This is a genomic window from Mycobacterium sp. ACS1612 (genome assembly GCF_001667505.1).
Classification (GTDB): Bacteria; Actinomycetota; Actinomycetes; order Mycobacteriales; family Mycobacteriaceae; genus Mycobacterium.
In genome coordinates, this window is record NZ_LZHZ01000004.1 from 226520 (window position 1) to 278956 (window position 52437).

Below are 52437 nucleotides of genomic sequence, written 5' to 3' on the forward strand. Positions count from 1 at the left end.
CGATTGCTAGGGGCAGCCTATATCCAGGAACAGTAATTCTTCTGACTTCGCTGCCGCGCTCTGGTTACCACACACTAACTCGTTGGGTCTGCGAGTTTTGCTTGTCGACCGCATCAGCCGATGGTAGCGTGACGCGGATCACTAGGTTTCACGCCGCCTGTGGCTAATGACGTTGTCATTGCTGTGCACGGCCGTGCGGTTACGGGCAGCTGTCTCGGCGCGAACGGAAGGGGGGTGTCTTCACTGTGCGCGCGCACGTACTTGCAGCTCCTGCGCGACGAGAAATGGTGGATCGCTGCGGGGCTGCTGTTCGGCATGCTCGGCGGTCAAGTGATCTCGCTGACCACCTCGGGCAGGTTTACCTTTCCATAACGTACCGCTTCAATATTGCCTATCTACGGTGTGCGCATCGTTTATCCGAAGCTACGAGGTTACACGATGGTACAAATTCAAAATGCTGTCATGGTAGTCGCCCACCCCGATGACGAAATACTCTGGTTTAGTTCAATTCTGCATCAATGCAAAAGTGTTCTAGTCTGTTTTGGTCCATCCGCGACTTCAGAAGAGAGCTGGGACAGCGGCCGAGCTGCATTGATGGAAATGTATCCGCTTGCCAAAGTCAGGTTCTTGAGATTAAGACAGTCCGATGCATTCGAGGCCGCCAACTGGAATAAGCCGAAGGAGGCCGACAGTGGACTGCAACTACGCCGAAGAAGCTCGCTATATGAGAAGAACGCTGAGAAACTCCTGCGTATTTTAGAAGTTGAATTGAACCGTGAGAGCTTGGTATTTACACACAACCCATGGGGTGAGTACGGCAATGAAGAACATGTTCAAGTGTTCAGAGTACTGTCGGAGTTGAAGGAAGAACTCGGATTTGATCTCTTTGTAAACAGCTATGTTAGTGAAAAGAGTATCAAACTAATGTTGAAGCACGTGCATTCACTAGAAGGTACTCCGTTCGTATGCCAGACGAATAAGTTGGCGGCTCACAAGTTGAAAAATCTATATTTGGAAAATAATTGTTGGACTTGGATGGCCGATTATGACTGGCCTGAATATGAGTCTTTCTATAGCGTTGTGCAGCCAAGTGAAAGGATCGAACTAAGAACCTCGGCCAGCCTCCCGCTAAACTACATCACCTATAATTTTAATCGGAGTTCGATAAGAAAAATTGCAAGCAAGACGTTACCCACATCGGTGAAATCGCATATTAAGCGAGCGTACATGTTGAATAAGTTGTCATCGATGGCGGTGGTAAATCGAGCGAACATACCAGTGAGCCGTAGGAGCGCCGATGCGTGAGCAAATCTACAGTGACGGAACTTATCTGGATCGCAATCCGACCTGGCACGCCGAAGACTCGGAAGAGAAGGCGGAGCAGTGCGTGGGGCTGATGACTGACCTAGGGATCGACCCGGCGACGATCTGCGATGTCGGGTGCGGTGTCGGGGGAGTACTGGCAGCGCTTCGCGATACCTACCCCGCGGCAGAAATGACTGGTTTTGATGTTTCGGCTACGGCGATTGAACGCGCGAGACAACGGCACCCAGGGATTCGGTTCACCGTCGGAGAGGTTGTCGGCAAATACGACGTGATGCTCGTAATGGATGTGATCGAACACGTCGAAGACTGCTTTGGCTTCACACGACAGCTACGACCCCATGCTGATCTGGTGTTGTTCCACATACCACTTGAGCTCACCTGCTATTCCCTGCTGCGCAATGTGCTCATGGCACACCGTCAGGCCCTGGGCCACATTCACTATTTCACTAAACAGACCGCCCTTGCCTTACTAGCCGATTCCGGCTACGAGGTCATCGCATCCCGGTACACTCCGCCGTCCGAAGATTCCGCCGCGAGAGATCTGAAGACAAGAGCGATCACCGGGGTGCAACGCGCGGGCTTTCGCTTGGCCCCGGACATCTCCGTTCTGGTGGTAGGTGGCTGCTCGCTTCTGGCAGCAGCGCGCCCGCAGTAAACGTGGTCGCGAAATCGCAAGTCATCACCTGCATGCTCAGGGAAGTGAGTTTTCGATGTCCGCGTCCTGCCGGTGGGAAGCAGTGGCGAAAAGCAGGACGCCGATGCTCAGACGCTCAATCATGGCTTGGTGACGGGCGCCCATACGACATCAGGTGCGATCAGGTCCCCGGTTGCATCGCGTACACGTGGACGCCGAATGGTGGAACGGTGGCGTCGACGACCACCTCACCTGCAGCGACCGAGCTCTCCACCGGTGTGTCGGCCGTCCACTCCTGGACGGAGGCGGACTTCGAATCGGTCCTAAAGCGCAACTGGCCGCGCCACGTGGAGCCGCCGACATCGGCATTGATCAAGGTCACGACGGTGGTTGTGCCTACCTTGTTTACCAGGTACTGCAGCGGGGGCCCGTCGACGGTTACCGTCGCCACAGCGGCGTGCAGCTCGTCGAGGAGCCGCTGACCGGACTTGAGCACACTATGTCCCTCGACGTCGAGCAGACGGTCTGCCGTCGTCAGATAGACCGAGCCGGCGCCGAGCTCGTGGCGGATGATGGCAGGGCCGCCGTCGGACGTTGCGGCGACGATTTCGGCACCCTTGCGCGGTTCGACACGTACGTAGTTGAACCCGCTCTCCGCAATGACCGTGCCGTCAGACCACGTGACGGAGTTGGCTGGTCGACGCTCCGCGGAAATCTCAACATCTGTCAACGAGTCGAGGCCTGGCTCGAGCTGGGCCGCGTTGACAACGACCGTGCCGCCCCGCCGCACGTACTCCTTGAGGTCTGCCAGCAGGTCGGCAGCGACCGGCCCGCTAGTGGCGAGAACCACGACCCGGTAGCGAAGCAGTGTGGCGAGCCGCGCCCGATCTGTGATCACGTCGAGCGACTCACCCCACCGCGTGGTTCCCATCGGTTCCCACACCCGCGGGTCGGCGGTCGATGCAGCCAGGGCAGCGCGATAGGCGGCCTGGGTGGCGTGGGTATCCACCGTCCCATCGGCACCGGTGACCCGCCATGGGGCGCTCGCCACGATCGTTCCCCACGTTTCGTGGCCGGGATAGGCAACGTCAAGCAGCCCGCTGAACATGCGGTCGCCGTTCGTATAGGAGTTCTGCCAATACCATTTGAGTGGCACCTGGGCGAATTCGCCGAACCGCGGCTCGTACCCAGAGAAGTGGTCCTGCACAATTGCCATTGGAACCTCGGGGACGCCCCGGTCCGGATGCCGGCGCAAGCTGAAATCGGCAAAATCGCGCACGACCACACCGAGAGGGTTACTGCCGCTGTCCGCTGTGCCGTAGCCGTAGTTGGCCGCCTCGTTCAAGATCACATCGGCGCCAGCCATGTACGCCGCATACATGCTCCGCTCGAACATCGACGGTGACCAGCCAGTGACGAGGCGTCCGTTGTCGCCGAACGCGGTCGGACCGTCATTCCAGAAGCGCCATCCCGAGATGTCGATCCCCCATTCACGGCTATTGTTTTGTCGGGCCGCACCCCGGACCATTGCGAGACCCGGACTCATCCCGCTCATCTCATCGTTGCCTCGCTCGAGCAGTACCGCATCAGATCCGAGGTCATACGCGTACTGGGGGCAGAACGCGTAGACGCAAACCGACATCCACTTGTATCCGCGTTGTTGGGCGGACTGCTCCAGATACGGGCGAAGGCCTTTCGCGTCGAGGTAGAAGCGCGACCACCTTGCATACGCTTGGTCGTCGGGAAGGGCGACGAGGTTCGGGCGGTCCTGCGCCCAACAGCCCCCACTTTGGTCGAACTCCGGCATTCCGAGGCGCCACGCCGACGACTGTGCCGTGACCCCGAGCTCCCGGAGCGTCCCACCGGCGTCCAAATCGGTCGAGCTTGGGTAGCAGGCTGCCACATTCGCTTCGGCCGGAATGGCGAAGTACGCAAACGGGCGGCGGTTTCCCTCGACGAGGCGGCGTTCCTCCCCATCGAGGTTTGGGTGCAGGCTGGCACCATTAGCCAACGGTTCGCGCAGCCGTTGGTCGAGGAGTGGCCCGCTGTCGCCGTATACCTCGGTGAGGAAAGAGAGGGCGCCCGTCGCGAATGGGGGTGTCAATCGCGGACGCGGCCGGTCAGAAGGCCGCGACTGGACCGGGCCCGATTCGCATGCGGTAAGCACGACGGCGAGGGCGATCGCGAGAAACCGGGTGGCCCTGACCGCCTGAGCTCTGGTGATCTGCACGGTACGACGGGCCTCCCGCATCCGGTGATTCACCGAATCCAGAAGTGGCTCGGCGAACCGGTTGTCATGAATCGGCGAAGTTTGACCACATCACCTTCCAGGTGGCGATCTCGGATGGGGTCGGGACCTGATTGCGGCGGACGAGCACCAGATCCTGCCGTCGCGCCATGACGGCCATGGTGTCACGAGCAACCTTCGCGAGCTGGCCGGCCGCACCGAGCAGGCTTGATAGCACCCGCCGGTCACGAACTCCGTAGCGCGGCAGAAAGATAACCTGGTGCAGCCGCGATTCGACACTACTGCGCAGCTTGATCCGATCCTCCCGGTACCCCAGGAGCACGTCGGGAAGACTTGCGTACCGGCTCGACGGGTGCCCACGCAAAAGCACCTCCCAATCTTCGCAGCGCCGGGCGCGCGGGTCGTAAGGAAACTGGAGGAACCACGAACGCCGCCCCATCCAGGTGGGGTGCGACAGGGGGATACCGTTCAGCAGTGGGTTCGCGGTGAGTTCCTCGTGTCCGCCAGGCTGAGAACGGGGACCACGTGGGGTTCCATCAGACATGAACACCATCGATCCCGCTCCAACGACGTCGACGTCCGGATTCTCGCGCAGGAATGTGAGCTGGGTCTCCAGCCGATGCGGATAGCAGATGTCGTCGCCGTCCATCCGCGCAATGATGGGCGCGCGGCTGTGCCGCACACCCTCGTTCAGGCGAGCCGGGAGCCCGAGCGCGCGGCCGTCGACAAAGGGCCGGATCCGATCGTCGAGATCGGCCCACGCCCGGAGCTGCTGCACGGTACGGTCGGTGGACCCGTCGTCGAGGACAACGAGTTCCCACGCCTTCCACGTCTGCGCCAGGATCGAGCGGATCGCCGGGTCGATGGTGCCCTGGACGTTTCGGACCGGCATGACGATGCTGACGGCGGGTTCCATCATGTGGTCATCCCCCGGGTGCATGGGCTGGCCATTTCGCCGTGCTGTCGCGGCCTTGTGAAAGCGACTCGTACAACTCTAGATGCCGGTCGATCATCGTCTCGACCGCATACTGCTGCTTGACGTCGCGTGCCCGGGCCTGCGTCTTGGCCATGTAGCCCGAGTAGTCGGAGATCAACTTCAGTATCGCGGACGCAAGCGCCGCATCGTCTCCAGGCGGAACCAGCACGCCGGCGTCCTGAACCTGCTCAGGGATACCCCCTACGGCGCTCGCCACTACAGGCTTGTGTGCGAGCAGCGACTCCGTGACCACGCTCGGCAGTGACTCGGTGAGACTCGGAAGGAGCAGCATGTCGGCGAGGCGGTACTCCTCGATCATGCCGGCGGCGTCCCGGCTGCCGACGAACGTCACAATGTCATTGATCGACAACTGCTGGGCGAGCGTCTGCAGCTGCAGAAGCTGCTCGGAGTTGTGGTACACGATCCGGAGGACGACAGAGATTTCCGGCCGGATCATCGCCAGCGCACGGAACAACACATCGAGAGCTTTAAGCGGGATGAGCTGGCCCACGAAGAGCAGCCGCCATGGCCCCTCCTGCCGCGTGAGGACCGGCGACGGTAGATCGGCTGGTACGTCAATCCCATTCCGGATCACTACAACGCGGCCCCGGACCCGAGGGCGCAGGCGATCGGCCTCCTGATGCGACAACGCCACGCAGGCGTCCGCGGCCCGTTCTACGAGCCAGAGCGCGGCGGCCTGCTTGGCCGACAAGGTCCTCTGCTCGCCATGCCTGGTGAAGACGACCGGCGTGGGACGGACGGCCCGGCAGATGGCGAGTCCCGGCACGCTCTTCGCCAGGTGGTGTACGTGCACGACGTCGATCCCCCTCAGCGAGTGGCTCCAGCTGTGCGGTGCCACCACGACATCAACACCCCGCCTACGGAGCCCTGCCTCGAGCGTCATCTCCGGCGTCGGATTGATACTGCGCCGGTACTCCTCGTCACGCGCGAAGACGCCACCGACGATCAGGACTCTCACGATCGAACCTCTTTAGCGCGGGAACCGGTCAGAGTGCTGGAACCAGCGAGAATTCGGGAACGGGCCAGATACGCGATAAAGAACATTGTGAAAACCGGCCAGAAGAAATAGACAATCATCTGCGCTTGGACCGAAATCGAGTTAACGGCGAGCAATGCCACCCATGTGCCGCAGTACGACCAGCTGTATGACGCCAGCGCATCGGGCGCCACTTCGACACGATCGTCAAACCTGCGCACGGCGAAGCCAAAGAGGAAGTAGCCGATGACGATCCCGGGGATGCCGAAGTTCCAATAGAGTTCCGGGCCAAATCCGAGGATCTGGTCGCTGATGTCAGGCTGGCCGTAGATCAGTTCGTTGTACGCGGTGTCCCCGCTGGCGTTCCGGAAGGGCTTTCCGAGCACTGGCACGGTATACATTGCGGATCCGACGATCGACTCGGTGTGCCGCGTTCCGGTCTGGTCCACCTCCTGAACGACGGTGGCCCAGAACTGCGGGCCGTTTCCATAAACCTGCAAATCGTCAGTGAATGAGGCGCTTGGCCGGTCCAATCCGGCGGTTGCCGGGTTGATCGCCCCTCCCTGAGTGCCCGAATAGAAGGTCCGGTATTCCCCGAACATGAACCCGAGGACAGCGAGGATCGCCAGGAATCCCACGATGCGAGCAGGTGACTGCCGTCGCCTGAAGCAGCTATAGGCCGTGACGATGGCAAGTAGCGGAACGACCACGGTCCCGCGGTTGTAATGGTAGGTCGCCGATGCGCCGATGGCGACGACGATGAGGCCCATCTCGAGAGGCTGCAGGCGTGCGCCGGGCCGTCGGCGGGTGATCTGCGCGGCCCACAGAGTTATCACGCCGTATGCCATAAACGGGCGCAAAAATTGCGATGCCGCGCTGCCCAGGGAGGCCGGGCCCACATCAAAGATGTCGCCCTTCCCGCTGAAGTAGGCGACGAATGCACCGACGGACGGAAAGGCCAGCACAAGCCCCATCGCGCCGAGCGCTATAAAGGAGACGGCAATCCCCGTAGTAAGCCCCGGTTCGAGCAGTAAGGGTCTTGGCGGCACGGGCTTCGTCCATGCAACGTAGCCGACCGCATAGCAGGCGTATGCCAACGCCTGCAACATCAGCGCGGTGTTGACGTACTGGTCTGCCGGGACGACGCCGAGCGTGCCGGGGAAGGGGCCGGAGAGCACGAGCAGCGTCGGGATGACCACGAGCTGGACGGCAAAGAGCATCCCGGCAACGTTGCCCGGCCCGAGGACACGGTCACGGTTCCAACGGACTCGCGGAACCAGCAGCTGAATGGCGAGGAACGTCGCGAGCGATGCGAGCACGGCCGGGTACCTGGCCGCGTAACCTCCCCGCTGCAGGGCCACCGCCCAGAGGACTGCCGCCACGCAAATGACCCCGACGGACGGTGCGACCCACGGGTGACGATGGACCTCCACGCTCTTCGCCGCGTTCATACCTGTCCTTCCGCGGGTGACCGGGCAGCCAGTGCGATCGGCACCAGCACGAGGCAAGTCGTGACACAGGCAGCGAGATAGGCCCAGGCCAGGCCGATGCCGCCCAGCGGGGGTACCAGAGCGACCGCACTGGCAGCGAGGATGATCGCGAATGCGAGATCGCTCCACACCCAGAGAGCAAGCCGCCCTTCTGCCAGGGCACGGTCGCCGAGTACGTTGTTCAGCGCCACGGGCACCGTGGCGACGGCGAGTACGACAAGCACGCCCGACGCCAGGTAGTACTCCGGACCCTGCACGCCCATGAGCGGGCCGGCGAACGCGATGAGACCGAGGCACGTCGCCGTCGAGAACCCCAGCGTCAGCGCGCTATACCGGACGAACAGCGCCCGAGCGTCCATGCTGCGGCCCGTTGCCCGCAACCGGCCGAGCATCGGCAGCATGACCGAACCCATCGTCACCGGCACAAAAAGGGCAATGGAGTGCCACCGCATTGCCACGGCAAAGGTGCCGACCTGATGAAGACCGTCGGGTTGCCTGCTCAGCAGCACTTGCCCGAGCCACAGCGCCGGTTGCAGCGAAACGCTCGCGAGCAACGCCGGCAACATGACTCGCAACAGCGCCCTGAGCTCGACTAGGAGCTCGGTGCGCCCATCACGGCCGGTTGAACGGGGACCGCGGGCAGACGTGACCAGCCAGAGTCCGAGCCCGCATGCGAGTGCCTCGGCCGCGGCCAGTGCCCAGAGCGCTGCCATGGCGCCGGATGTGCTGAGGAGAACGACGACCAGCAACACACCACATAGGGCTCCGTGAACGGCTCGGAACAGTCCGAGCGTTCGGAACCTCTCCAGCGCGGCTAACAGGCCAGCAAGGACCTCCGTCATCGGGGTGGTCAGTATGGAAATCGACGCGACGGCCAGAAGCGGCGCGACGTCAGGCTGGTCCAGGATCCCGTTCGCAATCCACGCGCTACTCAGGACGCCGCCGGCCATCGTGAGGAGGCCGACGGATACGGTCATCGTGAGAGTGAGATATATCAACCGGTCGCGACGGACGGCATCGATCTCCCGCGCTTCGGCAACCAGCTTCTGGGCGGCGACGGGCAGCCCGAGGGCACTCACCGAGGTGACTACGAGCATGGTCGACAGCGCGAGCGACATGCCGCCGAACTGCTCGCTGCCCAAGAACCTGGCCGCGAGCAGCAACGCGCCGACGTTGGCGACACGGCCGACGAACGTGCCGACAAGCGCCCACCCTCCGCCCCGCAGCGCGGTGCGCATTGTCGTGTCGCGAAGCGGTCTGGTCAGGACCGTCAAGGGTCGCGTCACGCCGACCTCTCCGCGCCGATCATCACTTCAGCACTTCGCGGTATAGCGTCTCGGCCCGGTCGGCGATGGCGGGCCACGTGAACTTGCTTGCCTCGCCCGGTGCGGCCGCGGCCAACCTCGCGAGAGCGGCGCGGTCGTCGCACAGCGCGATCAGTTCCTCGGCCAGATCCTCCGCATCGCCCGGCTGCACGAGGACGCCAGCCGAGGGCGGGACCACCTCAGGCAGCCCGCCGAGGTGGGAGCAAACGACAGGCGTCCCCGACGACAGCGCCTCTGCGGCAGCCATACCGAACATCTCGTCCTGGCGGGTCGGCATCGCGCAGATATCGAGAGAGCGAAACACGTCGGCGAGCTCGTCCTCGGGCACGGGACCAAGCCAGCGCCCGCCCACCTCCTCGATCTGTTCGGTCAGCGGTGTCGGTCGGGTTTGGCCGAAGAAGTCGGTCGGACCGGCCACCAGTAAGGCGGCGTCGGGATGCGCCTTCTTTACCCTCCGGAACGCGGCGGCGAGTGTGTCGGTTCCTTTCTGTTCGCACACCCGGCCGACGTATCCGATCACCAGTTGTCCATTCAGGTCGTACCGCTGCCGAGCAGCTACGCGTCGCGAGTCGTCGGGGCTGAACTGCTCGTCGTTGACGCCGTTGGGAAGCACGCGGTAGTCGGCGAGCGGAAGGGACCAGAACTCGGCGGCTTCGCGTGCGCAGAAATCCGAGACCGGCATAAGCAGGTCGAACGATTTCAGCGCTCGCCGGTACGCCGCCTTCGCGACCCGGCGTTCAGAGCCTCGGTAGCGGAAGTAGTCGAATGTGAGGACCTTCGCCGCGGGAATTCCGGCGAGGCATAGGGCCGCCGTCGCGCTGTTGTGGACGTGGACAACGTCTGGGGCGAAATTCCTGATGCCGGAGCGGGCCCGCAGCAGCAACTCAATGTCGCGCAATGGGCGCGGGGTGCGGCAGGCGATGTCGAGAATCGGGATCACCCGCGCTGGCCCTTCGGAGCGGAGCTCGTCCCCGTCCGGGGCGAGGGACACGACCACGACATCGTCGCCGCGATGCAGCTGCGCTGCTGCCAGCTCGACCATCCGCCGTTCGACCGCGCCACCGAAGGAGTACCCGACCGGCAACACGGCTGGTCCGATATGAGCGATTCTCACCTAGTCACCTCTCGATCGACCAACGTCGCAAGGCTGCGCGCGGCATTCCGTCATTGATCCGAACCGTCCGGCCCTGCTTGGTCTACGAGCACCGGGTTCGCTGTCGTCATCTCTTCTCCCGAACTGGGTTTCGTGCTTTCCTCGGAGCGCTTCCTGCCAGGTGTAACGTCTGTTCGAGGCACTGAGCTTGGTTGCGACTGACGGGGATTCTGTGCTTGCTGAACCGAAGCCTGAGCGGCACGTGATCGTAAGTTTCGGTTTGGCTGTGGCCCCATAGAGAATGCGCAGCCAAGCACGCGCGCAGACACTGCACGCAAAGCAGCAAGGGCGTCCGTGACTTCTGAAGCAGGTGTCTCGCCGTGCCTCACCACGAGCAACGCAGCGTCGCAAGCACGAGCGAGCACGCTTGCGTCAGCGACCGGAAGCAGTGCAGGCGAGTCGACCACTATGACGTCGTATCGACTCTCGAGCTCGGTGAGGATCAGACCGATCGAACCCAGTAGCTCGCTCGGGTTGTCTGGTATCGGCCCGCTCGTGAGAACGTCGAACAGCCCGCCCCTCCACGACTCAATTGCATCGTGGGGCTGGCACTCGCCGAGAAGGACCGTGCTAAGGCCGGATGTCGGATTTACCCCAAGGTAATTGCCGACGCCGGGCCGACGCAGGTCTGCGTCGATCAGAAGGACCCTGTCGCCCTCGAAGCCGAACGCGGCGGCGAGATTACACACCAGGGATGTCTTGCCCTCCCCGACCACCGCGCTCGTCACGAGCAGGCTGGTGTATTTGCTACCTGTCCCGGCGGAACGAAGGTTGACCCGTAACTTCCGTACCGCCTCCGCGACGTGCCCGTGAGGTCGATCCGCAATGAGACTCGGAGTCCGCCGAGACGGCTTGTCGTCTGGAACAGTCCCGAGCAGCGGTAGACCTGCAAGCTCCTCCAATGCTTCCCGCGTGCGTAGCGATCTGTCCATTTTGCGCCGAATGAGGGCCACCGATAGGCCGAGGAAGGTGCCAATCACGGCACCCACTAGGACGTCAACTTTGAGGTTGGGAGACGCTGGCGTTGTCGGCACCTTAGCGGGGGCGAGTATCCGTAACGTCGTAATGGTGTCGGCGGCGTTACCGCGAGGGCGCTCCAGGTCTGAAACTAGGTTGGCGGTCTTCGCGGCGAGGGTATCGGCCAACATCGCGGCGCGTTGAGCGGACGGATCGGCAACCTTCACGATCAACGTCGGGTCTCCCGCGCTGGACTGAACGGTGATCGCGCTGGGCGCAATTCGGCCGCAACCGTTTCGGCAGGCGTCGGTCGTGTCGTTCGCGACCTCGTCCAGCACACGGTCGCTGACTATTAGTTGGGCATACGCGCGGGCCTTCTGCTCAGAGAGCAGGGCTCCGTTGTACGCCTGCCCGGGCTCGCCGGCACCTTGAAGCGCTGCGAAATACAGCGTAGTGGTTGCGACGTAGGACGGGACGCTAGTCATCGCGATCAATTGACCGACGAGCATGCCAAGGAGCAGCCCGGCAGCGATCCACCATTTCCCGTCGCGCAGAAGCTGTTGGTACTCATGCAGAGACAAGAGGTCCCCTTTCCATCCGCGCAGACACAGTCGCCTGCAACCACACCGGCGTGTACAGCGATGACAAGACAATTAGCCGTAGGCGGCGCAAGACGTGGCATACGTCCGCGACGCTCAGGCGCCTTTCCTCGATTTCCCGCCCGCTCATTGGTCAGACCCGCATTCTTCGATCGAGGTCGGCGACACGACCCACGCCATGGCGCAGCATGCTGTCTTCGCGCGAGGCCATGACGTTTGGTTCAAGCTCAAAACAGCGCGGCTCGGGTGCCTCTCCGCGTGCCCACGCAACCAATGCGGCCGGATAATCGGCGCCCGCGAGATGCGAAAAGGGATAACCGCCGCCGAGCCGCGGATTCAAGTCCAGTACGTATACGCCGGACCCTGACGCGAAGACGTCGCAGTCAAGCAACCCGATGTGGCCGAGCCCCTCACCGATCGCGCGCCCGATGCGGTTGAAGCGTTCATTGTGGATCGTGATCGCCTGGTCCGTCTGGCCAGCGCGCATCCGGAGCTTCCTCTTGGCGAAGGTGCACACATGGTTGCCTTGCAGATCGTTGATGACATCGAGCCCATACTCGATTCCCTCCAAGCGCTGCTGAATGAGGATGCAGCGCGACGAATCCGTGGAGCTTGCCCCTCCGAGAAATGAGCGCGCGATCTGCTTCTGCGCCAGCCAATACGATAATTTCAGCTCTTCCGCATCCTCCGGGAAGTAAACGCCGATGGAACTGACTCCCCAGCGTGGCTTTACCACGAGCGGGAACGAAACTTCGCCATTCAGCAGCGCGGCCTGGCACTCGTCGAGCGAGGTAAAGGTCAATGGATGCAAGAGACCCGCGCGGATCACGAAATCGGCAGCTCGCAACTTGTCGTAGCAGGTTGCTACGACGTTGGGAGAGGAGACGACCGGGGTCGTTCCGAGACTGAGGAAGTGGGCGCGTTGCGCGGCCAGCTTCGGCAACTCGGGCTCCAGTGCGGGCACCAGCAAATCGATGTGTGCGGCCTCGCAGATACTCAGCAGAGCGACGATGTAGCCGTCGTCGTTGACGGGCGGCACGACGAACGCCTCGTCGGCGTCCTGAATAGCCGGCGCGTCCGCGCTCGAATCGCAGACGGCGACCGATCCCGTTGCTCCAACGGCCTCCTGAAAGGCGCGTACAACCTGCCCGCGGCGGCCGGCGCAAGTGAGGAGAATCCTCATGGGTCGTCGCTCCGGCGCCAATAGATGCAAACTGCACCCTCGATGCACGGCAGGGACGCCCGCTCCCAGCTGCGTGCCTCGCCTTTCGAGACGACGAAACCCCGCGGGCGGCTCATGTTCGGACCCCGTGTCTCCGTATTTCGGAGGTCAGTCCGAGGTCGTCAAATTCTTCGAACGCACGATGCGCAGGGTGATCAAAAGGATCGGTTAGCGTCCTGAGGAGTATGCGGAGATCAAGTCGGAACGACCATTCATCGATATAGCGCACATCGAGGTCTAGTTTCGCCGAGTACGGCAAAGACATACGCCCGCTGACCTGTGCCAGACCGGTGATTCCGGGGCGGACATCGTGGCGACGGGCGTGATGGCGCGAGTATTTGTCGAGGTACTCCGCTAGCAGGGGGCGCGGGCCGACGAGGCTCATTCGTCCGGTGAGGACATTGACGAGCTGCGGTAGTTCATCAAGGCTCGTCTTGCGCAGTACGCGTCCAATGCGGGTCGTTCGCACGTCGTCGGTGGTCCATGGGTTCTCACCCGGTAACGGTGGGCGCATCGTTCGAAACTTGTACATCGTGAAGATTTGTTCGTGCCGTCCCGGCCGTTGCTGACGGAAAATCACGGGAGAACCGGACGTGCACCGAATCAGCAGCGCAATAACCGCGAACACGGGCGAGAGCAAGAGCAGAAGTGCGGACGACGCCAACAGGTCGAAACCTCGCTTCAGCTGTGAGCCCGGAGCGCAGTCAGGAGACATGATTCGACGCTCCTGGGGTAAAAGAGGCGGAAAGGAACGACCGAATGAGCGCGTGTACTCGGTCGACCTGGGCCTGTGTCAGCGAAGACCCGCTCGGCAAGGCGAGCCCCGTTGCGAACAATCGATCGGCGTTGCCGCGCAGGAATGCGCGGGCGCCGGCGAACACCGGCTGTTGGTGCATCGGCTTCCAGAGCGGGCGACTTTCAATATCGGCAAGATCTAACACGGCCGCGAGCTCGGCCGGCTTCCATTGAGCGACTACCGGGTCGACGAGAATCGCGGTGAGCCAACAGTTGTCCTCAGATGCGTGGCCGCTCTGGAAAATCGTCACGCCCTCGGCATTTGCGAAAAGCTCGCCGTAGCCTTGCCGCAACCTCCGCCGTCGCGCGAGCATCTCGTCGAGCCGTTCCAGTTGCGCGAGCCCAAGTGCGGCTAGGACGTTGCTCAATCGATAGTTGTAGCCGATTTCCGTGTGTTCGTAGTGCCGAGCCGGTTGCCTGGCCTGGGTGCTGAGATACCTAACGCGCTGGGCGAATCGCTCGTCGTCGGTCAGTAGCGCACCTCCACCGCTGGTGGAGATCACCTTGTTGCCATTGAAACTCAGGATTGCGGCAGCGCCGAATGAGCCGGCGGGACGACCGGCGTGGCCGGCTCCGAGAGCTTCTGCGGCGTCCGAAAGCAGTGGCACACCGGCACTTTGACATATGGCCTCAATCTGGCTGTAGTCCGCACAGTGTCCGAACAAGTCGACGGCGATGACGGCCGCGATGGGTACCCTTTGGCGCTGCAGCGAGAGCACCGCTTCGTTCAGGAGATTCGGATCCACGTTGCCGGAGTCCTGGTCACAATCGACGAAAACTGGTGCTGCACCGGTATAGACGACGGAGTATGCCGTGGCGGCGAACGTCATCGTCGGCACGATCACCACTTTCCCCGGCCCGGCACCGAGCTCGAGCAACGCAAGATGCAGTGCCGCGGTGCCGGAACTCAGCGCGACCGCGAAACGCCGAGCGCATCGATCGGCCAGCGCCCCTTCGAACGCGTCGACCATCGGTCCGAGCGGTGCAACCCAGCCGGAACGCAATGCGGCCAAGCACATTTCCTCTTCTCGCTTCCCAACATCGGGCGCGGACAGGTAGATTCGGCTCATCACACCGCCGACCTCGGCGCCTCGGTCCCCACCGATGTCAGGTTCCGGCCGGGTGGTTGGTAGTTGGTCAGCTCGACCTGCGAGTCAGTCATCACGCCGGCTTCCGATGCCATCCACCGGAGAGCCGAACTGTGGTCGGCGAACCTGTTCAAGCTGGCCTCGCCATCGACCAGCGCCAACGGAGGGACGGTCACATGCGAGACGAGCGGATGTGACGGCCGGTGGTCGCGTATCTCTCCCGGACCGAACAATTCCTCATGGAGCTTCTCGCCGGCTCGCAGTCCCGTGTACACGATCTCGATGTCGCTACGGTCTGCTCGGCAGATCAACAGCCGCGCAACGTCGACAATCTTCACCGGCGTCCCCATGTCCAATACCAGAGCCTCACCACCGGTGCCGATGGCAGCCGCTTCCAGGACCAGTTGGCATGCCTCGGGAATCGTCATGAGGAACCGCGTGACGTCGGGGTGCGTCACCGTTACCGGGCCACCTTCCGCAATTTGGCGCGAGAAGGCCTCTAGCACGGAGCCGCGGGATCCGAGAACGTTGCCGAAGCGGACGCTGACAAACCGTCCATCGACGCGCCGCGCGGTATGCGCCGTGAGCCGTTCGGTGACCCGCTTGCTGTATCCGAGGATACTGACCGGGCGCGCCGCTTTATCGGTGGAGATGTTGACGAAGGTCCCTACGCCCACTTCGCTTGCCGCACATAAGACGTTCCAGGTTCCGACGACGTTGGTCATCCAGGCTTCGAGCGGATACTTTTCCAACAACGGCAGATGCTTGAGAGCCGCAGCGTGGATGACCACCTCTGGCCGGCACGCATTGAATATCCGGCGCATCGCACATCCATCACGGATATCGGCGAGGACGGTGTCGTCCTCGTCGAGCAACGCTCGACCGTAGATCGACAGTTGCGCAGCATGGAGAGCCGACTCATCTCGGTCGAGCATCACAAGTGCGGCCGGTTCGAACCGATGAATCTGGCGGCACATTTCCGAGCCGATGGATCCACCAGCACCGGTGACAAGCACACGACGTCCGGAGATCTCGGCGGCGATGATGTCCTCGTCCAGGTGGGCCGGTGAGCGACCAAGGAGGCCATCAAGATCCAGATCGCGAACATCGTTGCTTTGTCGTGTACTGCGCACCAGTTCGGCACCGGATGGCACAATCAACGCTCCGACTCCGAGAAGCGCGGCCTGCGACGATACGTCCCTGATCAATTCGGGATCTGGATCAGCGATCGCGATCACCACAGCGTCAGCACAGAAGCGCGCAACGACGGACGACAAATCCTTTCTGGTACCGCGTACTTGGACGCCGGCGACGTGCAGATGCCGCTTGTGTGGATCGTCATCGAGCAACGCCACCGGTTCATACGGCATTCTGTCGTCCAGCTTCATCTGCCGCGTCAGATTCTGACCGGTACGACCGGCGCCCAGGACGACCACTCTGCGCCGACGCACGACGTGGTTTCGGCGCCGTCGGGCTAAGTCGCGTGCTAGCCAGCGCACGCCCAGTGCACCACCCAGCGCGAATGTTCCCGCGAGCACAGGCACACTTCGCGGCACCGAGTACGGCTCCACCAACGCAACCGTGACCTGCAACAGCGCGGCCGAGACAGCAGCGACAGTTGCCAGCGCCGCACATTCCTCGAAACTCGCAACGATGTAGCGGTGTCGGTAGATCCCCATTGCACTGGCTACCGCGCCATTGGCCAACATTGCTGTCACCGCGACGATGGCCGTCGGGGTCATGCTCACGTGCTCGATGTCAAAGTCGAATCTCGCGAAGGTCGCCACCCATACCGCGATGAACCACACCGCACTATCCGCGACCCACCACGGAGACACGGGTCCGAACTGCGCCGCGGCGTCCGTTGGCTGAAAGAACTTCTTCACAGTCGCTCCGTTGCGTCGCCGCAGATCCGAGACACCGCTGGCGTTCGAATGTCGGGGGGTGGCGTCATGAAGCGATGCATCGTTTCTCCAGATCATGCGCCGACAGACAGCGAAGGATCCGGCCGCAGAGTGCCGCATAGCCAATGCATGGTGCGCCCGATACCGGACAGTAGGTCGACGGTGGGCGCCCACCCGAGCTCTCTTTCTGCCTTCCCGTCGGTCAGCGCGACAGCATGTAAATCGGGCCGGCCATCCTCGACCGGGACATCCGTCGACGGCTCATCGAAATAGGCTGATAAGCAATGCCGCAACTCTGCGCTCGTCGTGTGTTGTCCGGTACCGATCTGGTAAGTACCGGTCAACCCGATCGGCGCGCAACCTGCGCGCATGAAGGCCTGCACGACGTCGCTGACGTAGATGAAGTCGAGCGCCGCGCCGCCAACGCTCGTAATAGGAGGCTGGCCGGTGATCATCGCCTCTCCCAGAAGCCAGATCGCATCGGCGGGGCCATGGGGATTCTGGCGTGGACCGTAGACGTTTGACAACGCCAGACAGATCGGTGCCAACCCATACGTCTCCGCATAGGCGCGCAGATACATCTCGCCCGCCAATTTTCCAACCGCGCAGGGGGAAAGACCAGGAGAGCCGGACACCTGGGACGCTGCGTACACGATTCGCCGCACGCCCGCATGTCGACTCGCTTCGCAGAGATTGATCGTTCCGAGCACATTGCTACGCGCGTCGAATTGTGGGTCGTCAAAGGCGGTCTGCACATTCACCTGTGCAGCAAGGTGAAAGATGACATCCGGATTGCAGCCCGCGACGATGCCTTTAAGATCGGGGGCCTGAATGTCTCTGCGTAGGAAGATAAATCGCCCTGAGCTGAGCGCGTTGTACTTGAACGCGTGCTCCAGGTTCGCCAGTGATCCGCTGCTGAGGTTGTCCACGCCGACCACTTGGTATCCGCTCGCGAGCAAGCCGTCGACCAGATTGGATCCGATGAATCCTGCGGCACCCGTGACCAAAGCCCTCATCGCGCACCACCGAAGCGGGCACTGCAGCAGAAGGGTGAAATTCGCCGGTCCATTCGATCACTCCACCGTCACGGATTTGGCCAGATTTCGAGGTTTGTCCACGTCGTTTCCTCGAGAGAGTGCGAGAGTGCGGGCGAGGATCTGCATCGGCACCACCGACTCGAGCGGACCCCACGGCACGAGGCTGTCATCCAACGGAATTGTGCTGCTCGCCCCGCCGATGCTGATGACGCGGCCACCGCGAGCAGTCACCTCGGCGACGTTGGCCGGCAGTTTGGCATCGCCATTGTCAACAACGACAACAGGAGTTCCATCACCAACGAGTGCAAGCGGTCCGTGCTTGAGTTCGCCTGCCGGGTAGTGTTCGGCCCACCGATAGGTGAGCTCCTTCAGTTTGAGTGCACCTTCGGCCGCATACGGTAACCCGGTCCCTCTGGCGATGAATAGAAATCCACTCGCAGAGCTCACCTGCTCGGCGATCGGCGGGACCAGACACTTGGCAGCGGTGCCTGCCGCTGCAAGCCGGTCAGGCATTCGCCGAAGTTCGTCGACGAGTCGAATGGCGTCTTTCATCGATACTCTCTTTTCGGCAACAAGCGCCGAAATCATCAATGCGACACCGGCAATGACCTGACACACGAATGTCTTCGTTGCCGCCACGCCGATCTCTGGACCAGCAGCGCAAGTGATGACTGCATCGGCGCGACGCGCCAACGTCGAGTGCAAGTTATTGGTGAGCGCCACGATGGGTCCCTCGATAGGCCGAGAGTCGAGCGCACGCAGTACGTCGGCCGTCTCGCCGGACTGGCTGATCGAAAGGCACAGCGTCCTCGGCTCAACGACCTCGTCGTAGGCCTCGCTCGCCACAGTGAGCGTCACGGCCATACCCCCGATACGACGCACGAGGTTGGCGATGGCAAACCCCGCGTTCAAAGAGCTCCCACATCCGATGATCTGCAGTCGGTCGAACGGCGGTAACCCGAGATCGGTCCACAGCGACGCATCTGCGACCCCGTCACCGACTGCGTCCAGCACCCGGGCGGCGGCAACCGGCTGTTCGTCGATCTCCTTGGCCATGTAGTCGACGTAGCCGTTGAGCTCGACATCGGCGCTATGCCAGTCACACCGAGCGATCACCGGCCCTACGGACTGGCTGTGATGGCCGTTGACGCCATTCAGCTCGATCACATCACCATCCTCGAGCACTTGAAATTCGTCGACCCATTCAGCGATCGCCGCGATGTCACTTGACGCGAAATCGCCGTAAGGTGTGTGCGCCACGAGTAGTGGAGATTGATTGGCTGCCAGGATGATTCGGCCAGTTCGGTTTTCGACAACCGCTATCGCCCAGGAGCCCTCGACCGGGGTGAGAGCCGTCTGTACAGCGTCCAGAAGATCACTAGAAATGTCTAGCTGATCTTCGATCAGATGGCACAGCACTTCACTGTCGACAGAGGACGCGAATTGATGACCCGTTACAGAAAGCGCCTCCCGAAGAATATCGGCATTCTCGATGATTCCGTTGTGCACCAGAGCAATCCGTCCCCTGCAGTCAGTGTGCGGATGCGCATTGCAGTCTGTGACAGGTCCGTGGGTCGCCCATCGTGTGTGTCCGATACCCACGTCACCCAACGGGGCGCCGGTCCAGCCGCTCACGAGTCGATCCAACGAGCCAATCCGACCCACCGTGCGAAGCGTCGCGAGTTCACCGGTGTTGGTGCGCACCGCGACTCCGACCGAGTCGTACCCGCGGTATTCCAGCCTCCGCAGAGCCAGAAGAAGGTAGTCGATCACTGGCTCATGTGTTGAGCACGCAACAATGCCGCACATCAGCGCGGCTCGCGCGCGGAGATCGCGAAATCGTCTGCTGTGTATGCGGTTACCAGGGCGAGAACGTATTGGCCGTTCGCCAGCGACCGCCGGCGATGATCCAGAGCTAATTCAAAGACCATTACCCAACTATCGATGGGCAAACGAGCCGCGTACATAGACCGTCAGACCCAAATTTGATGGGACCGAGGTCTAGATCTTTCGTGCGCCTCGGTCAGACCACATGGCGCGCGAAACGGCCGCCGCTTCGGCCCTGGTATTCACTCCGAGCTTTGTCAGCAGGTTGTGGACATGGTTTTTCACCGTATGCACGGCGATGTCGAGTCTTTTCGCGATATCCCTGTTGGATCGGCCTAGTTCCAGCATCTTGAGGATCTGGGTCTCACGGGTCGTGAGAACTAAGTCTCGTCCGCTTAGTTGCGGCTGAGACGCGAGGTTCGAAAGCCGACGGAGCAAAACAGCCGACACCCGGGGCGGACAGATCGCCTCCCCGCGTGCGACGTTGTGTATCAACATGATCAGTTCGTCGAGAGAATCACCGCGCATGTGATAGCCGGCCACTCCCGCTTCGGCGCACGCGATGATCGCCTCCTCATCATCTTCTGGAAGGCCAAGAACGATGATCCGCACACCGGGACTCATATCGTTGGCGGCGCGGATCAACAGGCGACCGCCTCTAGTCGCCATGTTGAGCACCATCACACTCGGGCTTGAGCCTTCGAAGGCGGCCACTAGTGAGGGCAGATCCCATGCCTCGCTCTCTACGACCAACCCTCTGGCTGCAAGTATCGCGACCAGGATCTCCCGAAAAAGGGCACAGTCATCGATGATCACAATTCCTAGCGCTGCTACCGATTTCTGCCAAGCCGCGGCCTCAGGCGACGCGTCCGATATGTCGACGGAGTTCGCTGATGCTTCGGAACTCTGGTGTACCAGTGCCGCAGTTTCTGCCGATACGTAACCTGATTGACTCGGGCTTTCGTCATCATCGAGTGGTCGCAGACCAGCAACTATGGCGAAGGCCAGCGAATCCGGCGGGAACGCACACGTCGCAAGTCGCGATGCCTCTTGGCCCGTGACGTCAGCAACACCGTTCACAGTACGAGACAGTGTTGCTGACGCCCCCCGTTCTGTCGCTTCTCTTTCTGACATATGTCCATCTCCGGGGGCTCGGCGCGCCGGAACTAATTCGAAGTCCCGGAGGCCACCAGCTGAAACGTGCCAAGGCGCCATGGCCGAACCCGGGTCGCGATGTACGACAGATGATCGGGCAGCAACCTGCGGCCATGTCGAGTCTGTGAACGACCAAGAGGGCGAACTGCAGCTAACGCGTACGGCACCGATCCACTATTAACCCAAACCGACCCGGCCGTACATGGATCATTGGAGTCATTTAGACAACGGGTCCGGGCCTAGATCTCCTCCGCCAGTTCGCGATGCCCGAGGGATCGCGAGTACGCGGCAGCCTCTGCTCGGGTGCTGACACCAAGTTTGGTTAACACACTGTGCACGTGGTTTTTCACCGTATGCAGTGCAATACACAGGTGGTCGGCAATGTCGCGGTTCGACAGGCCTGTTTCGAGTAATCGAAGGATCTGGATCTCGCGCGAAGTAAGCACTAGTTCCTTGGTCTCGGGGCGCCGCTGCGAGGCGAGCGTTGACAGTCGTCGCAGCAGAATCGCCGAAACCCTTGGCGAACAGTGCGATTCCTCGTTGGCGACCTTGGACATGAGCGCGAGTAGGTCATCAAGGGACTCTGCCCGGAGGTGGTAGCCAGCAACGCCCGCTTCAGCGCATGCAACGATCTCCGGTTCGTCATCCTCCGAGATGCCGACGGCGATGATTTTCGCCTCGGGGCACCTATCCCTCACCAGTCGGAGCAATGTCATGTTGTCGCGGGTGCCCATGTTGAAAAGCACAATCGCAGGCGTGGCTTCACTGAGCGCCGCATACAACGAGCGCTGGTCCCACGCCACCGCCGTTTTCGACCCATCGTGCGCGGCGAAGATCGTCGCGAGGTTCTCGCGATTCAGCTTGCAGTCATCGACGATAAGGAACCTGACATCTGGCGTGGAGCATCCACGTTCGACGGGTGCTGACCGATGTTCACAGCGCGGGAAGGAATGAGCCGAAAGTGGGCCGCCGAATGCCGAACGGGAAGGCGGCCCGTCCATCGGCAGGGGGAATCGTGTCGACAGATCCTTCGGCAGCGCGGTATGCATACTGTCGCGAGCCCCCCCTCGACAGTCCTCCAAGGGTCCCGAGGCCGGGAGGACGTATTGGTCGTTTCGTGCGTAATTCCATAGATGAGCCATAGTCTCGACTCCACCGAAGTAAACAAGATTTCCGAATTGCTCTGTCTTGGCCCACGTTCGGGCGCAAGGACCTTCAGCCGCAAGGCCAATGGCGCCCGCAAGGACTCCACCTCGGCAGGACCCCTCCCACCGCGTTACCTTTCGGCTTGACCCCCTCTGGTTACTTCCCCCTTATTTGCTTGACCTTCAAGTTGTGCATCATGCTAGGCATTTGCCGAAAACAGGGTCAACGACATCGAGGGCATGGCTGGGCAAATGTTTGCGTTGTCACGTGAACCCCCCCGGACCGGGTCGGTCTACTACGAAATCCACGGAGCCAAAGCCACAGCTGACACGCTAGATTTCATCCCTTTAGTATGGTTTTGGTGTGACTTACGCACCCGAAAATTGGTCCGGGGCCCACGTGCGTATGCAAGCGCCGTTTACCGTGGATATACGGTTACAGGACCAAATCCCAGCTCACAGACTATTCCCAGGTGAATACAGGGCCTGTATCCCGCCGAGGGGGTGAGCAACGTGTCGCCGGGATCGACGAGAATTTGAGAGTCTTTGCCCGATCGCTAACCGAGGATCAAGCCGGAGGTTGGTACGCCGGTGCCAGCGGTGACCAGTACATGCTCGACACTGTGCACCTGGTTGACCGAGGTGCCGCGAAGCTGGCGCACTCCTTCAGCGATGCCGTTCATTCCGTGGATGTAGGCCTCACCGAGCTGGCCACCATGTGTGTTGATCGGGAGCCGCCCGCCGATCTCGATGGCTCCGTCAGCGATGTAGTCCTTGGCCTCGCCCCGACCGCAGAACCCCAACTCTTCCAACTGAATCAGGGTGAATGGGGTGAAGTGGTCATACAGCACGGCGGTCTGGATATCGGTCGGCTTCAGTCCAGACTGCTGCCAAAGTTGCCTGCCGACGAGTCCCATCTCCGGCAAGCCCAACTCCGGCCGGTAGTAGCTGACCATCGAATACTGGTCTGGGCTGGCCCCCTGCGACGCCGCCTCGATGATCACCGGCCGATGCTTGAGATCCTTGGCTCGCCCGGGCGACGTCACCACGATCGCGACGGCGCCGTCCGTTTCCTGGCAGCAGTCCAGCAACCGAAGCGGTTCAGCGATCCACCGCGAATTCTGGTGATCGTCGATGGTGATCGGCTTCTCGTAGAAGTAGGCCTTCGGGTTCTTGGCCGCGTGCTTGCGGTCGGCCACCGAGACAGCGCCGAAGTCTTTGCTCGTCGCGCCCGACAGGTGCATATAGCGCCTGGCGATCATGGCTACCTGCGCGGCAGGAGTGGACAATCCGTGCGGATAGGAGAACGAGTTGTCCACGCCTGTCGAGTCGGCGTTCTCGACCAGCCGCATCTGCACCTGACCGAATCGCGTACCCGAGCGTTCGTTGAAAGCACGGTATGCGACAACGCAATCCGCGACACCGGTCGCGACGGCGATTGCGGCCTGCTGAATGGTGGCGCAGGCTGCCCCGCCTCCGTGATGGATCTTGGAGAAGAACTTGAGTTCACCGATGCCGGTCGCTCGCGCCACTGCGACTTCGGTGTTCGAATCCATCGTGAAGGTCACCATGCCGTCGACATCGGCAGGCGTCAGGCCGGCATCATCGAGGGCATCGAGCACGGCCTCGGCCGCCAGTCGGAGCTCGCTGCGGCCGGAGTTCTTCGAGAAGTCGGTGGCGCCGATGCCGACGATCGCCGCTTTCCCGGACAACTGACCGGCCATCAGGCAGCTCCGATCGTGAGTGTCGAGGTGGCGATCACGTGATCACCAAGACTGTTGCTGCCAACGATTTTCAGCGTTACCAAGTCACCATCGACGGCAGTCACCTCGCCCTTGAACGTCACCGTGTCATAGGCGTACCAAGGCACGCCCAGGCGCAGCGATATCGACTTGATGATGGCTTCGGGCCCAGCCCAGTCGGTGACATACCGCTGCACCAGCCCGGTGTCGGTGAGGATGTTGACGAAGATATCCTTCGACCCCTTTGCCTGCGCCTTGTCGCGGTCGTGATGAACGTCCTGGTAGTCGCGCGTGGCGATCGCCGTCGACACGATAAACGTCGGATCACCGTACAGCGACAACTCGGGCAGCTTCGCGCCCACCTCGATCGTCGGCGCGGTCATGCGTCCGGCTCCCATGCGTAGAGCGTCCAGGCCGGACCTGACTCGTCTTCGGGAAAGTCGATATACGTTGCGCGGACGGGCATTCCGATCTCCACCTCGGCGGGGTCCACGTTGCGGAGCTCACCGAGCATCCGCACTCCCTCTTCGAGTTCGACGAGCGCGATGACGAACGGCAGCGTGCGGCCCGGCACCTTCGGCGCGTGGTGCACGACGAAGCTGAACACCGTGCCCTTGCCGCTTGCCACCTGATACCCGATGGCAGCGTCCCTGTCCTGCCAGATCGCGGGCACCGGCGGGTGTTGCAGGCTGCCGTCGGGCATCTTCTGGATCCGCAGTTCATGAGCATTGACGCCGTCCCAGAAGAACTTGGTGTCGCGTGACGACGCAGGCCGCATCATCGAGGCCGCATCGAGATCCTCGGGCACTTGAGCGCCAGCACTCTTCTCAGCGGGCCGGAATTTCATGATGCGCCACATCATCTCGGCGACGTCCTCGTCACCGACCTGCCAGGTGATCTTCTGGGTGATGAAGAAGCCTTCACCCAGCGCGGTTCTCTTCGGGCCGACGACGTCGGTCAGCTCAGCCAACACGCTGACCTCTTCGCCCGGACGCAGATACCGGTGATAGGTCTGCTCGCAGTTCGTGGCGACGACGCCGAGGAAGCCTGCGCTGTCGAACAATTCCATGATCTTCGTGAGGGGGTCGTCGGCCGGCCGGCCGCCGCCGAGGCCCGCCATCGTCCAAACCTGGATCATCGCAGGCGGTGCGACGATGCCGGGATGGCCGGCCGCTTTGGCGGCGTCCTCGTCGACGTAGATCGGGTTCTTGTCCCCCATCGCGTCGAGCCAGTGGTCGACCATGGGCTGGTTGACCGGATGGCGTCCGACCCGCGGCTTGCTCTTCCCCTCGGCCTTGACCTTCTCTGCCGCCGCCTGGATCTCCTCGATCGCGCTCATCTGGGAACCCTCGGCACCTTGAGACCCGACGCCGCAATCATCTCGCGCATCACCTCATTCACTCCGCCACCGAACGTGATCACCAGGTTCCGCTTGGTCTGGCTGTCAAGCCACCTCAGCAGTTCGGCCGTATCCGGGTCGGCCGGATCGCCGTACTTGCCGACGATCTCCTCGGCCAACCGCCCGGCATACTGAATGCGCTCGGTACCAAAGACTTTCGTCGCCGCCGCGTCTGCCACGTTGATGTCCTCACCCGCCGCGGCCACCTGCCAGTTGAGCAACTCGTTGATTCGCCAGATCGCGTGGATCTCGCCGAGCGAGCGGCGCACGTCCTGTTGGTCGATGGGCGTGGCGCCGTCGCTGCCGGGCTTGGACGCCCAAGCGTGGATGCGGTCGTACATGCTGGCGAACCGGCCTGCCGGGCCGAGCATCACGCGTTCGTTGTTGAGCTGGGTGGTGATCAGTCGCCAGCCGCCGTTCTCCTCGCCGACCAGCATGTCGGCGGGCACCCGGACATCGGTGTAGTAGGTGGCATTCGTGTGGTGCGCACCGTCGGACAGGATCATCGGGGTCCACGAATACCCCGGATCCTTGGTGTCGACGATGAGGATGGAGATTCCCTTGTGCTTCACGGCTTCCGGATCAGTGCGGCATGCCAGCCAGATGTAGTCGGCGTCGTGTCCGCCCGTGGTGAAAACCTTCTGCCCGTTGACGATGTACTCATCGCCCTGCCGAACAGCGGTGGTCCGCAGAGACGCGAGGTCGGTGCCCGCCTCCGGTTCGGTGTACCCGATCGCGAAATGCACGTCACCTGCGAGGATCGCGGGCAGAAACTTCTTCTTCTGCAGATCGCTGCCGTACATCTGCAGCGTAGGCCCGACGGTCTGCAGCGTGACCGCGGGCAGCGGCACGTCGGCCCGATGCGCCTCGTTGACGAAGATCTGCTGTTCGATGGGGCCGTAGCCGAGCCCGCCGTATTCCTTCGGCCAGCCGACGCCGAGCTTGCCGTCGTTGCCCAACCGCTTGATCACTGCGCGGTAGGCCTTACCGTGCCGATCAGCCTCCATCTCCTTATATTCGTCGGACGAGATGAGGCCTGAAAAGTACTGGCGCAGTTCGGCTTGTAGCTGACGCTGCTCGGGGGTCAGTTCGATGAACATTGCGCTCCCACCAGATCAAGACGATGCGACGGCCCGCCCACCAACCGGGTCAGGTCTTTGATGGTGGAGTAGTAGCGGTCCATCGGGTAGTCGATGTCCATGCCCATGCCACCGTGCAGGTGGTGGCAGATCTGCATCACCGGCGGCGCTTGTGAGGCCAGCCAGTAGCCGAGCACGTCGAGGTCGTCATCGGCGTCACGGCCCTCGGCAAGTCGCCACACCACCGAAGTCGCCGCCAATGTCAGTGTGCGCGAAGCGATGTAGACCTCGGCGAGTTGGGCGGCCACCGTCTGGAACGTGGACAGCGGCTTGCCGAACTGATGACGATTGGCCACGTAGTCCGCGGTCAGTCGCAACGCACCCGCCACGAGGCCGGACGCGAATGCGCCGATCGCTGCCAGCGCCAACTGGTTGACCCGGTGCGGCGACGCCCCGTCGAGCACGCCGTCGACCTCGGCGCCGGTGAACGTCACGGTGTATTCGTCGCCCTTGTTCGACGACGGAGTCTTGGTCAGCTGGACACCGGCCGCCTTGGGCGACACCACGACGACGGCGTTGTCGGCCGTCACGATGATCCACTCCGCCTGTTGCGCATACGGAACCGCGATCTTCGTGCCGTTGAGTTTGCCGTCCGCAAAGGCGGTGGACGGCCGGTCCGGAAGCGGTGCGCCCGCTTCGTTGAGCGCGGCCGTGGTCACGGAACCCTTTGCGACACCGGCGAGGTAGCGGTCCTGCTGATCATCGGACGCCAGATCGAGCAACACCGCGGTACCCAGGCCGAGCGTGGCCAGCGCCGGGCTGACGGTGCCGTGCCTACCGATTTCGGTCAACGCGGTTGCGATCTCGGGCAACCCGACGCCGTCACCGCCGAGGCGTTCGGGCACCGCCAGCGCCGTCACCCCGCCCGCGACCAACGCGTCCCAGCTGTTGTCCCGGTCGAGCACTGACGTCACCACATCGGCAACGGCCTGCTGTTCCGGGTCCGGTGTGAAATCCACCCGACTCCTCCTCGAGTCTCAGCGAGCTCCGGCCTGATTCGCCGGGCCGCCGGCGGCGGGGCACTTGCCGGTGTAATCCACCTGCCAGTGCTTGATCCCGTTGAGCCAACCTGACTTCAGCCGCTCCGGCTCGCCGATCGGTTTGAGATCGGGCATGTGATCGGCGATCGCGTTGAAGATCAGGTTGATGGTCATCTTGGCGAGGTTAGCGCCGATGCAGTAGTGCGCCCCCGTTCCGCCGAAGCCGACGTGGGGGTTGGGGTTCCGCAGGATGTTGAAGGTGTGCGGATCGTCGAACACCTCTTCGTCGAAGTTGGCTGAGCGGTAGGACATCACCACCCGCTGCCCCTTCTTGATCTGTACGCCGCCCAACTCGGTGTCCTCGAGCGCGGTGCGCTGGAACGCCGAAACCGGGGTGGCCCACCGGACGATCTCGTCAGCCGCGGTCTCCGGACGCTCCTTCTTGTACAGCTCCCACTGGTCCGGATTCCGCGAGAACGCGATCATGCCGTGCGTGATCGAGTTTCGCGTCGTCTCGTTGCCGGCCACCGCGAGCATCACCACGAAGAAGCCGAACTCGTCGTCCGAGAGCTTCTCGCCCTCGATGTCCGCCTCGATCAACTGGGTGACGATGTCCTCGGTGGGGTTCTTCGCCCGCTCCGCAGCCATCTGCATCGCGTACTGAATGAGCTCGACCGACGACACCGCAGGATCGATGTGCGCGTACTCGGGGTCCTCGCCCGCCGTCATCTCGTTGGACCAGCGGAACAACTTGTCACGGTCCTCCTGCGGCACCCCGAGCAGGCCGGCGATGGCCTGAAGCGGCAGCTCGCAGGACACCTGCTCGACGAAGTCGCCCGACTGCCCCGCTGCGGCGGTTTCGGCGATCTTCTGGGCGCGCACACGCAACTCGTCTTCCAACCGCCCCACCGCCCGGGGGGTGAAACCACGAGAGATGATCTTGCGCAGCCGGGTGTGCTGCGGCGCATCCATGTTGAGCAGCACGGCCTTCTGCAGATCGATGGCGTCGCGCGTCATGTCCTGCGGCCAGACCGGGATCGCGCCGTCGGGCGAGCTGCCGAAGATGTCGTTGCGCTTGGACACCTCTTTGACATCCGCGTGCTTGGTGACCAGCCAGTACCCTTTGTCTCCGAAACCACCCGTGCCACCGGGGACGTCGACCCAGTGAATCGGCTCGGACTTGCGCAGCTCGGCGAGCTCAGCCACGGGCAGACCCGCGAGGTTCAGTTCTGCGTCGAGGAAATCGAAGTCGGCTGAGATGGGGCAGGGCATATAAAGCTCTCCTCAATTGCAACGTGTTCTAGTGCCAGTAAAACATGCCTCCACCGCAGATAAAAGGCAGGTCGCCATCCGCGCTTGTCAGACTAATGAAACGTGTTCTAGCCTGACGGAATGGGTAACCCTGTCATCGTTGAAGCCACCCGCAGCCCCATCGGCAAGCGGAACGGATGGTTGTCCGGCCTGCACGCCACCGAGTTGCTGGGCGCCACGCAGAAGGCTCTGGTCGACAAGGCACGGCTCGACTCCGGCTTCGAAACAGAGATGGTGGAGCAGGTCATCGGCGGCTGCGTCACGCAGTTCGGCGAGCAGTCCAACAACATCACCCGGGTGAGCTGGTTGGTCGCCGGCCTGCCCGAGCACGTCGGCGCGATGACGGTGGACTGCCAGTGCGGCAGCGGCCAACAGGCGAACGGCTTGATCGCGGGCCTGATCGCGGCGGGCGCCATCGACATCGGCATCGCGTGCGGTATCGAGGCGATGAGCCGCGTCGGCCTTGGCGCCAACGCAGGCCCCGATCGCAGCATCCTGCGGCCCGCGTCGTGGGACATCGACCTGCCCGACCAGTTCACGGCTGCCGAGCGAATCGCCAAGCGGCGCGGCATCACTCGCGAGGAGATCGACCAGCTCGGCTTCGACTCGCAACGGAAAGCCAAGCAGGCGTGGGCCGAAGGCCGGTTCGATCGCGAGATCAGCCCGATCGAGGCGCCCGTTCTCGACGAGAACAAGCAGCCGACGTCCGAGCGTGCGCCCGTGACCAAGGACCAGGGCTTGCGCGACACGACGTTGGAGGGCCTCGCGTCGCTGAAGCCGGTGATCGAGGACGGTATCCACACCGCGGGCACCTCGTCGCAGATCTCCGACGGCGCCGCCGCGGTGTTGTGGATGGACGAGGACAAGGCGCGCGCGCTGGGCCTGAAGCCACGGGCGCGGATCATCAGCCAGGCGCTGGTCGGCGCCGAGCCGTACTACCACCTCGACGGTCCGGTCCAGTCGACGGCCAAGGTGCTGGAGAAGGCCGGCATGAAGATGGGCGACATCGACATCACCGAGATCAACGAGGCGTTCGCTTCGGTCGTGTTGTCGTGGGCGCGGGTGCACAACCCCGACATGGACAAGGTCAACGTCAACGGGGGCGCGATCGCGCTCGGCCACCCGGTGGGCAGCACGGGCAGCAGGCTGATCACCACCGCGTTGCACGAGTTGGAGCGCACCGATAAGAGCACGGCGCTGATCACGATGTGTGCCGGCGGTGCGCTGTCCACCGGCACGATCATCGAGCGGATCTAGTGGCTCCGGCGGGCAGGAGCGATGGGCCCACGCGCGCAGCGCAGGGGACGACCGGGGAATCGGCACGGTCGGACGCCAAACGGATCGCGGCCGCACAGGCTTACATCGATGCGCTGGTGAGCCACGACGCCGACAAGGTTCCGTTTGCCCCCGGCTGCACCCGGATCGAATTCGGCGTGAAGACCGGGTTCTCAGGAGATCACTTGCGCCGCAGCCTGAATGGCGGTCCGCAGTACCGGGTGATCCGTTCCACCAGCGTTCCCGAATTCGCCGTCGACGGTGACGTCGTGCGGGCCAAATTCGATCTGGTGACCAAACCGTCGATCGCGGGCAGGCGAGTAGGCGCGCATATCGACGAGACGTTCGTCATTCCCCCGGAAGACTGCACCATCCACCACATCAAGGCGGTCGTTCGCCCCTTCCTGACGTCCTAGGATCGGCGCCTGGCAAAGCCGCGGATAGCGCCGCTGCTCTACATCCGCGACGGCGACAAGGTGACCTCAAGGTCAGACGCCAAGGAGGAAGAGCGGCAAGGCTATTGGCAGCGGTCTACCCGACCATCAACGACTACCAGTCATGGGACTGATCGGGTGATCCCGCTGGTAGTTTGCGAACCATGACAACTGACTACGATCTGCACTTCTACTTCGACCCGGTCTGTCCGTTCGCCTGGATGACCAGCAAGTGGGTGCGGATGGTGGCGGCCCAGCGAGATTACGCGGTCGACTGGCGGTTCATCTCGCTGCGCATCCTCAACGCGCACATCGACTACGCAAGTCACTTTCCTCCCGAGTACGAGGACGGGCACACCGCGGGGCTGCGACTCTTGCGGGTCGCCGCGCGGGTGCGTGCGGAGCATGGACGCGCCGCCGTCGGGCCGCTCTACCAGGCGATGGGGACGAGGATCTTCGACACCCCGCGCGAAGTCGACCCGCTTTCGGCTTCGGGTCAAGGGTCGCGGGACATGCTCGAACCGCTACTGCGGGATCTCGGTCTACCCGTCGACCTAGCCGATGCGCTCGACGCTACCGGATACGACGACGAGATCCGCGCCGAGACCGAGGAGGCGCTGGCGTTGACGGGACGCGACGTCGGCACCCCCATCCTGCACTTCCAGCCGCCGGACGGGACGGCGTTCTTCGGGCCGGTGATCAGCAGGTTGCCGTCACCGGAGGATGCCGGTCGGCTCTGGGACCACGTGATCGGCTTGGCCGGCTTCCCCGGGTTCGCGGAGATAAAGCGCAGCTTGCGGGAGCGGCCTCAGTTGGCCAGCTTCGGTGTCGACACGGAATCCGTTGGCAAAGAAGAGGATTGGCACGGCGGCAGCCGTCGACTGAAGAAATAGTTTGCCGATCCCTGTTTGCGGCAAACCACGGGGTATGGCAGGCACGATCCGCAATTCGCGTCCTCTGGTGCTGGCGATGAAGTACTTCGCGCGCACCCATATCTGGGTCTATCGACGCACGAACGGTCGACTGGGCGCCAAATTGCTGTGGTTCCCCGCCACGCTGATCACGACGACAGGCCGTAAGACAGGTGCTCCGCGCACCACCCCGACGCTGTATCTGCGCGACGGCGACCGTGTCATTCTGCCTGCGTCGTTCGGAGGCCGCGACGAGCATCCGGGTTGGTACCGCAACCTCAAGTCAAATCCCAAAGTGCATGTGCAGATTCGCGATGAGCACCTCGATCTCGTCGCCCGCGAGGCCACCGAGGCCGAGCGACAACACTATTGGCCCGAGCTGATCAAGATGTACCCGCCGTATCGCGGCTATCGGGAGGCGACTGATCGGGTGATTCCGCTGGTGATCTGCGAGCCGTGACCAGGTGCACGGCGACGGCCGCCGCCAGTAGTCCCATGCCCACCGCGATGGTCACCGGATTGAGATACAGCAGCAACGCGGCCGCGGGTACGCACAAAACCCGTTCCGGCCAGTGCGCCCGATGCACCAGCCAACCGCCCGTCACGACGGCGAGAGCGGCCACCGCCACAGCGGAAACCGCTGCGGTCCAGACCATGTCGCCGATTGACCGGAGTCCCAGCAGCCCTTCGCCGTTGTCGGTCAGCACGAACGCGAACGGGACCAGGAACGCGGGCAGCGTGTACTTCCAGGTCTGCCACATGGTGGCGATCACCCGACCGCCGGTGATCGCAGAGGCCGCGACCGCAGCGAGCGCGGTCGGTGGCGTCACTTCGGAGAGCACCGCGAAGTAGAAGACGAACATGGCCACGGCCGGCGCGGGCACTCCGAGATCTTGGAGCGCGGGGCCGACAATCACCCAGCTGATCACGAAGGATGCGGTGACGGGCACCGCAAGGCCGAGCACCGACACCGCCAGCGCGGCGAAGACGGCGGTGAAATTCAGGACGGCCGTTGGGTTCTCGGTGATCGAGCGGGCCAGGTTGACCAGAATCGAATTCAGTTGCAGGCCGAGACCCGTCCTGGTGATCATCGCGGCGATCACGCCTGCGGCGGCGCAGACGGCCGCGACCGAGAGCACTCCGCGCACGCCGCCTGCCAGCGCGGCGTACAACCGGGCCGGGGTGAGCCGGTGCTCGCGGTCGAGGTAGGACAGCACGATCTGGAGCGCGGTCGCATACACCACTGCACGGACGGCCGACATGTCCATCGCGAGGAACACGACGATCATCACCAGCGAGACGAGGTGATAGCCGAATCGGCCCAGCAGTCGCCACGTCGATTGCGCGGCCACCTCAACCTCGCGAGTGCCGTATCGGCGCGCGTCGATCTCGACGGCAAGCAGGATGCCGAGGTAGTACAAGATCGTCGGCACGATCGCCCACACCAGCACCGTCAGGTACGACACGCCAAGGTATTCGGCGATGATGAACGCCGCCGCGCCCAGCGTGGGCGGCGAGAGGATCGCGCCGATGCCGGCCGCGGCGAGCATCCCGCCCGCGTTCTCGCTCGGATAGCCTGCCCGGCGCAACACCGGCCAGCAGACCGAACCAAGGCTGACGGTGGTCGCCGTTCCCGAACCCGACACGCTGCCGAGGAGAAAGCCTGCCAGCGTCACGGTGCGGCCAGGTGCCGCCCTCGATCTGCGGAATGCCGCGAAGGACAGGTCGATGAAGAACTTGCTGGCTCCTGACGCGTCGAGCACCGCTCCGTAGATGGTGAACAACACGATGTAGGTGGCCGCGACGTCCAGTGGCACGCCGTACAGGCCCGTCGACTGGATGAACGATGCGCTGATGATCTGGTCCCAGTCCACGCCTGCATGCGCGATCACCGCGCTCTGCGGTAGATAGCCACCGTAATAGGCGTAGCCGAGCGCCAGCAGGCACACGATGGGCAGCGCGGCCCCCGTTGTCCGCCTGCAGGCCTCCAGCACCAGCAACAGCACGATCGACCCGACGATCACGTCGGCCACTGCGGGCATGCCTTGCCTGCTGAGGAAATCGTCGAATCCGCCTCCACCGTCAGCGATTTCGAAGGGCAGCACCGGATAGAGACACGCCGCCAACGCCACCGCGGCCAGCAGCCAGTCGATCGGCGAGGGGTTGTCTTTCGGTGCCTCGGTCTTGCGCCGAGGCAATCGCAGGCCGGAGCGGTAACACAGCAAGGTCAACGGCAACACCGCGGCGAGGAACAAGATCAGCGATACCTGATTGCCCTGCGCCAGCGGAAAGAACACCTGGTAGATGGCGAACAGTCCGACGATGACGCAGGCTGCCGCAACCGCGTGCCGTACCCACCCCGTCAGTTGCCGAGCAGGCTTTTCGTCCTCGTATGCGGTTGGCGCCGCGACGTTCTCGGTCAGCTGGCCGCGCCGAGTTCGTCGAGCGCCTTCTTGGCACCTGGATGCAATGGGACCGGGCTGGTTTGGCGAGCGTTGTCAAGCGTGATGCCGTCTGCCGCCTTGTTCGCCTTCACCAGATCCGACTTGTGGCCGAACAGCGCCTTGGTCAGCACGCAGGCGGTGTTGCCGTCCATATCGTCCTTCACCAGAAGGAGATTGGGCACCACGACGGTGGCGACGTCGGCGGGCGTTTGATAGACACTGGCCGGGACCACCCCGCGCTCGTAGATCGGGTTGATCTGCTGCAGCTTCGCCAGGGTGTCGGTCACGTCGATGAACTTGACCGCCTCGCGCCTGCTCACGAACAAGTCCGTGATCCCGGCGGTGGGCAGCCCGCCGGACCAGAACATCGCATCGATCGAGCCGTCCTTCATCCCCTCGACCGTCTTGCCGAGTTCCGTGCGTTGAGCCTGGATGTCCTTGGCCGCGTCGAGGCCCGCCGCCTCCAGCATGCGATTGGCGATCACCTCTGTGCCGGAGTTCGGCGCTCCGGTGGACACCCTCTTGCCACGCATATCGGCGATCGAGTTGATGCCTGCATCGGTGCGGGCGATGACCTGGGTGTAGTTGGGATACAGCCGGGTCAGCGCCGCGACCGGTTGCTTCTCTTTGAACGACGCGCTGCCGTTCACCGCGTCGACTGCGGTGTCCGCCAGCGAGAACGCGATCTGATGGGTGCCCGCCACCAGCTGCTGAATGTTCTGCACCGACGCCGACGTCTCCGCGGCGGTCGCCTTCAGCTTGCCGCCGGTCTGCTGGCTGATCGCCTCGGCGTACGCGCCGCCGAGCGTGTAGTAAACACCGGTGGTGTTACCCGTGGCGATGCTCAACCGCGCGTCGGAGGTGACTTCACACGAGGTCGGCTCCGCCGTCGACCCTGCGTTGTCGCCGCCGCGTTGGCCGCCACAACCGGTCAGTAGCAACAAGATTGCGCCGACGAGTGCCACATATCGTCGCTGTCCCATTTGTCCATGATGAGCCGGATCGGTGCGGTTCGAGGGCGGTTCGAATGCATACGACAGATTTGGCGAACTGTCTACTTCCGGCGCCGCCTGTCTTGTACGGTGAGCGCGCCCATTGACTTGTGGATGGAGTGATCGATGCGCCGCCTGTCTTCTATCGCCATGACGGTCGTCGCCACGATCGTCCTGATGCTCGCGACCGCGCTGCCCGCATGGGCCGCCGAAGCGATGACGCTGACATTCGTCCGGCACGCGGAATCGGAGGCCAATGAAGCGCGTGTGATCAACACGTCGGTGCCCGGCCCGCATTTGACCCCAAGGGGTCAGCAGCAGGCGGTGGACATCGCCGAGGCGCTCAAAGGCAACGGCTACGACGGCATCTATGCCTCTTCGATGATCAGAACGCAGGAGACAGCGCAGCCCCTCGCCACCGAGTTGGGCATGCCGATCACGGTGCTTCCCGGGCTACGGGAAATCGACGCCGGGGTGTTCGAGGGCCAGTCGGAGGACTCTGGGCTCGGCCGCATCGGCTACGTGTTGGGCCCGGCCGCGTGGACTCTCGGGGCGCGGTTCGTGCCGGTGCTCGGGTCGACCGACGGCAACGCGTTCGACGCCAGGGTCGACGACGCCGTGCAGAAGATCTACGACAGTGGTGACCGCAACGCCGTGGTGTTCTCGCACGGGGCGACGATCATGTTCTGGACGATGATGAACGTCGACAATCCCGATCTGGGGCTGCTGCTCACCCATCCGTTGGACAACACCGACGTCGTGGTGATCACCGGCAATCCGGAAGACGGTTGGACGCTTGAGAATTGGGACGGCATCGAGGTTGCCGAGGAACCGTCGTTGCCGACGAAGTTGTTCGTCGACGTCCGCAATGTCGTCACCGCGCCGCAGACCGCGCTCTATCGCATCGGGCAGGCGTTCGCCTCGGGTGATGTAGCGCGACTTGTCAAGGCGGTTCGAGACGGCGTCGTCGACGTCGCCACCAAGGTCGTCGGCTTCGTCCCCAAAGTCGTCAACGATGTCGTCGGTTCGCTGCGAAGTGCGGCCCCTGCTGAAAAGTCCGCCACCGAGTCCTTCGCGGTGGATACGCCGGAGACGACGCCACCGGCGAAGAAGACCGAGAAGAAGCCCGAGAAGAAGCCGACTGAGACAACGAAGCTCAAGCGCGGGAACAAGTTCGAACCGAGTGGAACCGCCGCGAAGGCACACAGGACGGTCGACTCGGATGAGTTCAAGGACGACACCGAGAAATCCGTGGCAACCATTGCGCCGAAGGCCGATACCACCGAAGGCGCTCAGGCACCGGACAAGTCCGGCGGCGACACCGAAAACACCGGCGACGACAAGAAGGCCGCGTAACTAGGCGCCGTATACCGGAACCGGCGGGCGGGCCTTGGCCAGCAGATCCTTGACCACCGGACCGAGCTCGGCCGGATCCCAGCGGGCGCCCTTGTCCACCTGAGGCCCGTGCGCCCAGCCATCGGCCACCCGGACGATGCCGCCCTCGACTTCGAACATCCGGCCCGTGACGTCGCGAGACTCGACGCTGCCGAGCCAAACCACAAGCGGCGAGATGTTTTCCGGCGCCATGGCGTCGAAATCGTTGTCCTGCGTCGCCATCATCTCGGCGAAAACGGTCTCGGTCATCCTGGTACGCGCCGACGGTGCGATCGCATTGACGGTGACGCCGTAGCGGCCCATCTCCGCCGCGGCGACCAGTGTCATGGCTGCGATGCCCGCCTTGGCGGCACTGTAATTCGCCTGTCCCACACTGCCTTGCAGGCCCGCCCCGGAACTGGTGTTGATGATCCTGGCGTCGACCGGATTGCCCGCCTTCGACTGAGCGCGCCAGTACGCTGCGGCGTGGCGCATCGTCGCGAAGTGGCCCTTGAGGTGCACCGCGATGACGGCGTCGAACTCTTCCTCGCTGGTATTGGCGAACATCCGGTCGCGGACGATGCCCGCATTGTTGACCAGCACGTCCAAACCGCCGAAGCGCTCGACCGCGGTCTGGATGAGGCCTTCGGCCTGCTGCCAGTCGGCGACATTCGCGCCGCTGGTGACGGCTTCCCCACCGGCGGCGGTGATCTCGTCGACGACCCCTTGCGCGGCGCTGCCGCCGCTCGCGGGCGAACCGTCGAGGCCGACACCGATGTCGTTGACCACCACCCGTGCGCCCTCGGCGGCGAACGCGAGCGCGTGCGCGCGCCCGATGCCGCCGCCTGCGCCCGTCACGATGACCACCCGGCCGTCGAGCAAACCCATATTCGGTGTCTCCTTACTTGATTGCGTTCGTTGTGGCCAGGTAGTGCGGCGGCTCGCCGCCGCCGTGCACCTCGAGGCTGGCACCGCTGATGTACGACGCGGCGTCCGAGGCGAGAAACGCTGCGGCCCAACCGACGTCGGCAGGTGTGGCGAGCCTGCCGAGCGGCACGTTCTTGGAGATCGCCGCGATCGATTCCTCATCACCGTAGAAAAGTTCGGACTGTTCGGTCTCGACCATGCCGACCACGACCGAGTTGACCCTGACTTTGGGCGCCCACTCGACAGCCAGTGTGCTGGTGAGACTTTCGACACCGGCCTTGGCGGCGCCGTACGGCGCGGTGCCAGGGGTCGGCCTGCGGCCGCTGACGCTGGAGACGTTGATGATCGACCCGCCGCCGTCCTGCGCCTGCATCACCGCGTTCGCGTGCTGGGACACCGACAGCGGACCGAGCAAGTTGAGTTCGACGATCTTGCGGTTGAACTTCGCGCTCGCGTCCGCGGTGAGCACATAGGGCGATCCCCCGGCGTTGTTGACCACGATGTCGAGTCGCCCGTGCGTCTCGATGATCGTCGCGATCATCGCCGCGACGGCGTCGTCGTCGCGGACATCGCAGGAGTGGAACTCGTACGGCGACCCGTCGACGGCGCGCCGTGCACACGTCACCACCGTGGAGCCCTGATCAGCGAAGACGGCACTGATTCCGGCGCCGACGCCGCGGACCCCGCCGGTCACCAGGACCACTCTGTCCTTGAGCCCGAGGTTGATGTCTGCGGCGTCGGTCACTGTGCTAGCGTACCAAGCAAGTGCTTGCTTAGGTATCGACCCCCAGGAAGTGCAATGCCAATCACCTCCACCATCACCGAACCCGGGATCATCTCGGTCACCGTCGACTACCCGCCGGTCAACGCGATCCCGTCGCGCGGTTGGTTTGAACTCGCAGATACGATCACCAAGGCCGGTGAGGACCCCGAGACGCATGTCGTGATCCTGCGCGCGGAGGGGCGCGGCTTCAACGCGGGCGTCGACATCAAGGAGATGCAGAACACCGAGGGATTCACCGCACTCATCGATGCCAACCGAGGCTGCTACGCGGCCTTCCGCGCGGTATACGAGTGCGCGGTACCGGTGGTCGCGGCGGTCAACGGTTTCTGCGTGGGCGGCGGTATCGGCCTGGTCGGCAACGCCGACGTGATCGTCGCGTCCGACGACGCCAAGTTCGGCCTGCCCGAGGTGGAACGCGGCGCCCTTGGCGCAGCGACCCACCTGTCGCGCCTGGTGCCCCAGCACATGATGCGCAGACTGTTCTTCACCGCGGCCACGGTCGATGCCGCGACGCTGCACCACTTCGGATCAGTGCACGAGGTGGTACCCCGCGCCGAGTTGGACGAGGCGGCGCTGCGGGTCGCCCGCGACATCGCCGCCAAGGACACCCGGGTGATCCGCGCCGCCAAAGAAGCGCTGAACCTGATCGACGTGCAGAAGGTGAACTCGAGTTACCGCATGGAGCAAGGCTTTACGTTCGAGCTGAACCTGGCCGGTGTCGCCGACGAACACCGCGACGCGTTCGCGGGAACCAACAAGGGGTCCAAGTGAGCGATAAGCGGACAACGTTCGACGACGCCGTCTCCTCGATCGAGAGCGGCATGACGATCGGTATCGGCGGCTGGGGATCGCGGCGCAAGCCGATGGCGTTCGTGCGGGCGCTGCTGCGCACCGACGTCACCGATCTGACCGTGGTGACCTACGGCGGACCGGACCTCGGGTTGCTGTGCTCGGCAGGCAAGGTCAAGCGCGTCTACTACGGCTTCGTGTCGCTGGACTCACCGCCGTTCTACGACCCGTGGTTCGCCAAGGCCCGCACCAGCGGCTCGATCGAGGCGCGCGAGATGGACGAGGGCATGCTGCGATGCGGGTTGCAGGCCGCCGCACAACGGCTGCCGTTCCTGCCGATCCGCGCGGGCCTCGGCAGCGACGTGCGCGCCTTCTGGGGCGACGAACTGAAGACGGTGAGGTCGCCGTATCCGACGGACTCCGGTTCTCAGGCTGGGTTCGAAGAACTCATCGCGATGCCCGCCCTGCGGCTCGACGCCGCGTTCGTGCATATGAATCTCGGTGATGCACAAGGCAATGCCGCCTACACCGGCATCGATCCGTATTTCGACGACCTTTATCTGATGGCCGCCGACCGGCGGTATCTGTCGGTGGAGAAGGTGGTGCCCACCGAGGAACTCGTCAAGGCCGTGCCGCCGCAGGCGCTGCTGGTCAACCGGATGATGGTCGACGCCGTAGTCGAGGCGCCCAACGGCGCCCACTTCACCACGGCCGAACCGGACTATCGCCGCGACGAGAAATTCCAGCGGCACTACGCCGAGGCCGCCGCGTCCGATGACACCTGGCAGAAGTTCGTGCAGACATATCTCAGCGGCAGCGAGGCCGACTACCAAGAGGCCGTGCGCAAGTTTGGAGAGACGCAGTGATGTCGACGACCCGAGCCGAAATCTGCGCTGTCGCATGTGCGGAACTGTTTCGCGACGCAGGAGAGATCATGGTCAGCCCGATGGCGACCATGGTGTCGATCGGCGCGCGGTTGGCCCGACTGACCTTCTCCCCGGACATCCTGCTCACCGACGGGGAAGCCAGGCTGCTGGCCGACACCCCTGCAATCGGCGTCGTCGGCGCGATCGAAGGGTGGATGCCGTTCGGTCGCGTCTTCGAGACACTGGCCTGGGGTCGTCGCCATGTGGTGATGGGCGCCAACCAGATCGACCGCTACGGCAATCAGAACCTCTCGGCGTTCGGGCCGCTTCAGCACCCAACCCGGCAGATGTTCGGTGTCCGCGGTGCGCCCGGCAACACGATCAACCACGCGACGAGTTACTGGGTCGGCAACCACTCCAAGCGGGTATTCGGCGAGTCCGTCGACGTGGTGTCCGGCATCGGCTGGGACAAGGTCGATCCGGACAACCCGGCGTACCGGTTCGTCAACGTGTACCGCGTGGTGAGCAATCTCGGTGTGTTCGACTTCAACGGCCCGGACCATCAGATGCGCGCGGTGTCGCTGCACCCGGGGATCACTGCGGAACAGGTGGCCGAGAACACCTCGTTTGAGGTGCACGGCCTGGACGAAGCCGAACAGACCCGGCTCCCCACCGAGGCGGAACTGAAGCTGGTCCGCGACGTGATCGATCCGAAATCGCTGCGGGACAGGGAAATACGAGCATGACAAAACTGCGCACGCCGTTGACGGAGCTCGTCGGCATCGAGCATCCAGTGGTGCAGACCGGGATGGGCTGGGTGGCGGGCGCAAGACTGGTGTCCGCGACGTCGAACGCGGGCGGCCTTGGCATCCTGGCATCGGCGACCATGACGCTCGACGAATTGCAGACTGCGGTGACGAAGGTCAAGGCTGCGACGGACAAGCCGTTCGGCATCAACATCCGCGCCGACGCGGGTGACGCGAACGAACGCATCGACCTGTTGATCCGCGAAGGCGTCAAGGTCGCATCGTTCGCGCTGGCACCAAAACCTGACCTGATCGCCAAGCTCAAAGATGCTGGCGTGGTGGTGATTCCGTCGGTAGGCCTGGCCAAGCATGCGAAGAAGGTGGCCGGCTGGGGCGCCGACGCTGTCATCGTCCAGGGCGGCGAAGGCGGCGGGCATACCGGCCCGATCGCCACCACGCTGCTGCTGCCGTCGGTGCTCGATGCAGTGGATATCCCCGTCGTGGCGGCGGGCGGTTTCTTCGACGGCCGCGGGTTGGCTGCGGCGCTTTCCTACGGTGCGGCAGGCGTCGCGATGGGCACCCGATTCCTGCTGACCTCCGATTCCACCGTGCCCGACGCCGTCAAACAGCGGTATCTGACGGCCGGACTCGACGGCACGGTGGTGTCCACCCGCGTCGACGGCATGCCGCACCGGGTGCTGCGCACCGGGCTCGTCGAAAAACTCGAAAGCGGTTCGCGGCTGCGGGGTTTTTCCGCCGCGGTCCGCAATGCGCAGAAGTTCAAGAAGATGTCGGGCATGACGTGGCGATCGATGATCAGCGACGGCCTGGAAATGCGGCACGGCAAAGAACTGACCTGGTCCCAGGTGCTGATGGCGGCCAACACCCCGATGCTGCTGAAAGCCGGTTTGGTGGAGGGCAACACGGACGCCGGGGTGCTGGCGTCGGGTCAGGTCGCAGGCATCCTCGACGACCTGCCGTCGTGCGCAGAACTGATTGACACGATCATTAGTGACGCTGTCAAACACCTGCAGGCGGCGGCCGCTTTCGTCGAGTGATCCCCGCCAGCCGGCGTAGCGTCTAACTATGACAGCCCTTACCCACAAGCGAGCGAATGTCAACGGCGTTTCGCTCCACTACGTCACGGCGGGTAGCGGCCCGACCGTCCTCTGTATGCACGGTTGGCCGCAAAACCACCGTGAATTCCTGCCGGTGATCGAACGTCTCGCCGATGAGTATTCATTCATCGCACCCGACCTGCGGGGATACGCCGACAGCGACAAGCCCTACGTCGGCTACGAGCCGAAGACGATCGCGCAAGACATGCTCGCGCTGCTCGCCGTCGAAGCGGTAGACAGTTTTCACATCCTGAGTCACGACCTCGGCGGACCGCCGTCCGTGGCGCTGGCCTACGCCGCGCAAGATCGTGCGCACTCGATTGCCACGATCGAGACGCCGTACTTCGGCTTGAGTCATCCCGGATATGTCGATCCACGCGTGCCGTACTGGCACCTCAGCATGCACATGAACATGGACGTCACCCGACTCCTCATCGAGGGCCGGGAGGAGCAATACCTCCGGCACTTTTTCCGCGACTTCGCCTTCAACCCGACGGCCGTGCCGGAGAGCGAAATACAGCAGTACGTCATGCACATGCGGCAGCCGGGAAGTCTTCGCGCAAGCCTCAACCATTACGGCTATATCCCGCAGATGGCCTCCCAGACAGCCGAACTGGTCAAGGACACGCTCACGGTGCCGATGCTGGCGTGGGGTGGCCGCTACTCATTCGCAGAGCACTGCTTCAACTGTGCATCAGCGATCGCCGAGCACGCCGATGGCGGCGTGATCGAGGAATGCGGTCACTGGGTCTTCGAAGAGAAGCCCGACTTCATCGTTGCCCAGCTCCGCGACTTCTGGGCGAAACACACGGCGCCCAGCCTGGCGCTGACGCACTAACCTTCACCGACCGCGTTTGTACGCGCAAACACGGCGTGTCGACGTACAGACACGGTCGCTCGCGGTGAAGGTCGAGTAGCGCCTAGAGTCGCTCGATGATCGTGACGTTGGCGGTGCCGCCGCCTTCGCACATCGTCTGCAGGCCGTAGCGACCGCCGGTGCGCTCCAGCGTATTCAGCATCGTGGCGAACAACTTTGCGCCGGTCGCACCGAGCGGGTGCCCGAGCGCGATGGCACCACCGCTGGGGTTGACCTTTGCGTGGTCGACCTTGAGTTCCTTCATCCACGCCATCACCACCGGCGCGAACGCCTCGTTGATCTCGACGGTGTCGATGTCGTCCATCGACAGCCCCGTCTTGTCCAGCGCGTAGCGCGTCGCGGGAATCGGCCCTGTCAACATGAACACCGGATCGGCGCCGCGCGCGCTGATGTGGTGGATGCGAGCGCGCGGCGTGAGGCCGTGATCCTTGACCGCCTGTTCGGACGCGAGGAGCACCGCGCTGGCACCGTCGGAGATCTGGCTGGCCATCGCGGCCGTCAGCCTGCCGCCGTCGGTCAGTGTCTTCAGCCCCGCCATCTTCTCCAGTGAGGTGTCGCGCGGGCCCTCATCGGTGACGAAACCGTCGACAGGGATGATCTCGTTCTCGAAATAGCCGGATCGGATCGCGTCGGCCGCGCGCTGATGGCTGGCAAGCGAGAACTCCTCCATCTCCTCGCGTGAGAGCTCCCACTTCTCGGCGATCAGCTCCGCACCGCGAAACTGTGAGATCTCCTGATCGCCGTACCGGTGCAGCCAGCTCTTGGATTCGTTTGTGGGAGAGGTGAATCCGAACTGCTCGGCGACCGTCATCGCGGACGAGATCGGGATCTGGCTCATGTTCTGCATGCCGCCCGCCACGATCAGATCAGCGGTCCCGGACATGATGGCCTGCGCACCGAAGGAAATAGCCTGCTGGCTGGAACCGCACTGGCGATCCACGGTGACGCCGGGAACTTCCTCCGGGTATCCGGCGGCCAGCCACGACAGGCGGGCGATGTTGCCTGCCTGCGGTCCGATCGCGTCCAGACAACCGGCAATCACGTCGTCAACCGCAGCCGGGTCGACGTCCACGCGGTCGAACAGTCCCCGCCACCCCGCCGCACCGAGGTCGACGGGATGCACGCCGGCAAGCGACCCATTGCGCTTGCCGACGGCGGTGCGCACGGCGTCGATGACGTATGCCTGTGAAGATCCAGCCATTTGAGTCCTACTCCCTTGTGATACCGCCCAGAACGATGCTCAGATACTGCTGGCCGACTTGTTCGGCCGTCAGGGGGCCCCCGGGTTGATACCAGCGGACCGAAACCCATGTGGTGTCGCGAATGAACCGGTACACCAGGTCGACGTCGATGTCGGGCCGGAAGCGGCCCTCGGCGACGCCCTGCTTCAAAACGTCCACCCACATCCTGCGCTGCTCGCGGTTGCGGGTCTCGACGAACTCGAACTGCGGAAGCGAGGACAGCCGCTTGGCCTCGTCCTGGTAGATGACGACCTGCGCATGCCGGTTCTCGATGGCCTCGAACGAGGTCATGAACAGACCTTTCACCCGCTCGAGCGGATCGGATTCGCGACCGACGATCTCCGCGTACCGCTCGAACAGCCAGTCAAGGAAGTTCCGAAGCACCTCCTCGACCATCTGTTCCTTGGATTTGAAATGGTGATAGAGGCTGCCCGAAAGGATGCCTGCGGAATCGGCGATGTCACGCACGGTGGTGGCGCGCAGGCCACGCTCGGCGAACATCGTCGCGGCGAGGTCCAGCAGCTCGTCGCGGCGACTCGGAAGCGCCTTGTCCACCCGGTCAGGATAGCAACCAAGCGCTTGCTAGGTAAGCCTGGGGGCTCAGGCTCGTTGACTGGACACCGAGATGACCTCGCCCGTCAAGTAACTGGAGTAGTCGCTGGCCAGGAACGCGATGGTGGCGGCCACCTCCCATGGTTCGGCCGCGCGGCCGAAGGCCTCGACCTCCGACAGTCGGTCCAACAACTCCGAGGAGCTCGTTTTTTCGAGGAACTTGTGCCTGGCGATGCTGGGTGACACCGCATTGATCCGCACGCCGAACTCGACGGCTTCGATTGCGCTGCAGCGGGTCAGCGCCATCACGCCCGCCTTGGCCGCCGCATAGTGCGACTGCGAATGCTGCGCCCGCCAGCCCAGCACGCTTGCGTTGTTCACGATCACTCCGCCGTGGCCGGCCTCGCGGAAGTACCGCAACGCGGCGCGGGTAGCCCGCATGGTCGAGGTCAGGGTCACGTTGAGGACCCGGTCCCACTCTTCGTCGGTCATGTCGACCACCGGGGTCGTGCCGCCGAGACCGGCGTTGTTGACGAGTACGTCGAGGCGGCCCATGCGCGCAGTGGTCGACGCGATCAGCGCGTCTACTTGCGCGGTGGACGTGACGTCACATACCACGCTCTCGACGCGGCCCAGCCCGAGTTCGGTCAGTTGGTCCCGAGTCTCGCCGAGCCTGCGCTCGTGGTGGTCGGACACCATGACGTCGGCACCCTCGGCAAGGGCTCGACGCGCTACCGCAGAGCCGATGCCGGTTCCCGCGGCGGCCGTCACCACGACGACCTTCCCGGTCAGAAGTCCGTGCCCCTCAACTTCTTTCGGCGCCTCCGCCAAACTCATCCCTTTAGCTCCCTGGGTAGACCGAGCACCCGCTCGGCGATGATGTTGCGCTGGATTTCATTCGATCCGCCATAGATGGTGTCTGCGCGGGTGAACAGGTAGAGGTGCTGCCAGACGTCGAGCTCACCGTTTTCGGCCACCAGCCCGGCCTTGCCGACGACGTCCATCGCCAGCTCGCCGAGGTCACGGTGCCAGTTGGCCCACAACAACTTCGAAACCGAGTCTTGGCCTGGCTGTTCCACGTCCATGGTCGCCAGCGCATACGACCGCATGGTCCGCAGGCCCACCCACGACCGGGTCAGCCGTTCGCGGATCAACGGGTCGTCATCGGCACCGGTGCGCTTGGCGAGTTCGACGAGATTGGAGTGCTCACGCGCATAACGGATCTGCTGGCCGAGCGTCGACACCCCGCGCTCGAAGGTCAGCGTTCCCATCGCGATCCGCCAGCCGTCACCGGGCTCACCCACCACGAGGTCGGCGTCGGTGCGGGCGTCGTCGAAGAACACCTCGTTGAAATCCGCGGTCCCGGTCAACTGCACGATCGGCCGGATCTCCACACCGGGCTGGTCAAGCGGCACAAGCAGATACGACAGTCCGGCGTGGCGTTTTGACCCCTTCTCGGTGCGGGCCACCACGAAGCACCACTGCGAAAGGTGCGCCATCGACGTCCACACCTTCTGGCCGTTGATCACCCACTGGTCGCCGTCGAGTTCGGCCGTCGTCGAGACATTGGCCAGGTCGCTGCCCGCACCGGGCTCTGAGTAGCCCTGGCACCACAACTCCGTGACATCGAGGATCTTGGGCAGGAAGCGCTTCTTCTGCGCCTCGGTGCCGAACGCGATCAACGTCGGGCCCAGCAACTCCTCACCGAAGTGGTTGACCTTGTGCGGCGCGTCCGCGCGCGCGTACTCCTCGTAAAACGCGACGCGATGCGCGACCGTCAGGCCGCGCCCGCAGTATTCGACCGGCCAACCCAAACAGGTCAGCCCGGCGGCGGCCAACTTCTGGTTCCAAGCGCGGCGCTCCTCGAACGCCTCGTCCTCGCGCCCCGGCGCGCCGAGGCCTTTGAGCGCGGCGAATTCGCCGACAAGGTTCTCGGCGAGCCAGTCGCGGACCTCGGCCCTGAACTCCTCGACCTCTATCACCCCTGTAGGCTAACCTACCAAGCACTTGCTTTGTTAGAGGAGCGTCAATGGGCGACGATCGAAGGACCATTCCGCAGGTCCTGGACCGGATTGCCGACCAGTTCTCCGAACATGCCGCGGTGGTCACGCCGGAGCGGCGGCTGACCTACGGCGAACTGCGCGAGGAGGTTCGCCGGGCCGCCGCGGCGATGATCGACCTGGGCGTCGGCGCCGGGGACCGGGTCGCGATCTGGTCGCCGAACACCTGGCACTGGGTGGTGGCGTGCCTGGCCACCACCTACGCCGGCGGTGTGCTGGTCCCGCTCAACACCCGCTACACCGCCAGCGAGGCCTGCGACATCCTGGCCCGCACCGGCGCACCACTGCTGTTCGCGGCTGGCGAGTTCCTCGGCGCCGACAAGGCCGCATCGCTGGACCGCGACGCCATGCCGCACCTCCGCCACATCGTCCGGATCCCGGTCGAGAAGGCCGACGGCACCTGGGCCGAGTTCATGGCCCGCGGCATCGACGTCGCCGCGGCCGATGCCCGCGCAGCGGGCGTGACCCCCGATGACGTCTCCGACATTCTGTTCACCTCCGGCACCACCGGCCGCAGCAAGGGTGCGCTTTGTGCGCATCGGCAGTCACTGGCCGGTTCGGCGGCATGGGCGGAGTGCGGGCAGATCACCAGCGACGACCGCTACCTCTGCATTAACCCGTTCTTCCACAACTTCGGCTACAAGGCCGGAATCCTGGCCTGCCTGCAGACCGGCGCCACCCTGATCCCGCAGCTGACCTTCGATCCCGAACAAGCGATGAAAGCCGTTCAGGAGCACCGCATCACGGTTCTGCCCGGACCGCCGACCATCTACCAGGTGCTGCTCGACCACCCCAAGCGCGGCAATTACGACCTGACCTCGCTGAGGTTCGCGGTGACCGGCGCAGCGGTGGTCCCCGTGGTGCTGATCGAGCGGATGCAGAGCGAACTGGATTTCGACATCGTGCTCACCGCATACGGCCTGACCGAGGCCAACGGGTTCGGCACCATGTGCAGCGCCGACGACGATCCCGTCACCGTGGCTACCACCTGCGGCAGGCCGATCGCGGATTTCGAGTTGCGTATCGGTGATCAGGACGAGGTGCTGCTGCGCGGTCCGAACGTGATGCTGGGCTACCTAGACGACCCGGAAGCCACCGCCGCGGCCATCGATACCGACGGCTGGCTGCACACCGGTGACGTCGGAAAGCTCGACGAGGCAGGCAATCTCAGCATCACCGACCGGCTGAAGGACATGTACATCAGCGGCGGGTTCAACGTCTATCCCGCCGAGGTCGAGCAGGTGCTGGCCCGGCTGGACGGTGTCGCCGAATCGGCTGTCGTCGGGGTGCCCGACGAGCGCCTCGGCGAGGTCGGCAAGGCCTTCGTGGTGGTCAAGCCCGGTACGGGGCTGGATGAGGAGACCGTGATCGCTTACACCCGTGAGCATCTGGCCAAGTTCAAGACGCCGCAGTCGGTGGAGTTCCTCGACGCGCTGCCACGCAATCCAGGCGGCAAGGTGGTCAAGCCGCTGCTGAGGGAAAGAGTTTGATGGACCTGCACTTTGACGACGCAACACTGGCCTTTCAGGCCGAGGTGCGCGATTTCCTCGCCGCCAACAAGGACGCGTTCCCGACCAAGTCGTATGACACCGCCGAGGGCTTCGAACAGCACCGGCATTGGGACAAGGTGCTTTTCGATGCCGGGTTGTCGGTGATCACCTGGCCGGAGAAGTACGGCGGCCGCGACGCCACCCTGCTGCAGTGGGTCGTCTTCGAGGAGGAGTACTTCCGCGCGGGTGCGCCGGGGCGGGCCAGCGCCAACGGCACGTCGATGTTGGCGCCGACGCTGTTTGCCCACGGCACCGAGGAGCAGTTGGATCGGGTGCTGCCGAAGATGGCCAGCGGCGAGGAGATCTGGGCGCAGGCGTGGTCGGAGCCCGAGTCGGGCAGCGATCTGGCGTCATTGCGGTCGACGGCGGCGAAGACCGACGGTGGCTGGCTGCTCAACGGGCAGAAGATCTGGAGCTCGCGAGCACCGTTCGGAGACCGCGCATTCGGATTGTTCCGCTCCGACCCCGCGGCGGAACGCCACAAGGGGCTGACCTACTTCATGTTTGACCTCAAGGCCGACGGCGTCACCGTGCGGCCGATCGCGCAACTGGGTGGCGACACCGGCTTCGGCGAGATCTTCCTCGACGACGTCTTCGTTCCCGACAACGACGTGATCGGTGGCGTGCACGACGGCTGGCGCGCGGCGATGAGTACGTCGAGCAATGAGCGCGGCATGTCGCTGCGCAGCCCGGCGCGCTTCCTCGCCCCGGCGGAACGGCTGGTGCGGCAGTGGAAGTCGAATCCCGACCCGGCGTACGCTGATCGGGTCGCCGACGCCTGGATCAAGGCGCAGGCCTACCGACTGCACACGTTCGGGACGGTGACGCGAGTGGCCGCGGGCGGTGAGCTCGGCGCCGAGTCGTCGGTGACCAAGGTGTTCTGGTCGGAGCTCGACGTCGCGCTGCACCAGACCGCGTTGGACCTGCGGGGTGCCGACGGCGAGCTGGTCGACTCATGGACCGATGGCCTGCTGTTCGCGCTCGGCGGGCCGATCTACGCGGGCACGAACGAGATTCAGCGCAACATCATCGCCGAGCGCCTGCTGGGCCTACCGCGGAAGTAATGATGAGATTCGATCTTGACGACCAGCAACGCGATTTCGCGGCGAGCATCGACGCCGCGTTGGGGGCCGCCGACCTGCCTGCGGCGGTCCGCGCCTGGGCAGCGGGCGACTCCGGTCCCGGCCGCAAGGTGTGGGCACAACTGGTCGACCTCGGGGTGACAGCGCTGGCGGTGCCCGAGAAGCACGACGGTATCGACGCCCATCCCGTCGATCTGGTCGTCGCGATGGAGCGGCTGGGCCGTTGGTGCGTACCCGGGCCGGTCGCGGAATCTATTGCCGTAGCGCCGGTTCTGCTCGCCGACGACGAGCGGTCGAGCGCGCTGGCGAGTGGTGAGGTGATTGCGACCGTCGCGCTGCCGCCGCAGGTTCCACGTGCGGTGGATGCGGACTCGGCGGGTCTGATTCTGGTGGCCGGCGACGGTGGTGTGCGTGACGGCGTCGCGGGAGCGCAATACGAGTCCGTCGATCCGAGCCGAAAGCTGTTCGACGTCACCGGTTCCGGTGACTGGTGGGCGGCCGATGTCGCTCGGGCGTATGAGTTCGGCGTGCTCGCCACCGCCGCGCAACTGGTCGGTGCCGGCCAGGCGCTGCTCGACGCCTCGGTCGAATACGCCAAGCAGCGAAGTCAATTCGGCAAGCCGATCGGGACCTACCAGGCGATCAAACACAAGCTGGCCGACGTGCACATCGCGCTGGAGCTGGCGCGGCCGTTGGTGTATGGCGCGGCGCTGTCGCTGGGCGACGACTCAGCCGACACTTTGCGTGACGTCAGCGCCGCCAAGGTGGCCGCGTCCGACGCTGCGCTGCTGGCGGCCCGGTCGGCGCTTCAAACCCACGGGGCAATCGGATTCACGCAAGAGCACGACCTGTCGCTGTGGCTGCTGCGTGTGCAGGCGCTGCGGTCGGCGTGGGGCGATCCGACAGTGCATCGGCGCACACTCTTGGAGGCCCTGTGATGAGTGAGGAACGCGAACTGCTGCGCGGGACGGTGGCGGCGCTGGTCGACAAGCACGCATCGCCTGCGGCCGTGCGGGAGGCGATGGTCTCCGAAAGCGGCTATGACGAGGCGCTGTGGAAGTTGTTGTGCGAACAGGTCGGTGCTGCCGCGCTGGTCGTTCCCGAGGACCTGGGCGGCGCGGGCGGGCAGCTTGCCGATGCCGCGGTGGTGCTCGAGGAACTCGGCAAGGCGCTGGTGCCGACGCCGCTGCTTGCCACCACGCTCGCCGAGCTCGCGCTGGTGGCCGCCGACGAGCCCGACACGAACACATTGGAGCGGCTGGCCGAGGGTGCCTCGATCGGCACGGTCGTGTTCGATCGGGGCTGCGTGATCAACGGCGACGTCGCGGACGTGGTGGTCGCTACCGACGGCGCCACCCTGACGCGCTGGACGAGCTTCACTGCCGAGCGTGTCGAATCGATGGACCTGACGCGTCGCCTCGCGCGTGTCAAGCCTTCAGAGACGACCGACATCGGAACGGACCCCGGGCTCGCCGACGCCGCCGCGATTCTGCTGGCCGCCGAGCAGATCGGCGCCGCCGCGAAATGTCTGGATTTGACCGTCGAATACAGCAAGGACCGCGTTCAGTTCGGCCGTCCGATCGGCAGTTTCCAGGCGCTCAAGCACCGGATGGCCGACCTGTATGTGTCGGTGCAGTCCGCACGCGCGGTCGTCGACGATGCGATCGCCGAGCCGTCGCCGACGTCGGCGGCGCTGGCCCGCGTGTCGGCGAGCGAGGCGTTTTCGAAGGTGGCCGCCGAAGCGGTGCAGATGCACGGCGGTATCGCGATTACCTGGGAGCACGACATCCAGCTTTACTTCAAGCGGGCGCACGGCAGCGCGCAACTGCTTGGACCTCCAAGGGAACATCTGCGCCGTCTCGAATCCGAAGTTTTCTAACGCTTTACGGCCTGCAGCGTATAGGTCAACGGGAGCCGCTCCGCGTGCTCGACGAGCCGCCATTCGCCATCGATTTCCCGACGCATGCGCCCGGGTAAGGCGTTGTTCGGCGCGGAGTCGTGTTCGACGAGCATGGTGAGCTCGAGGCCCGCCGCAAGAACAGCGGTGATGATCTCGCCGAGGCCGTGGTTCCAGCTCCGAGACTCGTTGTTACTGAAGGCGATCGCGGTGTCCACGTAGGTACCTGGATCCTCGAAAGTGTCGGGCTCGAGCTGTTCGAAGTACGGGTAGCCGAGCATGAGCGCCTCGGTCCGGTTTTCATCGACCGCCCACATCATCGGATGGTATTCGCGGAGAAACAGCCTGCCGCCCGGGCTTAACAGCGCGGAAATGGTGTGCGCCCAACGGTTCACGTCGGGCAGCCAGCAGAGTGCACCGATACCGGTGTAGACGAAGTCGAAACCACCGCCGACGGCAGCGTGAGCGCTGTATACGTCCGCTTGCACGAAGGCGACGTCGGCACCGGCCTCGGCGGAGATCCGTCGCGCGGTGGCGATCGATTCCGGCGAGAAGTCCAGCCCGGTCATCACCGCACCAAGGCGATGCAGCGAGAGGGTGTCGGTGCCGATATGACATTGCAGATGGATTCCGCGCAGCCCCTCGACGTGACCGAGGCGTGGCACGTCGAACCGGACGACATCCGACAGCCGCGTCGGGTCCGAGATCAAATCCTCCACCGCATAATCCGCCGAAGCGGCGTGCGCAGACGCGCGGTCATCCCACCAGGCCCTGTTGATTGCGAAGTGCTCATCGTGTCGCTGCATGGCACCACTATCCTCGCTCAAATGGGTGATCGTGTTGCGCTGCGGGCGGGGATTCCACCGTTCTATGTGATGGACGTGTGGCTGGCCGCCGCCGAGCGGCAACGTTCGCACGGCGACCTTGTCAACTTGTCGGCAGGCCAACCCAGCGCAGGCGCCCCGACCGCCGTCCGGGAGGCCGCCAAACGGGCCCTGGACGGTGGCCCGCTCGGCTACACGGTCGCGCTGGGCATCCCCGAACTGCGGGCCGCGATTGCAGGTGCTTACGCCGACCGGCATGGGCTTGACGTCGACCCCGCCGACGTCGTGATCACCACGGGTTCCAGCGGTGGCTTTCTGCTGGCGTTTCTTGCGTGTTTCGACGTCGGCGACCGGGTGGCGATCGCCAGCCCGGGCTATCCCTGCTACCGCAACATCCTGTCCGCGCTGGGATGCGACGTCGTCGAGATCCCGTGCGGACCCGAGACGCGCTTCCAGCCGACCGCCCAGATGCTCGCCGAACTCGACCCACCGGTGCAGGGTGTGATCGTGGCGAGCCCCGCCAACCCGACCGGCACGGTGATTCCGCCGGACGAACTCGCGGCGATCGCTTCCTGGTGCGAATCCACGGGCGCGCGGTTGATCAGCGACGAGGTCTACCACGGGCTGGTGTACGAAGGCGCACCCGAAACCAGTTGCGCATGGCAGACGTCGCGAGATGCCGTGGTGGTCAACAGCTTTTCTAAGTACTTCGCGATGACCGGGTGGCGGCTGGGCTGGCTGCTGGTGCCGCGGGAGCTGCAACGGGCGGTGGACTGCCTGACCGGCAACTTCACCATCTGCCCACCGGTGCTGCCGCAGTACGCCGCGGTGGCGGCGTTCACCCCCGAGTCCATCGCGGAGGCGGACGCACTGCTGCACCACTACGCCGCCAATCGCCGACTGCTGCTCGACGGGCTCCGCGCGATCGGCATCGACCGGCTGGCACCCACCGACGGTGCGTTCTACGTGTACGCCGATGTGTCACATCTGACCACCGATTCGCTGTCGTTCTGCTCGAAGTTGTTGAGCGACACCGGGGTTGCCATCGCGCCGGGCATCGACTTCGATCCGGCGCGCGGCGGATCCTTCGTGCGACTGTCGTTCGCAGGGCCGACCGGCGATATCGAAGAGGCGTTGCGCCGCATCGGATCCTGGCTCAATTGACCGCCCTCAGAAGGGTGGTGGTTCGTAGTTTTGGGCGAGCCAGGCTTGGCGTTGGCGTTCTTCTTCGGCGATGAGTTCGCT

48 protein-coding genes are annotated in these 52437 nt (G+C 63.9%); 18 read left to right on the forward strand and 30 right to left on the reverse strand.

Features of this window, described 5'->3' with window-relative positions; genetic code table 11:
* Positions 1-234 precede the first annotated feature (234 nt).
* Genes A5724_RS33540 through A5724_RS02330 form a run of 3 tightly spaced genes read left to right on the forward strand, consistent with a single transcriptional unit; the run spans position 235 to position 1981 of the window.
* Complete coding sequence (locus A5724_RS33540) at positions 235-372, forward strand: hypothetical protein (RefSeq protein WP_156752090.1); 138 nt, start codon at positions 235-237, stop codon at positions 370-372.
* Between the two features lie 30 nt (positions 373-402).
* Positions 403-1305 (forward strand): PIG-L family deacetylase, encoded by a 903-nt coding sequence (locus A5724_RS32775; protein ID WP_232004671.1) that lies wholly within the window; start codon positions 403-405, stop codon positions 1303-1305.
* Positions 1298-1981: a trans-aconitate 2-methyltransferase gene (locus A5724_RS02330; RefSeq protein WP_067795511.1), complete on the forward strand. Its 684-nt coding sequence runs from the start codon at positions 1298-1300 to the stop codon at positions 1979-1981. The genes A5724_RS32775 and A5724_RS02330 overlap by 8 nt, the downstream gene beginning before the upstream one ends.
* Before the next feature lie 160 nt (positions 1982-2141).
* Here the strand turns inward: A5724_RS02330 and A5724_RS02335 are convergent, their stop codons facing one another.
* The 21 genes from A5724_RS02335 to A5724_RS02435 all read right to left on the reverse strand — a co-directional run bounded on the left by A5724_RS02335 (position 2142) and on the right by A5724_RS02435 (position 28410).
* Positions 2142-4190: a hypothetical protein gene (locus A5724_RS02335; protein ID WP_067795514.1), complete on the reverse strand. Its 2049-nt coding sequence runs from the start codon at positions 4188-4190 to the stop codon at positions 2142-2144.
* A gap of 64 nt (positions 4191-4254) precedes the next feature.
* Positions 4255-5124, reverse strand: coding sequence for a glycosyltransferase family 2 protein (locus A5724_RS02340; RefSeq protein ID WP_197518517.1), 870 nt, complete (start codon positions 5122-5124; stop codon positions 4255-4257).
* A gap of 7 nt (positions 5125-5131) precedes the next feature.
* Positions 5132-6163 carry a glycosyltransferase family 4 protein gene (locus A5724_RS02345; RefSeq protein ID WP_067795525.1) on the reverse strand — a complete coding sequence of 344 codons (1032 nt, stop codon included), beginning with the start codon at positions 6161-6163 and terminating at the stop codon, positions 5132-5134.
* A complete protein-coding gene (locus A5724_RS02350) occupies positions 6160-7500 on the reverse strand; it encodes a hypothetical protein (protein WP_156752092.1) in 1341 nt (446 codons plus the stop codon). Before A5724_RS02350 ends, A5724_RS02345 begins: the two co-directional genes overlap by 4 nt.
* Before the next feature lie 128 nt (positions 7501-7628).
* Complete coding sequence (locus A5724_RS02355) at positions 7629-8957, reverse strand: oligosaccharide flippase family protein (protein ID WP_156752093.1); 1329 nt, start codon at positions 8955-8957, stop codon at positions 7629-7631.
* Between the two features lie 22 nt (positions 8958-8979).
* Positions 8980-10110, reverse strand: coding sequence for a glycosyltransferase family 4 protein (locus A5724_RS02360; protein WP_369830595.1), 1131 nt, complete (start codon positions 10108-10110; stop codon positions 8980-8982).
* Between the two features lie 50 nt (positions 10111-10160).
* Complete coding sequence (locus A5724_RS02365) at positions 10161-11687, reverse strand: polysaccharide biosynthesis tyrosine autokinase (protein ID WP_067795536.1); 1527 nt, start codon at positions 11685-11687, stop codon at positions 10161-10163.
* A 151-nt stretch (positions 11688-11838) separates the two neighbouring features.
* Complete coding sequence (locus A5724_RS02370) at positions 11839-12888, reverse strand: ATP-grasp domain-containing protein (protein ID WP_067795539.1); 1050 nt, start codon at positions 12886-12888, stop codon at positions 11839-11841.
* Positions 12889-13000: 112 nt separating this feature from the next.
* Complete coding sequence (locus tag A5724_RS02375; RefSeq protein WP_082964805.1) at positions 13001-13642, reverse strand: sugar transferase; 642 nt, start codon at positions 13640-13642, stop codon at positions 13001-13003.
* Positions 13632-14792 (reverse strand): DegT/DnrJ/EryC1/StrS aminotransferase family protein, encoded by a 1161-nt coding sequence (locus tag A5724_RS02380; RefSeq protein ID WP_067795541.1) that lies wholly within the window; start codon positions 14790-14792, stop codon positions 13632-13634. Before A5724_RS02380 ends, A5724_RS02375 begins: the two co-directional genes overlap by 11 nt.
* Positions 14792-16516, reverse strand: coding sequence for a nucleoside-diphosphate sugar epimerase/dehydratase (locus A5724_RS02385; RefSeq protein WP_197518518.1), 1725 nt, complete (start codon positions 16514-16516; stop codon positions 14792-14794). Before A5724_RS02385 ends, A5724_RS02380 begins: the two co-directional genes overlap by 1 nt.
* A 272-nt stretch (positions 16517-16788) precedes the next feature.
* The gene (locus A5724_RS02390; protein ID WP_067795549.1) at positions 16789-17730 is read right to left on the reverse strand and encodes an NAD-dependent epimerase/dehydratase family protein; all 942 of its coding nucleotides are present in this window, start codon (positions 17728-17730) and stop codon (positions 16789-16791) included.
* Between the two features lie 57 nt (positions 17731-17787).
* Positions 17788-19560 carry a glutamine--fructose-6-phosphate transaminase (isomerizing) gene (gene glmS / locus A5724_RS02395; protein ID WP_067795552.1) on the reverse strand — a complete coding sequence of 591 codons (1773 nt, stop codon included), beginning with the start codon at positions 19558-19560 and terminating at the stop codon, positions 17788-17790.
* 192 nt (positions 19561-19752) lie between these two features.
* Positions 19753-20658, reverse strand: coding sequence for a response regulator transcription factor (locus A5724_RS02400; RefSeq protein WP_232004672.1), 906 nt, complete (start codon positions 20656-20658; stop codon positions 19753-19755).
* 314 nt (positions 20659-20972) lie between these two features.
* A complete protein-coding gene (locus A5724_RS32780) occupies positions 20973-21782 on the reverse strand; it encodes a response regulator transcription factor (protein WP_232004673.1) in 810 nt (269 codons plus the stop codon).
* Between the two features lie 653 nt (positions 21783-22435).
* Positions 22436-23602 (reverse strand): lipid-transfer protein, encoded by a 1167-nt coding sequence (locus tag A5724_RS02410; protein ID WP_067795561.1) that lies wholly within the window; start codon positions 23600-23602, stop codon positions 22436-22438.
* Positions 23602-24003: a MaoC family dehydratase gene (locus tag A5724_RS02415; RefSeq protein WP_067795564.1), complete on the reverse strand. Its 402-nt coding sequence runs from the start codon at positions 24001-24003 to the stop codon at positions 23602-23604. Before A5724_RS02415 ends, A5724_RS02410 begins: the two co-directional genes overlap by 1 nt.
* Entirely contained in the window at positions 24000-24959 is a 960-nt protein-coding gene (locus tag A5724_RS02420) for a bifunctional MaoC family dehydratase N-terminal/OB-fold nucleic acid binding domain-containing protein (protein ID WP_067795569.1), read from the reverse strand. The genes A5724_RS02415 and A5724_RS02420 overlap by 4 nt, the downstream gene beginning before the upstream one ends.
* A complete protein-coding gene (gene fadE29 / locus A5724_RS02425; protein ID WP_067795572.1) occupies positions 24956-26119 on the reverse strand; it encodes an acyl-CoA dehydrogenase FadE29 in 1164 nt (387 codons plus the stop codon). Before fadE29 ends, A5724_RS02420 begins: the two co-directional genes overlap by 4 nt.
* Entirely contained in the window at positions 26104-27117 is a 1014-nt protein-coding gene (locus A5724_RS02430) for an acyl-CoA dehydrogenase family protein (protein ID WP_067795573.1), read from the reverse strand. Before A5724_RS02430 ends, fadE29 begins: the two co-directional genes overlap by 16 nt.
* A gap of 18 nt (positions 27118-27135) precedes the next feature.
* On the reverse strand, positions 27136-28410 hold the full coding sequence (locus A5724_RS02435; RefSeq protein WP_067795577.1) for a cytochrome P450: 1275 nt from the start codon (positions 28408-28410) through the stop codon (positions 27136-27138).
* A gap of 120 nt (positions 28411-28530) precedes the next feature.
* Here A5724_RS02435 and A5724_RS02440 point away from each other — a divergent pair, with 120 nt between their 5' ends.
* The 4 genes from A5724_RS02440 (at position 28531) to A5724_RS02455 (ending at position 31529) form a co-directional block, all read left to right on the forward strand.
* Positions 28531-29706 carry a steroid 3-ketoacyl-CoA thiolase gene (locus tag A5724_RS02440; RefSeq protein ID WP_067795579.1) on the forward strand — a complete coding sequence of 392 codons (1176 nt, stop codon included), beginning with the start codon at positions 28531-28533 and terminating at the stop codon, positions 29704-29706.
* A 116-nt stretch (positions 29707-29822) separates the two neighbouring features.
* Entirely contained in the window at positions 29823-30140 is a 318-nt protein-coding gene (locus A5724_RS02445; protein ID WP_232004674.1) for a hypothetical protein, read from the forward strand.
* 182 nt (positions 30141-30322) lie between these two features.
* Positions 30323-31051, forward strand: coding sequence for a hypothetical protein (locus A5724_RS02450; protein ID WP_067795582.1), 729 nt, complete (start codon positions 30323-30325; stop codon positions 31049-31051).
* A 34-nt stretch (positions 31052-31085) separates the two neighbouring features.
* On the forward strand, positions 31086-31529 hold the full coding sequence (locus tag A5724_RS02455; RefSeq protein ID WP_067795585.1) for a nitroreductase family deazaflavin-dependent oxidoreductase: 444 nt from the start codon (positions 31086-31088) through the stop codon (positions 31527-31529).
* On the opposite strand, the gene A5724_RS02460 is transcribed toward A5724_RS02455, so the two are convergent.
* A complete protein-coding gene (locus tag A5724_RS02460) occupies positions 31453-33492 on the reverse strand; it encodes a TRAP transporter fused permease subunit (protein ID WP_067795588.1) in 2040 nt (679 codons plus the stop codon). The two genes, A5724_RS02455 and A5724_RS02460, sit on opposite strands and share 77 nt — an antisense overlap.
* On the reverse strand, positions 33489-34496 hold the full coding sequence (locus A5724_RS02465) for a TAXI family TRAP transporter solute-binding subunit (RefSeq protein ID WP_067795591.1): 1008 nt from the start codon (positions 34494-34496) through the stop codon (positions 33489-33491). The genes A5724_RS02460 and A5724_RS02465 overlap by 4 nt, the downstream gene beginning before the upstream one ends.
* Before the next feature lie 159 nt (positions 34497-34655).
* Here A5724_RS02465 and A5724_RS02470 point away from each other — a divergent pair, with 159 nt between their 5' ends.
* Positions 34656-35861 (forward strand): histidine phosphatase family protein, encoded by a 1206-nt coding sequence (locus tag A5724_RS02470; protein ID WP_067795594.1) that lies wholly within the window; start codon positions 34656-34658, stop codon positions 35859-35861.
* Here the strand turns inward: A5724_RS02470 and A5724_RS02475 are convergent, their stop codons facing one another.
* Positions 35862-36767 carry an SDR family oxidoreductase gene (locus A5724_RS02475; protein WP_067795597.1) on the reverse strand — a complete coding sequence of 302 codons (906 nt, stop codon included), beginning with the start codon at positions 36765-36767 and terminating at the stop codon, positions 35862-35864.
* Between the two features lie 13 nt (positions 36768-36780).
* A complete protein-coding gene (locus A5724_RS02480) occupies positions 36781-37587 on the reverse strand; it encodes an SDR family oxidoreductase (protein ID WP_197518527.1) in 807 nt (268 codons plus the stop codon).
* Positions 37588-37605: 18 nt separating this feature from the next.
* Here A5724_RS02480 and echA20 point away from each other — a divergent pair, with 18 nt between their 5' ends.
* Genes echA20 through A5724_RS02505 form a run of 5 tightly spaced genes read left to right on the forward strand, consistent with a single transcriptional unit; the run spans position 37606 to position 41947 of the window.
* Positions 37606-38361, forward strand: coding sequence for a (7aS)-7a-methyl-1,5-dioxo-2,3,5,6,7,7a-hexahydro-1H-indene-carboxyl-CoA hydrolase (echA20, locus tag A5724_RS02485; RefSeq protein ID WP_067795603.1), 756 nt, complete (start codon positions 37606-37608; stop codon positions 38359-38361).
* Positions 38358-39245, forward strand: coding sequence for a cholesterol ring-cleaving hydrolase subunit IpdA (gene ipdA, locus A5724_RS02490; RefSeq protein ID WP_067795606.1), 888 nt, complete (start codon positions 38358-38360; stop codon positions 39243-39245). The genes echA20 and ipdA overlap by 4 nt, the downstream gene beginning before the upstream one ends.
* On the forward strand, positions 39245-39991 hold the full coding sequence (gene ipdB / locus A5724_RS02495) for a cholesterol ring-cleaving hydrolase subunit IpdB (protein WP_197518519.1): 747 nt from the start codon (positions 39245-39247) through the stop codon (positions 39989-39991). The genes ipdA and ipdB overlap by 1 nt, the downstream gene beginning before the upstream one ends.
* Positions 39988-41049 carry a (3aS,4S,5R,7aS)-5-hydroxy-7a-methyl-1-oxo-octahydro-1H-indene-4-carboxyl-CoA dehydrogenase gene (gene ipdC / locus A5724_RS02500; RefSeq protein ID WP_067795612.1) on the forward strand — a complete coding sequence of 354 codons (1062 nt, stop codon included), beginning with the start codon at positions 39988-39990 and terminating at the stop codon, positions 41047-41049. The genes ipdB and ipdC overlap by 4 nt, the downstream gene beginning before the upstream one ends.
* Before the next feature lie 28 nt (positions 41050-41077).
* Positions 41078-41947, forward strand: a complete 870-nt coding sequence (locus tag A5724_RS02505) for an alpha/beta fold hydrolase (RefSeq protein WP_082964809.1) — start codon at positions 41078-41080, stop codon at positions 41945-41947.
* An 82-nt stretch (positions 41948-42029) separates the two neighbouring features.
* Here the strand turns inward: A5724_RS02505 and fadA6 are convergent, their stop codons facing one another.
* Genes fadA6 through ipdE1 form a run of 4 tightly spaced genes read right to left on the reverse strand, consistent with a single transcriptional unit; the run spans position 42030 to position 45761 of the window.
* Positions 42030-43187, reverse strand: a complete 1158-nt coding sequence (fadA6, locus tag A5724_RS02510) for a steroid 3-ketoacyl-CoA thiolase FadA6 (RefSeq protein ID WP_067795618.1) — start codon at positions 43185-43187, stop codon at positions 42030-42032.
* Positions 43188-43194: 7 nt separating this feature from the next.
* A complete protein-coding gene (kstR2, locus tag A5724_RS02515) occupies positions 43195-43782 on the reverse strand; it encodes a TetR family transcriptional regulator KstR2 (protein WP_067795621.1) in 588 nt (195 codons plus the stop codon).
* A gap of 45 nt (positions 43783-43827) precedes the next feature.
* Positions 43828-44616: a (5R,7aS)-5-hydroxy-7a-methyl-1-oxo-2,3,5,6,7,7a-hexahydro-1H-indene-carboxyl-CoA reductase gene (gene ipdF / locus A5724_RS02520; RefSeq protein ID WP_067795624.1), complete on the reverse strand. Its 789-nt coding sequence runs from the start codon at positions 44614-44616 to the stop codon at positions 43828-43830.
* Positions 44613-45761: an acyl-CoA dehydrogenase IpdE1 gene (gene ipdE1, locus A5724_RS02525; protein ID WP_067795627.1), complete on the reverse strand. Its 1149-nt coding sequence runs from the start codon at positions 45759-45761 to the stop codon at positions 44613-44615. The genes ipdF and ipdE1 overlap by 4 nt, the downstream gene beginning before the upstream one ends.
* A 47-nt stretch (positions 45762-45808) precedes the next feature.
* Between ipdE1 and fadD3 the strand changes: the two genes are divergently transcribed.
* From fadD3 to A5724_RS02545, 4 genes are read left to right on the forward strand one after another with little or no spacing between them, the layout of a single operon-like run.
* The gene (gene fadD3, locus A5724_RS02530; RefSeq protein ID WP_067795630.1) at positions 45809-47329 is read left to right on the forward strand and encodes a 3-((3aS,4S,7aS)-7a-methyl-1,5-dioxo-octahydro-1H-inden-4-yl)propanoate--CoA ligase FadD3; all 1521 of its coding nucleotides are present in this window, start codon (positions 45809-45811) and stop codon (positions 47327-47329) included.
* Positions 47329-48453, forward strand: a complete 1125-nt coding sequence (locus A5724_RS02535; RefSeq protein WP_067795633.1) for an acyl-CoA dehydrogenase family protein — start codon at positions 47329-47331, stop codon at positions 48451-48453. The genes fadD3 and A5724_RS02535 overlap by 1 nt, the downstream gene beginning before the upstream one ends.
* Before the next feature lie 2 nt (positions 48454-48455).
* Positions 48456-49409 (forward strand): acyl-CoA dehydrogenase family protein, encoded by a 954-nt coding sequence (locus A5724_RS02540; RefSeq protein WP_067795637.1) that lies wholly within the window; start codon positions 48456-48458, stop codon positions 49407-49409.
* The gene (locus A5724_RS02545; RefSeq protein ID WP_067795640.1) at positions 49409-50350 is read left to right on the forward strand and encodes an acyl-CoA dehydrogenase family protein; all 942 of its coding nucleotides are present in this window, start codon (positions 49409-49411) and stop codon (positions 50348-50350) included. The genes A5724_RS02540 and A5724_RS02545 overlap by 1 nt, the downstream gene beginning before the upstream one ends.
* On the opposite strand, the gene A5724_RS02550 is transcribed toward A5724_RS02545, so the two are convergent.
* Positions 50347-51174: a bifunctional 2-polyprenyl-6-hydroxyphenol methylase/3-demethylubiquinol 3-O-methyltransferase UbiG gene (locus A5724_RS02550; protein WP_067795643.1), complete on the reverse strand. Its 828-nt coding sequence runs from the start codon at positions 51172-51174 to the stop codon at positions 50347-50349. The genes A5724_RS02545 and A5724_RS02550 overlap by 4 nt on opposite strands.
* Before the next feature lie 21 nt (positions 51175-51195).
* Here A5724_RS02550 and A5724_RS02555 point away from each other — a divergent pair, with 21 nt between their 5' ends.
* Positions 51196-52356, forward strand: coding sequence for a pyridoxal phosphate-dependent aminotransferase (locus tag A5724_RS02555; RefSeq protein ID WP_067795645.1), 1161 nt, complete (start codon positions 51196-51198; stop codon positions 52354-52356).
* Positions 52357-52437 lie beyond the last annotated feature (81 nt).

What these genes read in the sequence shown, in the direction of transcription:
- ipdF (WP_067795624.1), bottom strand. Translation starts at nt 44,616, where the DNA reads ATGAGTTTGGCGGAGGCGCCGAAAGAAGTTGAGGGGCACGGACTTCTG.
- A5724_RS02465 (WP_067795591.1), bottom strand. Translation starts at nt 34,496, where the DNA reads ATGGGACAGCGACGATATGTGGCACTCGTCGGCGCAATCTTGTTGCTA.
- A5724_RS32780 (WP_232004673.1), bottom strand. Translation starts at nt 21,782, where the DNA reads ATGCATACCGCGCTGCCGAAGGATCTGTCGACACGATTCCCCCTGCCG.
- A5724_RS02550 (WP_067795643.1), bottom strand. Translation starts at nt 51,174, where the DNA reads ATGCAGCGACACGATGAGCACTTCGCAATCAACAGGGCCTGGTGGGAT.
- A5724_RS02380 (WP_067795541.1), bottom strand. Translation starts at nt 14,792, where the DNA reads ATGAGCCGAATCTACCTGTCCGCGCCCGATGTTGGGAAGCGAGAAGAG.
- A5724_RS02555 (WP_067795645.1), top strand. Translation starts at nt 51,196, where the DNA reads ATGGGTGATCGTGTTGCGCTGCGGGCGGGGATTCCACCGTTCTATGTG.
- A5724_RS02455 (WP_067795585.1), top strand. Translation starts at nt 31,086, where the DNA reads ATGGCAGGCACGATCCGCAATTCGCGTCCTCTGGTGCTGGCGATGAAG.
- A5724_RS02475 (WP_067795597.1), bottom strand. Translation starts at nt 36,767, where the DNA reads ATGGGTTTGCTCGACGGCCGGGTGGTCATCGTGACGGGCGCAGGCGGC.
- fadA6 (WP_067795618.1), bottom strand. Translation starts at nt 43,187, where the DNA reads ATGGCTGGATCTTCACAGGCATACGTCATCGACGCCGTGCGCACCGCC.
- A5724_RS02540 (WP_067795637.1), top strand. Translation starts at nt 48,456, where the DNA reads ATGAGATTCGATCTTGACGACCAGCAACGCGATTTCGCGGCGAGCATC.
- A5724_RS02390 (WP_067795549.1), bottom strand. Translation starts at nt 17,730, where the DNA reads ATGAGGGCTTTGGTCACGGGTGCCGCAGGATTCATCGGATCCAATCTG.
- A5724_RS02470 (WP_067795594.1), top strand. Translation starts at nt 34,656, where the DNA reads ATGACGGTCGTCGCCACGATCGTCCTGATGCTCGCGACCGCGCTGCCC.
- A5724_RS02440 (WP_067795579.1), top strand. Translation starts at nt 28,531, where the DNA reads ATGGGTAACCCTGTCATCGTTGAAGCCACCCGCAGCCCCATCGGCAAG.
- A5724_RS02435 (WP_067795577.1), bottom strand. Translation starts at nt 28,410, where the DNA reads ATGCCCTGCCCCATCTCAGCCGACTTCGATTTCCTCGACGCAGAACTG.
- A5724_RS02375 (WP_082964805.1), bottom strand. Translation starts at nt 13,642, where the DNA reads ATGTCTCCTGACTGCGCTCCGGGCTCACAGCTGAAGCGAGGTTTCGAC.
- A5724_RS02370 (WP_067795539.1), bottom strand. Translation starts at nt 12,888, where the DNA reads ATGAGGATTCTCCTCACTTGCGCCGGCCGCCGCGGGCAGGTTGTACGC.
- ipdC (WP_067795612.1), top strand. Translation starts at nt 39,988, where the DNA reads ATGACAAAACTGCGCACGCCGTTGACGGAGCTCGTCGGCATCGAGCAT.
- A5724_RS02410 (WP_067795561.1), bottom strand. Translation starts at nt 23,602, where the DNA reads ATGGCCGGTCAGTTGTCCGGGAAAGCGGCGATCGTCGGCATCGGCGCC.
- A5724_RS02330 (WP_067795511.1), top strand. Translation starts at nt 1,298, where the DNA reads ATGCGTGAGCAAATCTACAGTGACGGAACTTATCTGGATCGCAATCCG.
- A5724_RS02505 (WP_082964809.1), top strand. Translation starts at nt 41,078, where the DNA reads ATGACAGCCCTTACCCACAAGCGAGCGAATGTCAACGGCGTTTCGCTC.
- A5724_RS02415 (WP_067795564.1), bottom strand. Translation starts at nt 24,003, where the DNA reads ATGACCGCGCCGACGATCGAGGTGGGCGCGAAGCTGCCCGAGTTGTCG.
- glmS (WP_067795552.1), bottom strand. Translation starts at nt 19,560, where the DNA reads ATGTGCGGCATTGTTGCGTGCTCAACACATGAGCCAGTGATCGACTAC.
- A5724_RS02545 (WP_067795640.1), top strand. Translation starts at nt 49,409, where the DNA reads ATGAGTGAGGAACGCGAACTGCTGCGCGGGACGGTGGCGGCGCTGGTC.
- A5724_RS02340 (WP_197518517.1), bottom strand. Translation starts at nt 5,124, where the DNA reads ATGGAACCCGCCGTCAGCATCGTCATGCCGGTCCGAAACGTCCAGGGC.
- A5724_RS02450 (WP_067795582.1), top strand. Translation starts at nt 30,323, where the DNA reads ATGACAACTGACTACGATCTGCACTTCTACTTCGACCCGGTCTGTCCG.
- A5724_RS02420 (WP_067795569.1), bottom strand. Translation starts at nt 24,959, where the DNA reads ATGAGCGCGATCGAGGAGATCCAGGCGGCGGCAGAGAAGGTCAAGGCC.
- fadE29 (WP_067795572.1), bottom strand. Translation starts at nt 26,119, where the DNA reads ATGTTCATCGAACTGACCCCCGAGCAGCGTCAGCTACAAGCCGAACTG.
- echA20 (WP_067795603.1), top strand. Translation starts at nt 37,606, where the DNA reads ATGCCAATCACCTCCACCATCACCGAACCCGGGATCATCTCGGTCACC.
- fadD3 (WP_067795630.1), top strand. Translation starts at nt 45,809, where the DNA reads ATGGGCGACGATCGAAGGACCATTCCGCAGGTCCTGGACCGGATTGCC.
- A5724_RS02535 (WP_067795633.1), top strand. Translation starts at nt 47,329, where the DNA reads ATGGACCTGCACTTTGACGACGCAACACTGGCCTTTCAGGCCGAGGTG.
- ipdB (WP_197518519.1), top strand. Translation starts at nt 39,245, where the DNA reads ATGTCGACGACCCGAGCCGAAATCTGCGCTGTCGCATGTGCGGAACTG.